The sequence below is a fragment of the Streptomyces sp. NPDC054757 genome (assembly GCF_053612185.1).
This window is the reverse complement of record NZ_JBSHBW010000046.1, coordinates 1-47,879: the sequence shown is the minus strand read 5'-3', so window position 1 is coordinate 47,879 and position 47,879 is coordinate 1. Positions and strand designations below refer to the sequence as shown.

Below are 47,879 nucleotides of genomic sequence, written 5' to 3'. Positions count from 1 at the left end.
GGCCCGGACCAAGCTGGTCCGGGCCGCCCCGTCGTCGCGTATGGCGTGGGTCAGCGCATCTTTCCGCCGCGCGGGGCGCGGGCGCTCTTCGGCATGGGGCCCTTCGGGAGCGGCATGTTCGACATCAGGTCGCCCATCGCGCGCAGCCGGTCGTTGGCCGTGGTCACCTGGGCGCCGGTCAGGACGCGCGGCAGCTTCAGCAGCGTGGTGCGCACCTTCTTCAGCGGCACCTGGCCCTCGCCCTCGCCGACGATGATGTCGTGCACCGGCACATCCACCACGACGCGCGCCATCTTTCGCTTCTCGGCGGCCAGCAGGGACTTCACCCGGTTCGGGTTGCCCTCGGCCACCAGGACCACACCGGCCTTGCCGACCGCGCGGTGTACGACGTCCTGGCTGCGGTTCATCGCGACGGCCGGGGTCGTGGTCCAGCCGCGGCCCACGTTTTCGAGCACCGCCGCCGCGGCACCGGGCTTTCCTTCCATCTGTCCGAAGGCCGCTCGCTCGGCGCGGCGTCCGAAGACGATCGCCATCGCGAGGAAGGCCAGCAGGAAACCCAGGATGCCCAGGTAGATGGGGTGACCGATCAAGAAGCCGACACCGAGGAGGACGCCGAAGACGACGATTCCCAGGCCACCGACGACAAGACCGACCTTGGGATCGGCCTTGCGGGTCATCTTGTAGGTCAGGGCGATCTGCTTGAGTCGCCCGGGATTCTCAGAGTCTGCGTTTGCCTTCCTCGCCATGGCCAGAAGTTTACGCGGACTAGGAAGTGCGGGCCGCCACGGCCTCCAGTACGTGTTCGGCGTCGACCCGGTCCCTGGCCCGGCGTCGGTCCTCCAGGACCGACGTCCAGGCGTTGCGGCGGGCGGTGCGCTGCCCGTTGCTCAGCAGCAGGGACTCGACCGCGCGGAGAGCTCCGGCGACGGTCGGGATGGCGGTGGCGCGTACGGACTGGGTCGACTGGGTCGCGGCCTGCATGGTGGGGCCCCTCGGGACGGCAGCGGATACACGGCGGATACAGCGGGTGAAGCGGTACGGCGCGTAGTGCGGCGTGCTGCGCGCAGGGGTGCTGCGGGCGCACGCGGGACCGGCGGGTGAAACGTTGCTTCCCGGCCGGCGCAGACATCGCAACCGCTGTTCCGGGCCGGCACCGTGCCGCTCCCCGCATCGCTCCCCGGTCCGGTGTGCGGTCCGACGGCGCGGTGCGTCATTAAAGAGTCACTGATTGTTGTTACCAAGGCATGTCCGGGCGGTCAAACGCGCATGAAGGCCAGGCGCTCCCGGCGGAACGGCCGACGCGGCCCGTACCCGTCCCCGACCTGCGAGGACCGTACGAGCCGCGTCACACGGCGACTACCACACCGTAGGTGCTTGTGCGGAGATTCACACGGCGGCGGCGCCGCGCCGGTCCATCGCCTGGCGGAAGAGCCGGCCCGCCCGGTACGAGGACCTGACCAGCGGACCCGACATCACACCGGAGTAGCCGATCTCCTCGGCCTCCTTCTGGAGCTCCACGAACTCGGCCGGCTTCACCCACCGCTCGACCGGGTGGTGGCGCGGCGAGGGGCGCAGATACTGCGTGATGGTGATGAGCTCGCAGCCCGCGTCGTACAGGTCCTGAAGCGCCTGGCTGATCTCCTCGCGCTCCTCGCCCATGCCCAGGATGAGGTTCGACTTGGTGACCAGACCGGCCTCACGGGCCTTGGTGATGACTTCGAGCGAGCGCTCGTAGCGGAAGCCGGGGCGGATCCGCTTGAAGATGCGCGGCACCGTCTCCACGTTGTGCGCGAGGACCTCCGGGCGGGACGAGAAGACCTCGGCCAGCTGCTCGGGGACCGCGTTGAAGTCGGGGATCAGCAGCTCGACCTTGGTACGGCCTTCGGCCCGCTCGGCCGTCATCGCGTGGATCTGCCGCACGGTCTCCGCGTACAGCCAGGCGCCGCCGTCCTCCAGGTCGTCGCGGGCGACGCCGGTGATGGTCGCGTAGTTCAGGTCCATCGTGACGACGGACTCGCCCACCCGGCGCGGCTCGTCCAGGTCCAGCGCGGCCGGCTTGCCGGTGTCGATCTGGCAGAAGTCGCAGCGCCGCGTGCACTGGTCGCCGCCGATGAGGAAGGTCGCCTCGCGGTCCTCCCAGCATTCGTAGATGTTGGGACAGCCCGCCTCCTGGCAGACCGTGTGCAGCCCCTCGGATTTCACCAGGGCCTGCATCTTGGTGTACTCGGGGCCCATCTTCGCGCGGGTCTTGATCCACTCGGGCTTGCGCTCGATGGGGGTCTGGCTGTTCCGGACCTCCAGACGCAACATCTTGCGCCCGTCGGGTGCGACAGCGGACACGTCCGGCTCCCTACAGCTTCGATTCTTCGGCGAACACCAGGGTACGCCCGTCATATGTATGGCTTGTCTCTGGCCAAACCCTTGGCCGCTGAGGCGCATTCCCCCCAACGGCTGGAGCCGCCCCTTTTCCGGACGGGGACGGACCGTCCGGACGGAGCCCGCCGGGGCGGCCGGGGCCGCCGCCGACCGCGTTACGCGGTGGCACCCTCGACCGTACGCGGCGCCAGGGCCGCGTTCTCCAGCACGTCCCGCAGATGCTTCTCCACGACGGGCAGGACCTCGGCGATCGTGACCTCGCGGCCCAGTTCGTACGAGAGCGATGTCACCCCGGCGTCCCGGATCCCGCACGGCACGATCCGGTCGAACCAGGTGGTGTCCGGGTTGCAGTTCAGTGCGAAGCCGTGCATGGTCACGCCCTTCGCGACCCTGATGCCCATGGCGGCGATCTTGCGGTCCTCGCGGCGCTGACCGGCGTTGGACGGAGCGTACTCGGGACCGTTCATCCGCGGGTCGAACTCCTCGTCGTGCAGCCGCGGGTCCAGATCGAGCGAGAGCCCGCCGAGCGACGGACGCTGCTCCACCGGGTCACCGAGCACCCACACACCCGCACGCCCCTCGACCCGGCTGGTCTCGACGCCGAACTCGGCACAGACCCGGATCAGCGCCTCCTCCAGGCGGCGCAGATGCGCGATCACGTCCACCGGGCGCGGCAGCTTCTGGATCGGGTAGCCGATCAGCTGGCCGTAGCCGTGCCAGGTGATCTTGCCGCCGCGGTCCACATCCACCACCGGCGTCCCGTCGAGCGGGCGCTCGCTGTCGTCCGTGCGCCGCCCCGCGGTGTAGACGGGCGGATGCTCCAGGAGCAGCACGGTGTCCGGGGTCTCGTCGGCGAACCGCGCCGCATGCACCTCGCGCTGCTTCTGCCAGGCCTCCCGGTACTCGACGGCCTCTTCGCCGAACCCCAGACGGACAAACCGCAGCTCGCTCACGGCAGCTCCTCATCGCATACGGACAGCAACGCCCCGAAGGGCGCTCCCGGCAACTGTACGACCCGCATCGAACGGCACCTCTGGGCGGGCAGAAACGACACCTCCTCACACGATCGGATGAATCCGGGGCGAAGGTGGCGGAACGAGCTCCTGGGCCCGCTAAATTCGCGCCGTTCCATGAGGGCTGCTCCCGGCCCGGAAGGCAGGAGACCGCACAGCTGATGACGGAACGAACCCCGCAGCGCACGTCCAACCGCCAGCTCGCCGCGCTCATCGGAGAGGCAGGATTCTCCAACGCGGGACTGGCCAGAAGAGTCGACCAGCTCGGCCTTGAGCACGGTCTCGACCTGCGGTACGACAAGACGTCGGTGACCCGCTGGCTGCGCGGCCAGCAGCCGCGGGGCACCACACCCGCGCTGATCGCCGAGGTCTTCACCAGACGGCTGGGGCGCAGACTCTCCGCCCAGGACCTGGGGCTCGACGCATGTGCGCCGGTCTACGCGGGGCTGGAATTCGCCGGTACGCCCGAGGAGGCCGTCGACATCGTCAGCGGTCTCTGGCGCAAGGACTCCGGCAGCCATGCCGAACTGCGCAAGATCGCCTTCACCCCGGCGGGGCTGGTCGTACCCAGCAGGGACTGGCTGATCGGGCGCCCCGACGACTGGAGTGCGGCCGGTTCGGCGGGTCCGGCCGGTTCGGCCGGTGGAGTGAGGCCCGGGCAGGGCGGCCGCGCCGAGCCGCAGCGCCCCGGCGCGCGGGTCCCCTCGCAGTCCCGTCCGACCGTTCCCCGCCAGCGGCAGACCGACCGGCCGGGGCAGCGGGTCGGCGCCGGGGACATCGCCGCCCTGCGTTCGGTGGGCGAGCTGTTCCGCACCCTCGACCACGCGTACGGCGGTGGCCACGCCCGGCAGGCCCTGGTGCGCTATCTGGAGCACGAGGCGGAGCCGATGCTCCGCGGGTCGTACGGCGAGGCCACCGGCCGGCGGCTCTTCGCAGCCGCCGCCGATCTGACCCGTCTCGCGGGCTGGACCTCGTACGACATCGCGGCCCACGGGCTCGCCCAGCGCTACTTCGTCCAGGCCCTGCGGCTCTCGCAGGCGGCCGGTGACCGGGCGTACGGCTCGTACGTGCTCGTCACCATGAGCCGCCAGGCCGTCTATCTCGGGCACGGCCGGGAGGCGGTCCAGCTGGCGCGGGTGGCCCAGCAGGGCATCGGGACCTCGGCGCCGCCGGTCGTCCAGGCGCTGCTGCACGCCGTCGAGGCGCGCGGTCACGCGGTGCTCGGTGAGGTACGGGCCTGTACGGCGTCCCTGGCACGGGCCGAGCGGGTCATGGAGGCGGTGCGCCCCGGCGACGAAGTACCGTACTGGGCACGGTTCTTCGACGAGGCACAGCTGACGGACGACTTCAGCCACTGCCACCGGGATCTCCAGCAGTACCGGCCGGCGGCGCAGTACGCGGAGCGCTCGCTCCAGCTGCGGGCCCCCGCCTTCGCGCGTTCCCGGCTCTTCTGCCGGGTCGTGCTGGCCACTGCCCGGCTGGGCCTCGGCGAGCTGGACCAGGCGTGCCTGCTGGGGGCCGAGTCGGCGCAGCAGGCGGCGGAGATGCGGTCGGCGCGGGCGGTGGAGTACGTGCGCGAGTTCGAGCGGCGGCTTGAGCCCTACCGTGACGCGGCGGCGGTACGCGGATACCGGGACCGTGTCGCGGCGATGGGCTGAGGCGGGGCGCCGGGGTGGAGCAGGGCGCCGGGGTGCGGTACTGGGCTCAGGCGGGGTGCCGGGCCGAGGCGGCACTGCCGGGCTGAGGCGGTGCTGCCGGGCCGGGGCGGGGCGCGTCCGTCGCACGGGTGTCACGCGGCGAGCGGGAACCCGTCCACGGCGGCGTCCGGCTTGATGCCGAAGTCCCGCATGACCGCCTGCGCGGCCCGGCGGCCGGAGACGAGCGCGCCCTGGGCGGTGCTGGTGTCGCGGTGGTCGCCGCACACGTACAGCCCCGCGAGCAGCCGTACCGGACGGCGTACGTCGTGCGGCGGTGGCATCGCGGGGACCGCGTCGGGGGAGTGGTGGACGGCGAGGAGCTCCCAGTCGTCGGTCGGGGTGCCGTGGAGCGCGGCCAGCTGGCTGCGGGCCGCACGCTCCAGGCCGGACCAGGGGGCGCCGAGCACCGTCGACGAGATCAGCGCGCGGCCGTCCGGGGCCCGTGCGGGGTCGACCTCGCTCATCACCACGCTGTGCGAGACGGGGCCCGAGCGGTCGGCGTCCAGGACCAGCGACCGGCCGGTGCGCGGAGTCACCGGAGCGGAGTGGTGAAGGACCGTCACCGGGTGGAAGGCCGGGACCCGGAGTCCGGGCAGCAGCCGGGCCGCCGAGCGGGCATCGGTGGCCACGATGAGCGCACGGCAGCCCAGCGTGGACAGTTCAGCGGTGCTGACCGTGCTGATGGAGGCGGCGGTGACGGTCACCCCGGTGGTCACCGTGCCCGGCGGCAGCGTCGCGGCCAGCCGCTCGGGCAGCACGGACGCGCCGCCCGCCGGTACGCAGAGCCGGCCGCGGGCGAATCCCCGCAGGGCGAGATCGGCGCAGCGGCTCGACGTGGTCAGCCCGGGGTCGCTCAGCAGCGCGGCCAGCAGGGGCCTGAGGAAGGCGGCGGCGGCCCGCGGCGGGAGGCCGTACGAGCGGAGCGCGGCCAGCGCGGTCTGCTCGGGGCGGGCCAGCAGCCGCTCCACCGGGGTGGCCGCGAGACGGGCCAGCGCGGCGCCCAGCCTGGCCCGGTCGAGTGCGCTGCTCATGAACGCCCCGCTCACGAGTGCGCCGCCGGTCAGTCCGCCGGCGCGCAGTCCTGCGCCCGTGAGCCCGGTGCCCGGAAGCCCGGCGCTGGTAAGCCCGGCACCCCCGAGGCCGGCACCCCCGAAGCCGCTCAGGGGGCCGCCGTTCGACGCGCCACCGCTCAAGGGGGCGCGTGCGGCGCTTCGCAGGGCGCGTGCGGCGGTGAATGCGCCCCGTGTGCCCCGGGCCTCGCCCGTCCGGTGCAGACGGCCTCCGCTGTGCACGAGGACGCCCGGGGCGAACAGCCTGAGTTCCGCCTCGCCCAGACACGGGGCGCGGAGCAGTTCCGGGTACGAGGTGCTGAGGAGCCCCCCGGCGCGGTCCAGGCGGAAACCGTCGCTCACCTCGGTGGACATACGGCCGCCCGGCGACGGGGCCGCCTCCAGGACGCTGACGGACACACCGGCGCTGGTCAGCCGGTGAGCTGCTGACAGGCCGGCGAGTCCGGCTCCGACGATGATCACGTCGGCGTGGTGCGCGGTACTGAGCACGTGCCCCTCCCCGAGGTCGGCCCGGCCGCGGCGTTCCGTACAGGGGCTGATTCCCCCAACGGGCCGCGGAAATGCCCTGGTTCGGGTCGAGCGTAGGGAGTGGCGCGGCGCGGGGCAGGCGCGCGGGGCGGGGGCACGGGGGCGTGGGGTCGCACAGGTGGCACGGCGGCGCGATGGGGGGCGTGCGGGTGGGTGGTGCTGCGCGGCTGCGCTCCACGGGGCTCCGCCCCGGACCCCGCCCCTCACGGTCCGGCGAGGCCGACCGGGACCGGCTTCCGACCGGAAGGGGCTTCCGGCCGGAACCGGCTTCCGGTCAAGCGGGGTCCCAGCGGCCCCAACCGGCCCCGGGGCCGGTTGTCAGAGCGCCGCCCGGATCGCCTCGTCGACGTCCGGGAACGCGAAATCGAACCCTGAGTCCAGGAGTTTCCGAGGCAGGACCCGCTGGCTGCCCAGGACGTCTCCCGCGAACTCGCCCAGCGCCAGCCGCAGTGCGGGCGCCGGCGCCGTGAACAGGGTGGGGCGGTGCAGGACCCGGCCCATGGCCGCTGTCACCTCGCGGTTGGTGACCGGCTGAGGGCCTGTCAGGTTCACCGGCCCGGACAGTGATTCCGTGTCCAGGATGTGGCGCAGCGCCGCGACATGGTCGTGCAGCGCGATGAAGCTCCAGTACTGGCCACCGTCGCCCATCCGGCCGCCGAGACCCGCCTTGAACAGCGGGAAGAGCCTGCCCCAGGCCCCGCCCTCCTTGGCCACCACCAGCCCCGTACGTGCGAAGGCCGTCCGGATGCCCGCCTCTTCGGCCGTGTGCGCAGCGTCCTCCCACTCGACGCAGAGCGAGGCGAGGAATCCCTCACCTGGGGGTGCGCTCTCGTCGACCGGCTGGTCGCCCGTGTCCCCGTAGTACCCGACCGCACTGCCGCACAGGAACACCGCCGGCGGTACGTCGAGCGAGGCGACGGCATCGGCGAGCGTCGCGGTGCCCAGCACCCGGCTGTCCCGCAGCTCCTTCTTGTACGCGTCCGTCCAGCGATGGTCGCCGACCCCGGCCCCGGCCAGATTGACCACCGCGTCACAGCCGGCCAGACCCGCCGTGTCCACATGTTCCCGGCCGGGGTCCCACTCCACCTCGTCAGGCGCCTCGGCCGTACGGCGGACCAGCCGCACCACCTCGTGCCCGTCGGTGCGCAGGGAACGGCCCAGCGCCGTACCGATCAGTCCTGATGCTCCGGCAATCGCGATACGCATGGGCCCATCCTCACGCACCCCGGCGAAATCGCGCAGCGCCCTCGCGCGCGCCCGTGGCAGAGTGGCCCGCATGCCTGCCCCGAACACCCGTATGCCCGACCCGAACATACGCCTGGCCGTACCCGAGGACGGTGACGCCCTCGGCGAACTCGACCGGGCGACCTGGTCCACGCTGCACGCGGTCGTGCCGCCGCCCCGGCCCCCGTACCCGCCCTTCTTCGACGAACGGCACAGCCCGGCGGACCATCTGGTCGCCGAACTGGCGGGCGCGCTCGTGGGCTATATCCGGCTGGTGCGGCCCATCCCGATCGCCAGCAACGCCCATGTCCGCCAGATCCAGGGCCTGGCCGTCGCCCGCACGGCGCGCGGGCACGGTGTGGGCCGGGCGCTGCTGCGGGCCGCGTGCGCCGAGGCGAGGCGGCAGGGCGCCACCCGGATCACCTTGCGCGTGCTCGGGCACAACACCCCCGCCCGCGGGCTCTACGCCGCTGAAGGGTTCACCGTGGAGGGCGTGCTGCCGGGCGAGTTCCATCTGGCCGGCCGGTATGTCGACGACGTACTGATGGGCCGCGCTCTCACGCCGTACTGACCGGGCCTCCAGCGCACGCCGTACTGACCGGGCCCCCGGCGCACCCCGAACTGGCCGGCCCCGGCGCACCCCGAACTGGCCGGCCCCCGCCACGACGGGTCTCAGGAGCCGAACCGCTCCCACAGCCGGGGATACCGCTCGGCGAGCGCCTCGTCGTCGAAGTCGACCGGTGGGCCCTCCGGGTCGGCGGCCTGCGGCGGGATGCCGAGATCGGGCGTGGGCGCCCCGGTGAGCTGCTCGTACGCCTCGTCGGCCGCGTACCCCAGGTCCTCGCCGTCGCCGTCGATCTCCTCGTCGAAGTCGTCCAGGAGATCCGCCAGGGCGTCCGGGTCCTGGAGCGCGCCCTCGAAGATCTCCCGGCCCTGGCCGATGAGCCAGCAGCGGAAGTAGTCGAAGGAGTCGCTGTCGCTCTCGCGGAGCAGCACCACCGCCGCGCCCCACAGATCCCAGCGGTACGCGCGGTTGTAGCGGGCCTCGAAGTACCGGGCGAACTCCAGCACGGACTCCGGGTCGAGCTGCGCCAATCGCTCGGTGAGCAGGTCGGCATGGTCCTCGGGGTCGCCGTCGGCGGCCGCCCGAGTGCTGTCGATGGTCTCCCAGAACTCCGTCTCGTCCCTCACGCGTCCAGCATCGTGGTTGGCGGGGCGCGGCGCACGCGGAGCGCCGATCAGCGGCCCTCTTGTTACCAGGCGATGTGACCGTCCGATCATTCACTCGTTTGACGGTGCAGCGATTCCGATCACTCGCCCCGATCACTCACCCCAAAGGGGTCACCCCCGTCATGCGAACGCAAGAGCAACCGGAGAGTGCGAGGTCCGGCGCCGCCCGAGTGGGCGTGGAGCAGGCCGAGGCCGCACTCGTCGAGCACTATCCGCGGCTCGTCCGCCTCGCCTACATCACGCTGCCGCCGTCCCTGGGCCGCCACCGCCGGGTCCTCGCCGCCCATGCGACCGTCCAGCGCGCACTGCCCGCATCACGCGGCGGCGGACCGGACGGGCCGCGCGTGCCCGTCCAGCGCGGCGCCCCCGAAGACCCCGGGTACGCCCTGGTCAGACGGCGGGTGCTCACGGCCGTCCTGGCCTACGGGCAGCGCCCCGGCTGGTGGCCCCGGCGGCTGCCGGCGCCGCGCGCGCTGCGGCCCGCGCTGCCCGCCGTGTTCGGGCTCCGGGTCTTCCCCCGGTCCGGTGGCGCCGATCAACTCGCCCTGGAACAGGCCCTGTCGGGGGCCACGCCGGCCGCCAGAGCCGCGCTCGTACTGCACCGCGTCGAGGGCCTGAGCGAACAGGCAACCCGTACGCTGCTGACCGAGGCGGGCGCCACCGACGCCGGGTCCGCGCTGCGCACTGCGGCCCGGCTGGCCCGTACCCCGGCGGAGACCGGCGCCGACGCGCTGCTGGCCTCCGAGGAGTTCGACCCCTGTCTGGTGCACACCCGGCCCACCGATCTGATCCGGCGCAGACAGCGGATCAGGTTCGCGCGGTGCGTGGGCGCCCTCGTGACCGTGCTCGCGGTGGCCCTGGTGGTGGTGGACCGCGACGGCGGTTCACAGCCGTCCGCCGCGACCGGGCCGTACAACCCCGCCGTCGCCGCCCGCGCGCTCGATCCGGCGCTGCTGCTGCGCGCCCCGGCCCAGGAGTGGGCCGACACTTCACGCGTCGACTTCACGGTCTGGCCCGCCCGCGGGGCCCGCAAGGACGACAGCGCGCTGCTCGGCCGGGCGCTGAAGGTCTGGGCGAGCCCCGCCCGTACGGTACGGATCTCCGCCACCCCGGGCGCCGCGACCGTGCCGCCCGCACAGCCGCCCCGGCTGCTCTACGCGGGCGATGTGGACGGTACGGCCGTGGTGCTGTTCGCCGACGGGGACCGGGTCGTCCGGTACGCCGAGCCCACGCGTGGCGCGGGCGCGCCCGCGCTGGACTTCGCCCGCGCCGACGACGCCGACATCACCACCGGGGCCGCGGTCGTCGTCGGCCGCACCGACGGCAACGCCCGGTTCCTGCTGGCGCCGTGGGTCGCCGAGTCCGCCACCCGCGACCTCCTCGCCCCCGACACCCCGGCACGCCCGCTCGACGAGGGCAAGGACGGAGTGACCTCCCCGGTGTCGAGCCCGGCCATGGTCGTGGGCGGCAAGGGATGCGGCTCCTGGCCCGCGCTCCAGCTCCGCTCCTCCAGCAGGGTCGCTGAGAAGCACGCGTTCCTCCTCACCGACCTCGGTGACCTCACGCCCGTCCACCTCACCTACACCCCGCCACCGGGCGGCGGGGCCCCGGCACGCTCGCCCAGGGAGGCGACCGGCAGCCAGGCGCTGGTCAGCTGGGCGCACACCGCGTGTTCGCTGACCGGGGTACGCGGCAGTGGCGTACGTGCCGTGAACAACTGGGAGTACGCCCGCCAGCAACTCCCCGAAGACGGCGGCCACGCCTCCTGGGTGTGTACCAGGGCGGACACCTGGCAGGGGCCCGGCAGGGTCTCCGTACAGCTCCAGCTCCCGGGTGGCCCCGCGTCCAGGCCGGGCGCCCTCGTGGCGCAGCGGAAGAACACCGCGCTGTGCAGCCGCTTCGGCCAGAACGTCCTGGCGGGCGCCAAGTGGAAGGCGGAATCGGGCCGGTGGTATCTGCTCGCCGCGGGCAGCAGGGAGGTCCGCGAGATCGACGCGACCGGAGGCGTACGGGCTACGGCGCACGGTACGACGATGGCGGTACGGGCGGGCAAGGACGACCGGGCGGTCATGACGGCCCGGCTGGCGGACGGGGACACGCTGAAGGCACTGGGCTGAGGGACTGGGCTGAGCACCTGGGCTGAGCACCGGATCCGGAATTCCCCGGAAATCCGGACCGGGGTTGTCGGGTATGGGTGGCACGGTGGCCGTATGGAGACAGACAAGCCTTTGACGGGACGAATCGCCCTGGTCGCCGGAGCCACCCGGGGCGCCGGCCGGGCCATCGCCGTACAGCTGGGAGCGGCGGGCGCCACCGTGTACGCGACCGGGCGCACCACCCGCGAGCACCGCAGCGAAGTGGGCCGCTCCGAGACCATCGAGGAGACCGCCGAACTGATCTCCGCCGCGGGCGGGACCGGGTTCGCCGTGCCCACCGACCATCTGGAGGAGGAGCAGGTCCGCGCCCTGACCGAGCGGATCGACCGCGAGCAGGGACGGCTGGACATCCTGGTCAACAACATCTGGGGCGGTGACCATCTCGCCGGGATCGGCGAGGCGAGGAAGATGTGGGAGATCCCGCTGGCGGACGGGCTCCGGATGCTGGAGCTGGGCGTCAGGAGCCACATCGTCACCAGCAGCGTCGCGCTGCCGCTGCTGGTCCGCACCCGGGGCGGTCTTGTGGTCGAAGTGACGGACGGGACAGCTGAGTTCAACCGGGACTACCGGGAGAACTTCTACTTCGGCCTGGCCAAGAACGCACCGATCCGGATGGCCTCCGACCTGGCCCACGAGCTGACGTCCCTCGGGGGCACGGCGGTCTGTGTCACCCCCGGCTTCCTGCGCTCGGAGGCGATGCTCGACCACTTCGGGGTGACGGAGGCGACCTGGCGCGACGCCATCGCCGAGGAACCGCACTTCGCCATCGCGGAGTCCCCGGTGTTCGTGGGCCGCGCGGTGGCCGCGCTCGCGGCCGACCCGGACCGGGCCCGGTGGAACGGCCAGTCGCTCTCCAGCGGACAACTGGCCGCCGAGTACGGTTTCACGGACGCGGACGGCAGCCGGCCCGACGCCTGGCGGTACATCACCGAGGTCGCACTCGGCGGCGCGGACCGGGCCGCGGAGGAGTACCGGTAGCCACCGGCAGCGCGGGGGCGGCGCCGCTCACTCGTACAGCCGCGCCGCCGCCCGCAGCGCATCGGCGAACCGCGCCCGCAGCTCCGGCGGCTCCAGGACCTCCACATCCGGCCCCAGCGACAGCAGCTGCGCATACGCCACATCCAGCGACTCGACCGGCAGCGCGACCGTCACCCGGCCCAGCTCGTCAGGGGCGGAGGCCGCGGTCAGCGCCTCGTTGGCCGCCGCGCGGTCCACCGCGTACGGAAGGGACTCGGCGCCCGGCGCGGAGAGGCGGACCACCACATCGGCCGCGAGGAGCGACCGGGCGAAACCGGCGGCCCGCTCCTCCCAGAAGGCGGGCAGGTCGAACTCCTCGTCCCGGACGAAGGAGCCGTCCTCATGGAGCGTGAGGGCGGTGAAGCGGTCGATGCGGTACACCCGGAAGTCCCCGGGGCCGTCGTCGACGGAGCACCCGTCGCCGGAGCGGGGCTCCGCGCGGGCGCAGAGATACCAGACCCCGGCCTTCAGCACCAGGCCGTACGGCTCCAGGGTGCGCTCCACGGCCGAGCCGTCCCGGCGGCGGTAGCGCGCCGATATCCGGCTGTCCGCCCAGACCGCGCGGGCCAGCGGGGCCAGCAGCTCAGGGGTGCTCGGCTCCTGGTACCAGCCGGGCGCGTCCAGGTGGAAGCGCTGGGTGGCCGATGCCGGTGCGTCGCGCAGCGAAGGCAGCAGCGCGGCCGAGACCTTCAGCCGGGCGGCCGACGCGGCGTCGTCGAGCCCCATCTCCCGCAGCGCGCCCGGCAGTCCGGAGAGGAAGAGCGCCTCGGCCTCCGAGCGGGCCAGACCGGTCAGCCGGGTGCGGTAACCGCCTATCAGCCGGTAACCGCCCGACCTGCCACGCTCCGCGTAGACCGGGACGCCCGCCTCCGAGAGGGCGAGCGCGTCCCGGGTGACGGTGCGCTCGGACACGTCGAGCTCCTGCGCCAGCTCGGCCGCAGTCATCATCGGCCGGGACTGGAGCAGGAGCACCATCTTGATCAGGCGGGCAGCGCGCATGGCATCAGCATGCACGCCACCACTGACAACGGGCGTGTGACCTCGGGTACCCCCGGATCACACGCCCGTTGTCAGGACATCACCCCTGACGCGCGACGCTCACAGGCCGTAGCGCTCACAGGCCGTAGGGCTCACAGCCGTAGCGCTCAGAGGCCGTAGCGCTCGCGGGCCTCCTTGACCGCCGACACGGGAACCTCGCCCCGCTTGGCGAGCGAGGCCAGCGCCGCGACGACGACCGACTGCGCGTCGACACCGAAGTGACGGCGGGCCGCCTCCCGGGTGTCCGAGATACCGAAGCCGTCGGTGCCGAGCGAGGTCCAGTCCTGCTCGACCCACTGGCTGATCTGGTCCGGGACCTGCCGCATCCAGTCGCTCACCGCGAGCACCGGACCCGGGGCGCCGGCCAGCGCCTGGGTGACGTACGGGGTGCGCTGCTCACCGCGGAGCAGCGCCTCGTCGCACTCCAGCGCGTCACGGCGCAGCTCGCCCCACGAGGTCGCCGACCAGACATCGGCCGTCACACCCCAGTCGGCCGCCAGCAGCTCCTGGGCCTCAAGGGTCCAGTGGATCGCCGTACCCGACGCGAGCAGCTGGATGTGCGGGGAGCCGGCTGCCGCCGCGCCCTCCTTGAAGCGGTACAGACCGCGGCGGATGCCCTCCTCGACGCCCTCGGGCATCGCGGGCTGCTGCTTCGGCTCGTTGTAGACCGTCAGGTAGTAGAAGACGTTCTCCGCGTCCGGACCGTACATCCGGCGCAGACCGTCCTTGACGATCACGGCGATCTCGAAGGCGAACGCCGGGTCGTAGTTGAGCGACGCCGGGTTGGTGGAGGCGATCAGATGCGAGTGGCCGTCCGCGTGCTGGAGCCCCTCACCGGTCAGCGTGGTGCGGCCCGCGGTGGCGCCGACGATGAAGCCGCGGCCCAGCTGGTCGCCGAGCTGCCACATCTGGTCGGCGGTGCGCTGCCAGCCGAACATCGAGTAGAAGATGTAGAAGGGCACCATCGGCTCGCCGTGCGTCGCGTACGACGTGGCGGCGGCGATGAAGTCGGCCATGGCCCCGGCCTCGGTGATCCCCTCGTTGAGGATCTGGCCGTCGCTGGCCTCCTTGTAGTACATCAGCTGGTCGCGGTCGACCGGGTCGTACGTCTGGCCCTTCGGCGAGTAGATACCGGCCGACGGGAACAGCGACTCCATACCGAACGTACGGGCCTCGTCGGGGACGATCGGCACCCAGCGCTTGCCGGTCTGCTTGTCCCGCATCAGGTCCTTCATCAGCCGGACGAAGGCCATCGTGGTGGCCATCTCCTGCTGGCCCGAACCCTTGATGAGCGCCTTGAACGCACGCTCCTCGGGCTCCGGCAGGACGACCTGGTGCACCCGGCGGGCCGGGGCGGGGCCGCCCAGCTCGGCGCGGCGCTCCTGGAGGTAGCGGACCTCGGGCGAGTCCGCGCCGGGGTGGCCGTAGGGCACCAGGCCCTCGTCCAGCTTCGCGTCCGGGATCGGCAGGTCCAGCAGATCGCGCATGGCGCGGAACTGCTTGCCGTCCAGCTTCTTCATCTGGTGGTTGGCGTTGCGGGACTCGAAGCCCTCACCGAGGGTGTAGCCCTTCACGGTCTGCGCGAGGATCACGGTCGGGGCGCCCTTGAACTCCAGGGCCGCCTTGTACGCCGCGTACACCTTGCGGGCCTCGTGGCCGCCGCGCGAGGAGTGGAAACACTCGGCGATCTTCGCGTCGGTGAGCAGCTTCGCCAGCTCGGCGAGGGCGGGCTCGGCGCCGAAGAAGTGCTGGCGGATGTAGGCCACGTCGCGCGTCGCGTACGTCTGGAACTGCGCGTCCGGCACCTCGCGGAGGCGGCGGACCAGTGCACCCGTGGTGTCGAGCTGGAACAGCTCGTCCCAGGCGGACCCCCAGAGCGTCTTGATGACGTTCCAGCCGGCGCCGCGGAACTGCGCCTCCAGCTCCTGCACGACCCGGAAGTTGGCCCGCACCGGGCCGTCGAGGCGCTGCAGGTTGCAGTTGATGACGAAGGTGAGGTTGTCGAGGCCCTCACGGGCGGCCAGGGTGAGCGCGGTCGTCGACTCGGGCTCGTCCATCTCGCCGTCGCCGAGGAAGGCCCAGACGTGCGAGTTCGAGGTGTCCTTGATGCCGCGGCCGGTCAGATAGCGGTTGAACCGCGCCTGGTAGATCGAGGAGATCGGGCCCAGGCCCATCGAGACCGTGGGGAACTCCCAGAGCCAGGGCAGCCGGCGCGGGTGCGGGTAGGACGGCAGCCCGTCGCCGCCCGCCTCCTGACGGAAGTTGTCGAGCTGCTGCTCGCTGAGGCGTCCGTCGAGGAAGGCACGGGCGTAGATGCCGGGCGACGCGTGGCCCTGGACGTAGAGCTGGTCGCCCGAGCCTCCCCCGTTCTCGGCTCCGCTCGAACGGGAGGTGCCCCCTCCCTCCTTGCCGCGGAAGAAGTGGTTGAAGCCGGTCTCGTACAGCCAGGCGGCCGAGGCGAAGGTGGCGATGTGGCCGCCGACGCCGAACCGGGAGCCGCGGGTGACCATCGCGGCCGCGTTCCAGCGGTTCCACGCGGTGATCCGGCTCTCCATCGCCAGGTCGCCGTCGAAGGCGGGCTCGGCGGAAGTCGGAATGGTGTTGACGTAGTCGGTCTCCAGCAGCTTGGGCAGCGCGAGACCGGCGCCGTCGGCCCGCTCCAGCGTGCGGCGCATCAGATATGCGGCACGGTGGGGGCCTGCGGCCTTGGTGACGGCGTCCAGGGATGCCGCCCACTCGGCGGTCTCCTCGGGGTCGCGGTCCGGGAGCTGGTCGAGCTCACTGTGAAGCTTGCCTACGGGGTCGGTCATGGTCGCCGCCTTCCGGACAGAACAGGGGGTGAAGAAAGGCCCGGTCTGGCAGGACAGGGCGACGGGCTGGGTGAAGCCCTCCGGAGACTGTAAATCGCTGATCGATGATCGATCAAAGGGTAGAAGGAAAAATCTTTCCGTAACGTAAAAAGTCGGCATGCGGTGTCAGCAATGGGGGCACCCGGTGCCGCGAAAAGGGGCTCTGATCAGGCCCGCGGTGCACATCCGAGCACATGGTCCTTCACCAGAGGGCCGATCTGCGGGTCCCTCCGCCGGAACGCCTCGACCAGCTCCTCGTGCTCCTCCGCGTAGGACTTCTGCACCGTCCCCAGCCAGCGGATGGAGAGCGTGGTGAACACCTCGATGCCCAGCGACTCCCAGGTGTGCATCAGCACGCTGTTCCCGGCCGCCCGTACCAGCTCCCTGTGGAAGGCCACGGTGTGCCTGACCTGGGCGGCGCTGTCCTTCACCTGGTCGGCCCGGTAGAGCGCGGCCACCGAGGGCTCCAGGACGGAGACATCGGCGGCCAGCCGGTCGACGGCCAGTTCGGCGGCGATCTGCTCCAGACCGGCCCGGACGGGGTAGCTCTCCTCCAGGTCGGCCGCGGTCAGATTCCGTACGCGTACGCCCTTGTTGGGGGCCGACTCGATGAGCCGCAGCGACTCCAGCTCCCGCAGGGCCTCACGGACCGGCGTCTGGCTCACCTCCAACTCGACGGCGATCCGCCGCTCCACGATCCGTTCGCCCGGCTGCCACCGGCCGCGGACGATGCCCTCCACGATGTGCTCGCGAATCTGCTCGCGCAGGGAGTGGATGACGGGCGGCGTCATGGTGAGCTCCTTCGGACCGTATGGGTCTGGGCGGGGACGGTCGCACGGGCCCAGGGGCCTTTCGTCCGGCCCAGGCCCCCCAAGACAATACGGCGGCGCCCCCGTCCGGAAGGAGTCCGGACAGGGGCGCCGCAGGTGAGGCTGGTTACAGGCCGAGCTCGACCTCGAACTCGCCGGCCTCCAGGATCGCCTTGACCGTCGTCAGGTAACGGGCCGCGTCGGCGCCGTCCACCAGGCGGTGGTCGTAGGAGAGAGCCAGGTACGTCATGTCGCGGACGCCGATGACGGTGCCCTCGGCGGTCTCGATGACGGCCGGACGCTTCACGGTCGCGCCGATGCCCAGGATGGCGACCTGGTTCGGCGGGACGATGACCGTGTCGAACAGCGCACCGCGCGAACCGGTGTTGCTGATCGTGAAGGTCGCACCGGACAGCTCGTCCGGGCTGATCTTGCTGGACCGGACCTTGCCCGCCAGCTCCGCGGTCTTCTTCGAGATACCGGCCAGGTTGAGGTTGCCCGCGTCCTTGATGACCGGGGTCATCAGGCCCTTCTCGGAGTCCACCGCGATACCGATGTGCTCGGTGTCGAAGTAGCTGACCGTGCCCTCGTCCTCATTGATCCGGGCGTTGACGACCGGGTGGGCCTTCAGCGCCTGGGCGGCGGCCTTGACGAAGAACGGCATCGGGGACAGCTTGACGCCCTCACGGGCGGCGAAGGCGTCCTTGGCCTGGTTGCGCAGCTTCATCAGCTTGGTGATGTCCACCTCGACCACGGTGGTCAGCTGGGCCTGGCTGTGCAGCGCCTTCATCATGTTGTCGCCGATGACCTTGCGCATCCGGGTCATCTTGACGGTCTGGCCGCGCAGCGGGGACGCCTCGAGCTTGGGCGCCTTGGCGGCGGCCGGAGCCGGGGACGGCGCCGGGGAGGCGGCCTTGGCGGCCTCCGCGGCGGTGATGACGTCCTGCTTGCGGATACGGCCACCGACGCCGGTGCCCTTGACCGAACCCAGCTCGACACCGTTCTCGGCGGCGAGCTTGCGGACCAGCGGGGTCACATAGGCGCCGTCGTCACCGGAGGTCGCGGCGGGCGCCGGGGCCGGGGTGACGGGGGCCGGAGCCGGCGACGCGGCCGGAGCGGGCGCCGGTGCCGCCGGGGCGGCGGGAGCGGCCGGGGCCTGCTGGGCGGGCGCCGGAGCCGGGGCGGCCGGAGCCGGAGCCGCGGCGGGAGCCGGTGCCGGAGCGGCAGGGGCAGCCGGAGCGGCCGGAGCCGGGGCCTGCTCGGCGGGGGCCGGTGCCGGGGCGGCAGGCGCCGCGGCCGGGGCCGCACCCTTCGCACCGACGACGGCGAGCCTGGCGCCGACCTCGGCGGTCTCGTCCTCGCCGACCAGGATCTCCAGCAGGGTGCCCGCGACGGGCGACGGGATCTCGGTGTCGACCTTGTCGGTCGAGACCTCCAGCAGCGGCTCGTCCTCGGCGACGTCGTCGCCGACTTCCTTCAGCCAGCGGGTGACGGTGCCCTCGGTGACGCTCTCGCCGAGCGCGGGCAGGGTGACGTCCGTGCCCTCGGCGGAACCGCCGGCGGCGGGCGCCTCGGCGGCCGGAGCCTCGGCCGCGGGTGCCGGGGCGGGGGCCTCGGCGGCGGGCGCGGGCGCCTCGGCGGCAGGGGCCTCCTCGGCGGCCGGGGCGGCGGCGGGCGCGCCCGTACCGTCGTCGATGACGGCCAGCTCGGCGCCGACCTCGACGGTCTCGTCCTCGGCGACCTTGATGGAGGCCAGCACACCGGCGGCCGGAGCCGGGATCTCGGTGTCGACCTTGTCGGTCGAGACTTCGAGCAGCGGCTCGTCGGCCTCGACGCGCTCACCCTCGGCCTTGAGCCAGCGGGTGACGGTGCCCTCGGTGACGCTCTCGCCGAGCGCCGGCAGGGTTACGGAAACCGACATGGTTTCAGTTGCTCCTAACGGAAAGTGAAGTGGTCGTCGCGGCCCAGGGACTCAGTGCCCGGGAGGGGCTGCTAGTCGTGGGCGTGCAGGGGCTTGCCCGCGAGGGCCAGATGGGCCTCGCCGAGCGCCTCGTTCTGCGTCGGGTGCGCGTGGATGAGCTGCGCGACCTCGGCCGGCAGAGCTTCCCAGTTGTAGATCAGCTGGGCTTCGCCGACCTGCTCGCCCATCCGGTCACCGACCATGTGGACGCCGACGACGGCACCGTCCTTGACCTGGACGAGCTTGATCTCGCCCGCGGTCTTCAGGATCTTGCTCCTGCCGTTGCCCGCGAGGCTGTACTTGAGTGCGACGACCTTGTCCGCGCCGTACACCTCCTTGGCCTTGGCCTCGGAGAGCCCCACCGACGCGACCTCGGGGTGGCAGTACGTCACCTTCGGCACACCGTCGTAGTCGATCGGCACGGTCTTCAGACCGGCCAGCCGCTCCGCGACGAGGATGCCCTCGGCGAAGCCGACGTGCGCGAGCTGGAGGGTCGGGACCAGGTCACCGACGGCCGAGATCGTCTCGACGTTCGTCCGCATGTACTCGTCGACCAGGACATAGCCCCGGTCCATCGAGACGCCCTGCTCCTCGTAACCGAGGCCCTGCGAGACCGGTCCGCGGCCGATGGCCACGAGCAGCACCTCGGCCTCGAACTCCTTGCCGTCGGCCAGCGTGACCTTGACACCCTTCTCGGTGTACTCGGCCTTGTCGAAGAAGGTGCCCAGGTTGAACTTGATACCGCGCTTGCGGAACGCGCGCTCAAGCAGCTTCGAGCTGTTCTCGTCCTCGACCGGCACCAGGTGCTTCAGCCCCTCGACGACGGTCACCTCGGTGCCGAAGGACTTCCACGCCGAGGCGAACTCGACGCCGATGACGCCGCCGCCCAGGATGATCGCGGACTCCGGGACCCGGTCCAGCGTCAGGGCGTGGTCGGAGGAGATGATGCGGTTGCCGTCGATCTCCAGGCCGGGCAGCGACTTCGGTACGGAGCCGGTGGCCAGGAGGATGTGGCGGCCCTGGACGCGCTTGCCGTCCACATCGACGGAGGTGGGGGACGAGAGACGCCCCTCACCCTCGATGTAGGTCACCTTGCGGGAGGCGACCAGTCCCTGAAGGCCCTTGTAGAGGCCCGCGACCACGTCGTCCTTGTACTTGTGCACCCCGGCGATGTCGATACCGTTGAAGGTGGCCTTGACCCCGAACTGCTCGCTCTCGCGCGCCTGGTCGGCGATCTCGCCGGCGTGCAGCAGGGCCTTGGTGGGGATGCAGCCGTTGTGCAGGCAGGTGCCGCCCAGCTTGTTCTTCTCGATCAGGGCGACGTCGAGACCAAGCTGCGCCCCGCGCAGCGCCGCGGCGTAACCGCCGCTACCGCCGCCGAGAATCACTAGGTCGAAAACGGTGCTGGCGTCGTTCGCCACGTCACGTCCTCCATGCATGGTGCGCCGGTGCCGGTCTTCCCTGACCGGGCGGCGGCGGGTGTACGGCCGCTTCTGTTCGGCCCTGTGGTGGGGGCCCTGTCCTGCCGAAGACCCATCTTCGCACTTGTCGGCCGCCGACGGGACGCCGGGCCGTAGTGCGGTACGTCCCATCCGCCGTCCGGGCCCCTCACCCGGGCGTACACACGTACGGATTTCGTTCAGGGCGAACACCGGCAAAGGCAGGGCAAAGCCGTACGGCCCCGGGCCGGGGAGCCGGGGGCCGTACGGGAGGAGCGGTGGTGCCGGTCAGCCGAGGTCGCCGTCGGCGGTGCGCTCCGCGAGGCGCACCAGGGTACGGATCGCCGATCCCGTGCCGCCCTTGGGGGTGTACCCGAAGGGGCCCGCCTCGTTGAAGGCCGGACCCGCGATGTCGAGGTGGGCCCAGGTGATGCCCTCGCCGACGAACTCCTTCAGGAAGAGACCCGCGACCAGGCCGCCGCCCATCCGCTCGCCCATGTTGGCGATGTCGGCGGTGGGGGAGTCCATGCCCTTGCGCAGGTCGGCCGGGAGCGGCATCGGCCAGGACGGCTCGCCGACCTCCTCCGCGATCTCGTGCAGCTCGGTACGGAAGGCGTCGTCGTTGGACATGATGCCGAAGGTGCGGCTGCCCAGCGCCATCATCATCGCGCCGGTCAGCGTCGCCACGTCGACGATCGCGTCGGGGGCGTCCTCGGACGCCTTCGCGATCGCGTCGGCCAGCACCAGCCGGCCCTCGGCGTCGGTGTTGAGGACCTCGACGGTCTTGCCGCTGTACATCTTCAGCACGTCACCCGGGCGGGTGGCCGAGCCGGACGGCATGTTCTCGGCGAGCGCCAGCCAGCCGGTGACGTTGACCCGCAGGCCGAGCCGGGCCGCGGAGACGACGGCGGCGAACACGGCGGCGGCGCCCGCCATGTCGCACTTCATCGTCTCGTTGTGGCCGGCCGGCTTGAGCGAGATGCCGCCCGAGTCGTAGGTGATGCCCTTGCCGACGAAGGCGAGCGACTTCTCCGCCTTGGAGTGGGTGTACGAGAGCTTCACCAGCCGCGGCGGGGCCTCCGAACCGACACCGACGCCGAGGATGCCGCCGAAGCCGCCCTTGGTGAGCGCCTTCTCGTCGAGCACCTGCACCTTGATGCCGTGCTCCTTGCCGGCCGCGGTGGCGACAGCGGCGAAGGCCGCCGGGTTCAGCTCGTTCGGTGGGGTGTTGACCAGGTCGCGGGCGCGGTTGATCTCCTCGGCGACGGCCAGGGCGCGCTCGGCTGCGGCCTTGTGCGCCTTGTCCCGCGGCTTGGCGCCCAGCAGGGCGGCCTCACCGAGCGGACCCTTGGCGTCCTTGGGGACGGCCTGGAACGCGGTGAAGGCGTACGCCCCGAGCAGCGCGCCCTCGCCGATCGCCTGGACGTCCTCGGCGGAGGCGACGGGCAGCGCGAAGGCGGCCTTCTTGGCACCGGCCAGCACCCGGGCGGCGACACCGGCCGCGCGGCGCAGCGTCTCCTCGGCGTACTCGCCGTCCCCGGCGTCCGTCTTGTCCGGTACGGCGCCGAGCCCGACGGCCAGGACGACCGGGGCCTTGAGACCGGCGGGGGCGGGGACCTTGATGGCCTCGCCCTCGGCGCCGGTGGCACCGAGGGTGTCCAGAACGCCGGCGAGCTTCCCGCCGAACGCCTTGTCCACGGCTTCGGCGCCGGGTGCGACCACGGGGCCCTTGGCGCCCTTCGCCACGCCTACGACGACGGCGTCGGCGCGCAGCGTCGCGGCGCCGGCCGTGCTGAGAGTGAGAGCAGTCACGGTGGTGAAATCTCGCTTCCGTTGAGTGTGTCGGTGGCCGGTGGATGGGGCCGCCCCGCCGCAGAGCCTACGCTCGGTGACGGAAATCGCCCACGCGGGCCGCTTATTAGACAGAGCGGTAAACACGGCGGGGACCGCGGGGCCGCTCGCGCTACCCGAACGTCAGCACCACCAGGGCCGCCGTCCCCGCCGTCTCGGCCAGCGCCCCGAAGACATCACCGGTCACCCCGCCGAACCGGTGTACGCAGTGCCGCAGCAGGAGTTGGGCCGCGCCGAGCGCCAGCAGCACCGCCAGCGCCTGGCGCAGTGCGCCGTACGTCCCGAGGCACGCGCCCGCCGCCGCGCACCCCGCGATGACGGCAACGGCCGTACCCAGCGCGGCCCCTGCGGGCACGGCCCCGGCCACCGCGGCGCCCAGGCCGTCCGGGCGTGCGGCCGGGACGCCCCTGCGGCAGGCGAGGGTGAGCGCCAGCCGGGCGGTGAGCGCGCAGACGACCGCGCCGACCGCTCCGTACGCCCAGCCCTCCCCGTACAGCCGGGCCAGCGCCGCGATCTGGGCGAGCAGGACGAGGACCAGGGCCACCACACCGAACGGCCCGATGTCCGACTGCTTCATGATGCGCAGCGCGTCATCGGCGGGCTTCGCGCTGCCCAGCCCGTCGGCGACGTCCGCGAGGCCGTCCAGATGCAGACCGCGGGTGAGGGCCGCGGGGACGGCCGTGCTCACCACGGCGGCCAGCAGCGGCCCGGGGCCGAGCAGCAGCACCGGTACGCCCAGCGCCGCCGCGCACACCCCCACGACCAGCCCGGCAAGCGGGGCGCAGAGCATGCCCGAGCGGGCCGCTGTGCGGTCCCAGCGCGTGACACGGACCGGGAGGACCGTGAGCGTGCCGAAGGCGAAACGTATGCCGTCCATGGCGCGCAGGTTATCCGCTGCCGGGGGCGGATAAGTGGGGATAAGTTACGTACAACAGCCGGAAAGGGAAGCGGGTGACATGGGTCACTGGTGGGCGCGGAACATCGTGGAACCGGGCAAGCTCCCGCTGACGCTGGCGCTCTTCTCCTTCATCCTGTCCTTCGTGGTGGTGCGGTCCATCGCCCGGCTGATCCGCGCGGGCCGCGGCCCGTTCCGCAATGTGACACCCGGCGGTCTGCACATCCACCATGTGGTGCCCGGCGTCGTCCTGGTGGTCATCGGCGGCTTCGGTGCGGTGTCCAGCGGCCGGTACGGGGTGGGCGCCGCGGTCTGCGCGGTCCTGTTCGGCACCGGCGCGGGCCTGGTGCTCGACGAGTTCGCCCTGCTGCTCCATCTCGCCGATGTGTACTGGAGCGAGGAGGGCCGCAAGAGCATCGAGGTCGTGGTGCTCACCGCCGCCCTGGTGGGGCTCGTCCTGGGCGGCTTCCTGCCGTTCGGGGTCAATGAGCTCTCGCCCCAGGAGGCCCGGGGCCGGGGCCTGTTCGCGGGGGACGCAGCGCTCAACTTCCTGTTCGCGATCGTCGCGCTGAGCAAGGGGAAGCCCAGGACCGCCCTGATCGGCGCCGTGGTCCCGTTCGTCGCTCTGGTCGGCGCCGTCCGCCTGGCCCGGCCGGTCTCCCTGTGGGCCAGGCGGTTCTACCGCCGCAGATACCGGACCCGCGCGCGGGCGATCCGGCGCGCCTACCGTCACGACAGACGCTGGGCGGGCCCCCGGCGCCGGCTCGGGGAGTTCATCGGCGGCGCCCCCGACCCGGGGCGGAGCGCGCTGCCCGGGGGCGACGGCGGACCGCCCCGCTGAGACCGGCGGTCCCGCCAGGCCGTCAGGGCGCAGAGCGCCAGCGCCGCCAGGATCGCCGCCAGATGCTCCTTGCCCGCCAGGTTGTCCTTGAGTACCAGTTCCAGGACCATCCCCACGATCACCGCACCGGCCGTCCACCGGGCGCCGAGACGCCAGCAGACATAGACGGCGAGACCGACCACGGCGGCCGACGGGCCGGTGTCGACGATCAGCGCGTCCGACGCCTTCACACCGAAGGGGCTGCCCGGCCCCAGCGAGATCGCGACGCGGGCGTACAGCGTCCCGGCGAGCGTGGTGACGTACGAGATCAGCAGCGTCCGCCGCCAGCCGATGCAGATCTCCGCGATACCGAACACCAGGAGCACCTGGATCAGGGCGCCCCAGACCGGCAGGTCCAGCGCCGGAACGAACAACGAGAGGGGGGTGCGCAGCAGCGCCACCCAGAGCGGATCCGTCGCCCGTACGAACCCGACGTCGGTCACCGGACCCAGCCCCCACGACTGGTTCTGCACGATCTGGAAGCACGCGGTCAGGGCGACGGCACTGAGCGTCAGCGGGACGGCACGCCACTTCCTGGCGACGAGCGCCGTCCGTACGGCGGTGAACAGCGGCCCCCACTCGCGGCGGGCCGCGGTGCGCAGGGCGCGGCGGTTCACCGTCTGGTCCCGAGCGGCTTGCGGTGCAGCCACCCGGGCAGCCCCGGGGCCTCCAGGAAGCCCTCGGCGCGCGCCGAGGCGACGGCGATGCGCAGCAGGTCCGCGCTCTTCTCGAACAGCATGAATCGGGGCTCCCAGATCGGCCGGTACTTGGCGTTGGCGCGGTACAGCGACTCGATCTGCCACCACCGTGAGAAGAAGGTGAGGAAGGAGCGCCAGAGCCTCAGTACGGGGCCGGCCCCCAGCTTCGAGCCACGTTCGAAGACCGATCTGAACATCGCGAAGTTGAGCGAGAGCTGAGTGATCCCGATCTCCTTCGCCCGCCGCAGGAGTTCGATGATCATGAACTCCATCAGTCCGTTCTCCGCCTCCCGGTCACGGCGCATCAGATCCAGCGAGAGCCCTTCGGGGCCCCACGGGGCGAAACTCAGCACGGCGCGCAACTCGCCTTCGCCGTCCCGGCATTCGAGCATCATGCAGCGCCCGTCCGCCGGATCGCCGAGCCGTCCGAGCGCCATCGAGAACCCCCGCTCGGTGGCGCCGTCGCGCCAGTCGTCCGCCCGGCGCACCAGATACTCCATCTCGGCCCCGGGGATCTCCTCGTGGCGGCGGATCCGGACCGTGTACCCGGCGCGCTGCACCCGCTTGTACGCCTGGCGGACGGTCCGCATGGCCCGGCCCTCCAGGGTGAACTCCGCGGTGTCGACGATCGCTTCGTCACCGAACTCCAGCGCGTCGAGACCGTGCCGGGCGTAGACGGTGCCCGCCTCCTCGCTCGCCCCCATCACCGCGGGCAGCCAGCCGTGCTCGCGCGCCTCGGCCAGCCACGGTTCGATCGCTCCCGGCCACGCCTCCGGGTCGCCGATCGGGTCACCGGATGCCAGCGATACGCCGCCCAGCACCCGGTAGGCGACGGCGGCCTTGCCCGTGGGGGACCAGACGACGCTCTTGTCGCGGCGCAGCGCGAAGTAGCCGAGCGAGTCGCGTTCGCCGTGCTTGTCGAGGAGGGTGCGCAGCCGCTCCTCGTCGTCCGGGGTGATCCGGTCGACGGCGCGCCGGGAGCGGAAGGCGGCGAAGAGCACCGCGAGGAGCAGCACCGTGGAGAGCACGTTGATGAAGACGTCCACCCAGGAGGGGGTCCGGATGCCCGGGATGACGGCGTCGCCGGGGACCAGCGAGACCAGCCGCGTCACGCCGTACCGCCAGCGGTCCAGGAACGTCGAACGTGAGGTGTCGTGGGCCGTGTTGGTGAGCGTGACCAGCAGCGTGGCCAGCAGTGAGCAGACCAGCAGCCCGCCCACGGCCACGGCGGCGGCCAGCTTCGGGTTGGAGCGGTCGCCCTTGGCGTAGTACTCCCGCCGGCCGATCAGCAGCGACGCCACGAAGGCCGCGGTCAGGATCAGCGAGATCCAGTTCTGGGCGTACCTGCGGAACTCCGGGAAGCACATCGCCAGGACCAGCACCAGCAGGAAGAGTCCGCTCATCACGAGGTTGAGCAGCCAGGCGGCCCGCTTGCGGCGGCGCATGGTGATCGCCAGGAAGAGGCTGAAGGCGCCCGAAGCGAAGCCCGCGGTGAGCAGATAGGGCGTGAAGAAGTACTCGGTGTTGTGCCGCCGCAGATCCTGGCCGAGGGAGACCCATACGGCGCCCAGCAGGTTGATGAACGTCACGGCGCGCAGGTACCAGACCGTGAACGCGGCGCAGCGGCGCGACCTGAGCGAGGTCAGGGCGGTGCTCCCGGCAGATGTACGGACTTCTCCCATGAAACGCGATGATATGGGGCGCCGCGTGTCCTGCCGGGACCTGCTGGGACCGGCGGCAGGCCGCCGGTCCCGGTGCTACTCCCCACTGTCTCCCGCGGAGGGCCCCGGCACCATCGAAGTCACGTCATTCCGGCCCGCGTTCGGTGTGTTTCCGGCCGGATCCTCTGTACCGGATGCGTCTTCGGCGGCGGTCGCGGCACTCCCGGCGTCCACGGCGTGCGCGGCGTCCGCGGCGGAGCCGGTGCCGTCCGTCCCGGTGGCGTCGGCGCCCCCGTCCGTCCCGGCGGTCGGGTCCGCCTCTCCGGACCCGTCCGCGCGCTCCGGCAGCTCCGCCGCCAGCGCCGCAGCGGCCTGCACGAACGGCAGCGCCAGCAGTGCCCCCGTCCCCTCGCCGACCGTCACACCGTGGTCGAGCAGCGGGGTGAGCGCCATCCGGTCCAGCGCCTTCGCCTGGGCCGGTTCACCGCTGACCTGGCCCGCCAGCCAGGACTCCGGGGCGCGGAAGGCGGCCCGCTGGCCCACCAGCGCACAGGCGGCCGAGACCACACCGTCGAGGATCACCGGCAGCCGACGTACCGAGCACTGGAGCAGGAACCCGGTCATCGCGGCCAGATCCGCGCCGCCCACCGCGGCGAGCAGCTCCAGCTGGTCGCCGAGGACCGGGCGGGCCCGGCGCAGCGCGTCCCTGACCGCCGCGCACTTGCGCATCCAGACGAGATCGTCGATGAGCGCTCCGCCGCGCCCGGTGACGACCGAGGCGTCCGTGCCGCAGAGCGCGGCGATCAGGGTCGCGGCGGCCGTGGTGCCGCCGACGCTCAGATCGCCGAGCACGACCAGATCCGTTCCCGAGTCGGCCTCCTCGTCGGCGATGGCCATGCCGAGACGTACGGCCTGCTCGGCCTCGTCGAGGGTGAGGGCGTCCTCGATGTCGATCCGCCCGGTGCCACGCCGCACCCGGTGCCGTACGACCTCGTCGGGCAGCAGCGCGGGGTCGCAGTCGAGACCGGCGTCGACGATCCGCACGGGCAGCCCCTGCCTGCGGGCCAGCACGGCCACCGGGCTCTCCCCGTCCAGCACGGCCCGCACCAGCAGATGCGCGCTCCCGGCCGGCCGCGCCGAGACCCCGAGGCCGGCCACACCGTGATCGCCCGCGAACAGCACCACACGGACGTGGTCGACGGGCCTGACCGGCACCGCGGACTGCGCGGCCGAGAGCCACTCGCCCAGCTCGTCGAGCCGGCCCAGCGCGCCGGGCGGGACGGCCAGCCGCTCCCGTCGTTCCTCGGCTTCACGCCGTACGCCGCTGTCGGGGCGTTCGATCAGATCGGAGAAGTCGTCGAGATTCAGCGCGCTCATTCGCCGAACAGTACCGGCAGCCCCGCCGGACGGGTGCCGTGCGGGCCCCGCATTCCTCCGTCGGCACCCCTCCACCGGGCGGATCGCCGGGCCGTGGCGTTCAGGCCCGCACCACGATCGCCTGTCCCGCGACCACCAGGAGGACGTGTTCGCACTCGGCGGCGAAGGCCGCGTTCAGCCGGCCGAGTTCGTCGCGGAACCGCCGGCCCGACGCGGTCGCGGGCACCACCCCGGAGCCCACCTCGTTGCTGACGGCGACGACCATCCGCCCGGTGGCCCTGACCGCGCCGACCAGCTCGTTCACCCGGTCGCGCAGGGCCCGCTCGCCGCCGTCCGCCCACCGCTCGTCGTCCCAGGCGCCCACCCGGTCCATCGCGTCGGTCAGCCACAGCGACAGACAGTCGATCAGCAGCGGCGGCCCGTCGTCCGCCAGCAGCGGCACCAGTTCGCAGGTCTCCTCCGTACGCCAGGAGCCCGGCCTGCGCTCCCGGTGCAGCCCCACCCGGGACGCCCACTCGGCGTCGCCGTCACGGCTGCCGCCGGTCGCCACGTACACGACACCGGGAAAGCCCTCCAGACGCCGTTCGGCCTCCACCGACTTCCCCGAGCGGGCCCCGCCGAGCACCAGGGTGCGGCGCGGCAGATCGGGCACCGCGTGGTACTCGCCGACGAGCAGTGTCGTGCCGTCCGGCACCGCGCGGGCGCCCGCGGCGGCCAGCCGTCTGGACAGCTCGGGGCCGGGCGGCACCTCATGTCCGATGTGCACGGCGACCAGGTCGGTGGTGCCGTCGACGGCCCCGGTCGCGCGCAGCCTGGCCAGGGCGTCCGGCCGCCCGACGACATCGGCCAGCACCATGTCGTACGGCGCGGGCCCGTCGTCCGGGAGCCCGGCCGGTGAGCCGCCGGGCGGCAGATACAGCAGCCGGTCGCCCTCCGGCGACGTCACCTCGTACCCCGTCCCGGGCGAGTCCATCGGCACCGCCCGCACCCGGTGCCCGCTGAGCAGCGTCAGCACCCGCCCGTCCGCCACCCGCCCGGCCTGCGGCAGCCCGGCCGGCAGCTCCACCGGCGGTCCGCCGTGCGGATGGGTCAGCAGCACCTGGCGTACACCGGCCAACGAGTGTCCGGCGCGTGCGGCGGCCAGCGCGGCCCCCGGAGTGAGATCGAGCAGGAGGACGCCGTCGACGAGCAGCGCGGTCGCCGCCCGCGCCCGGTCGCCCCTGGCGGCCGCGCAGACGGCGCACGGACAGTCGGGGCGGGGGAGTCCTTCGGGGGCACCGGTGCCGAGGAGAGTGAGTTCCACGAGAAGATCCTCCCGCGCCGCCGCTCCCGGTGCTCGCCCGGCTACGCTGCCAGCAGGCCGTGGGCCCGCGGGGGAGACCCGTACGGGACCGGGACCGGCCGAAGACAGCGTGGCATCAGCGTGGCATCCAGGAGGCGGACATGGCATGGACGTGGCGGTTCGAGAAGTCCGACGGTACGGAGACCGAGCCGGCGGTGGCGCCCGACGAGTTCACCACGCAGGGTGATGCGGAGTCCTGGGTCGGCGAGGTGTGGAAGGAGCTCGCCGACGGTGGCGCCGACCAGGTGACGCTCTTCGAGGACGGGGCCAGGATCTACGGTCCGATGAGTCTGCACGCGCAGGACGTGGCGGGCGACGCGGACGCGGCCGGTCCGGCCGACCCTGCCTGAAGCGCGCTCCGGCGGCGGTGGTGGGGGCGGCGCCCTTACGGGTCCCGCTCCCGCCCACTCCTGCGGGGCCTGGCCGCAGGGCGGCCGGGCCCCGCGCCCCGCTCCGAGCCCGGCCCGGCCCTACATCGTGCCGAGCGTGACCTCCGCCGACTTCGTCCTGCCGTCGCGCTCGTAACCGACCTTGACCTTCTGCCCCGGCTTGTACGAAGCGAGCGCCTCGGAGAGCGCGGTCAGCGACTTGACCGGCGTGGAGGCCACCCGGACGACGACGTCCCCGGTCCGCAGTCCGGCGGCGCTCGCAGCGCCGCCCTTGGTGAGGGAGACCACCGCGACCCCGGCGGGCTGGAAGTTGGCGCCCACGACGGTGCGCCCGGTGATCCCCAGTGCGGCCCGGCCCGAGTTGGTGACCTTGCCGTTCTTGATGATCTGGTCCGCGATGTTGGTCACCATCGACGCGGGGATCGCGAAGCCGATACCGGGTGCGGCGCCGTTGCCCAGCTGCGGGTCGGTCGCCGCCAGGGTGGGGATGCCGATGACCTTCCCGTCCAGGCCGACCAGTGCGCCGCCGCTGTTGCCGGGGTTGATCGCCGCCGATGTCTGCACCATGTTCCCGATGGTCGCCCCGGTGCCGCCGCCCGAACTGCCCTCGCTGACGGTGCGTCCGGTGGCCGACACGATCCCCTGGGTGACGCTGCTGGAGAGTCCGAGCGGCGAGCCGAGCGCCAGCACGATCTTCCCCATGTCGACCTTGGACGACCGGCTGAAGGAGGCGGCCTTCAGCCCGGACGGCACCTTGTCGAGCTTGATGACCGCCAGATCCTGGGCCGGGTAGCTGGAGACGAGCCGGGCGTGCAGCTGGCCGCCGCCGGTGGCCGATGTGACCTTGAACTGCTTGCCCTTGCCCACCACATGGGCGTTGGTGACGATGTCGCCCTTGCTGTCGTAGACGATGCCCGAACCGAGGTCCTTGCCCGACTCGATCTGGACGACCGACGGCAGGACGTTCTTGATCACCTGCTCGTAGTTGCTCTGCAGGGCGTCCCCACCGGTGGCCGGATCGGCGGCGGCCCGGGAGTCGGCGGCGGGCGATGAGGAGGGACCGGAGACGGCGTCGGGGGCGGACGGAGAACCGGAACCTGAGCAGCCGCCCACCAGGGCGACGCCACAGATTCCTGCGGTCAGTGGCAGCAACAGCCGGTGCGCACGGCTATGGACACGGCCACGGGTACGGGAGGAATCCATGTCCGTAGTGTCGCTTTCGGCAACCGGGGTCTGCCTGCGGTGCGCCGCCGATCAGGGGAAACCGATCAGGGGAAACCGGCCAGAGGAAACCGGTCAGGGGCAACGATCAGGAGAAGGCGCCGCAGGGCAGCCCCGTACACCGAAGGGCATCAGCCCCGTACCCCGAAGGCGTCAGCCCCGTACACCGCACAGATGGAGCAGCGCCGCCACGCTCTTGTACGGCTCGGTGCGCCCGGCGCGGTCCTCGGCCGCCAGCAGCTGGTCCAGCTCATGGGCGGACGGCAGCTCCTCGTCGTTGCCCACGTTGTCCGTGAAGACCCGGACCCCGTACCAGGCGTGCAGGGGGGCGGCGATCCCCGCCAGCGTGGCGGTGACCGCTTCGAGCCGGTCGGCGCGCACGGTGAGGCCGAGCCTGTTCTCGTACGTGGCGCTGTCGAAGGCGGCCAGCGCGGTGGGCCAGTCACCGGCCATCCCGGGCCGCATGGCCAGCGCGTCGGCGTTCCGTACGAGCAGCGAGAGCAGCCCGCCGGGTGCCAGCATCCGGGCGAGGCCGGCCAGCATCGCGTCCGGCTCCTGGACGTACATCAGGACGCCGTGGCAGAGCACCACGTCGAAGCTGCCGGGCAGGAAGTGCGCACCGGTCTCCCGGCCGTCGCCGTCCAGCAGCCGCATCCGCTCACGGATGCCCTCGGGCTCGGTGGCCAGTGCGTCACGTGCCACCTTGAGCATCGCGGGGTCGGACTCCATACCGGTCACCGTGTGGCCGGCGCGCGCCAGGCGCAGGGCCTGGGTGCCCTGCCCCGTCCCGACATCGAGGATCCGCAGCCGCTGCCCCACCGGGAATCGCGCCGCGAGCTGTTCGTCGAGCTGACGCGCGACGAGCTCCTGGCGGACGGTGTTGCGCAGCCCTCCCAGGCCCTTCAGCCATGCGGCCGAAGCGCCGTCGAACCCCGAGATGCCCGTGCTCAGGGCCGCTCTCCGCGCTTGACCTGCGGCTTCGGCAGGCGCATCCGGCGCATCTGGAGCGTACGCATCAGACCGTAGGCCAGGGCGCCGCCCTTGGGCTCGTTCGGGAAGCGCTCGTTCATCTGCTTCCGCATCCGGAACCAGATGCCGGCCGAGTCGATGATGATCAGCACGATCACGATCAGCCAGAGGAAGAGCGCGATGCTCTGGACACCCGGCAGCTGGATGACGCTCAGTACCAGGATGACCACCGCGAGCGGCAGGAAGAACTCGGCGAGGCACCAGCGCGAGTCCACGTAGTCCCGCGCGAAGCGGCGGACCGGGCCCTTGTCCCGGGCCGGCAGATAACGCTCGTCACCGCTGGCGAGGGCCTCACGCTGCCTCGCCATGTCCGCGCGGCGGGCATCGCGCTGACGCCTGGATGCCTCCTTGCGGTCGGTCGTGGGAGTGACCGCGCGGCGTCGCTGGGACTGCGCCTCATTCCGCTTCGGGGTGGGGCGACCTTTGGGGGCCTGCGGGTCGCGGGGCTGCTTGGAGAGGTCCGGCGTCACCTTGGCGGTGCGGGCCTTCTCTTCATTGGCGCGGCTTCGGAACACAAAACCCAAGGGTACGGGGTGCTGTGCGGGGCAACAGGACCGAGGGGGAACGATCGCGCAACGGTCTGCCGGGCCCGCGCGGGCCTCCGCGCCGTTTACGCCGGTTCTCGGGGCCCTCCCGGGGGTGCTCCTACTCCCTGCGCGGGAGCGGAACCGCCTCAGCTCGTCCTGGAGGAGGAGCGCATCCGTCCCCGAACAGTGCGGTAATGGACGCAGGCCCCGTAGTGTGGGTTCAAGTGCTGGAGCTGAAGTCCGTCAGAAGGGGGCGCGCGAAGCCCATGAGCGGTGTCATGAAGCGTATGGGAATGATCTTCCGCGCGAAGGCCAACAAGGCCCTGGACCGGGCCGAGGATCCGCGCGAGACCCTCGATTACTCGTACCAGAAGCAGCTCGAACTGCTCCAGAAGGTACGCCGTGGGGTCGCCGACGTGGCGACCTCGCGCAAGCGTCTCGAACTGCAGCTCAACCAGTTGCAGGGGCAGTCCACCAAGCTGGAGGACCAGGGGCGCAAGGCCCTCGCGCTGGGCCGTGAGGACCTGGCGAGGGAGGCGCTGTCGCGTCGTGCCGCGCTGCAGCAGCAGGTCACCGACCTGGAGACGCAGCACCAGACGCTGCAGGGCGAGGAGGAGAAGCTCACGCTCGCCGCCCAGCGTCTGCAGGCCAAGGTCGACGCCTTCCGTACGAAGAAGGAGACCATCAAGGCCACCTACACGGCGGCCCAGGCGCAGACCCGGATCGCCGAGTCCTTCTCGGGGATCTCCGAGGAGATGGGCGACGTCGGCCAGGCCATCGCACGGGCCGAGGACAAGACGGCCCAGCTGCAGGCCAGGGCGGGCGCGATCGACGAGCTGCTCGCGTCGGGCGCCCTGGACGACCAGTCCGGTATGGGCAAGGACGACATCTCCGCCGAGCTGGACCGGATCTCCGGTGGTACGGATGTGGAGCTGGAACTGCAGCGCATGAAGGCCGAGCTGGCCGGCGGGTCCTCCGGGTCCCAGCAGGCCATCGAGGGCAGTGAGCCGCAGGACAGGCCCCATCCGAATCTGGACAAGCAGTAGGGACGCGTCATGATCGTACGGATCATGGGTGAAGGCCAGATGGAGCTGGCCGACAGCCACCTCACCGAGCTCAACAAGCTGGACGACGAACTGCTCGTCGAGGTGCAGGGCGGCGACGAAGCGGGCTTCCGTCGCACACTCCACGCCCTGCTCGACAAGGTCAGGGAGCTGGGAACCCCGCTTCCCGACGACTCCCTGGCCCCTTCGGAGCTGATCCTGCCGCCCGCCGACGCGACCCTCGCGGACGTCAGGGACATGCTCAACGACGACGGTCTGATCCCTGGCTGAGCGGCTTCCTGGCTGATCGGCCTCTCGACTGAACGGCCTCCAGGCTGAACTGCTCCCCGGCTGACCGGCCCGGCCGCACGGCCCAGCACTTCCTCCCCGGCGCCCCGTCCCGTACCGCCCCCTCCGGCCGAGGGGAAGGTACGGGACGGGGCGCCGGGCTGTGTCCCGCCGTACGGCCTGGGGCGTACGGCACGCGTACTGGTGGGACCCACTCCGCACCGGGACGGGCCGGTCTCCCGCGCCGCGTCCCCGCGCCCCCGCGCGCTCGCGCAGGCGGGGCTCCCGTGCACCGGCGAGGTCCGGTCCGTGCACGCCGTACCGTTGCTGGACGTGACCCCACCGTCGACCCCGTCGAGAGCCGCCGCCCGCTACACCCGGACCGGCGACTGGCTGCGCGCCCATCCGACGGCGCTCGACGCCGTGCTGGCGCTGGCCGTGCTCGTCTGCATGATCACCGGTTCGTTCGCCGACACCGGCGGTCCCGAAGGGCCGACGTTCGGTGACAGAAGCCCCGAGCTGCGCAGCGTCGTCCTGATGGTGGTGGGCGCCGCCGCCCTGGTGCTGCGGCGGCGGCGCCCGATGGCGGTGCTCGCGGTGACCGGCGCGGTCACCATGGTCGAACTGATCGCGGGGGAGCCGCCCGCGCCGGTGGCGATGAGCGCGGTCATCGCGCTCTACACCGTCGCATCGCGCACCGACCGGCCCACCACCTGGCGGGTCGGGCTTGTGACGATGGCCGTGCTGACGGCGTCGGCGATGTGCTTCAGCCGGACTCCCTGGTACTCGCAGGAGAACCTGGGGATCTTCGCGTGGACCGGGATGGCGTCGGCGGCGGGCGACGCGGTACGCAGCCGCCGCGCGTTCGTCGACGCCATCCGGGAGCGCGCCGAGCGGGCGGAGCGCACCCGCGACGAGGAGGCAAGACGCCGGGTCGCCGAGGAGCGGCTGCGGATCGCCCGTGACCTCCACGACGTCGTCGCCCACCACATCGCCCTGGTCAACGTCCAGGCCGGGGTGGCGGCCCATGTCATGGACAAGCGCCCCGACCAGGCCAAGGAGGCGCTCGGGCACGTACGGGAGGCCAGCCGCTCCGCGCTCAACGAACTGCGTGCCACGGTCGGCCTGCTGCGCCAGTCCGGAGACCCGGAGGCGCCCACCGAACCGGCGCCCGGCCTCGCCGTCCTGGACCATCTCGTCGACACCTTCCGCAACGCCGGACTCCCGGTCGAGGTGGCCTGCGACCCCGGGCAGACCGCCATGCCCGCCGCCGTCGACCTGGCCGCGTACCGGATCATCCAGGAGGCACTGACCAATGTGCGCAAGCACGCGGGGCCCGGCGCGCGGGCCGAGGTCAGCGTGGTGCGGGTGGGCCCGGCCGTGGAGGTCACCGTCCTGGACGACGGTGCGGGCAGGAACGACGGTGCGGGCAGGAACGACGGGGCGGGCCGGGGCGACGATGAGGGCCGGGACGGCGCCGCCGGGCCGGAGGCCACCGGAGACGGCGCGGTGGCGGACGGCGGGGGCCACGGCCTGACCGGGATGCGGGAGCGGGCGGCCGCGCTGCGCGGCTCCTGCTCGGCGGGGCCCCGCCACGGCGGCGGCTTCCGCGTACAGGCGATACTGCCGGTCACGGCCGGAGCGGGGGAGGACGCATGACGATCAGGGTGTTGCTCGCCGACGACCAGGCGCTGCTGCGCAGCGCGTTCCGGGTGCTGGTGGACTCGGAGCCCGACATGGAGGTCGTCGGGGAGGCGGCGGACGGCGCGCAGGCGGTGGCACTCGCCCGCACCCGGGCCCCCGACGTCGTCCTGATGGACATCCGGATGCCCGGCACCGACGGACTCGCCGCCACCCGCCTGATCAGCAGCGACCCCGAACTCGCCGCCGTACACGTGGTGATGCTCACGACGTTCGAGGTGGACGAGTACGTGGTCCAGTCCCTGCGGGCCGGTGCGTCCGGATTCCTCGGCAAGGGCGCGGAGCCGGACGAACTGCTCAACGCGATCCGTATCGCGGCGGCCGGCGAGGCGCTGCTCTCCCCGGTGGCCACCAAGGGGCTCATCGCGCGATTCCTCGCGCAGGGCGGCAGTTCGGACGGATCGGCCCCCGAGGCGTACGCGGGACGGCTCGCCGCGCTCACCGTCCGCGAGCGGGAGGTCCTCGTCCAGGTCGGCGGCGGCCACTCCAACGACGAGATCGCCGAGCGGCTGGCCGTCAGCCCGCTCACCGTCAAGACGCATGTGAACCGTGCGATGGCGAAGCTCGGGGCCCGCGACCGGGCCCAATTGGTGGTAATCGCCTACGAATCGGGCCTGGTCCACCCGAGGGCGTAGCGGCGGCATACTCCAGCTGCGGTATGCGCCGGATAAGTAAGGCACTTGGGAGCGACGAATCCGGCCCGCCGGATGGCCGAAGGTAGGGGTGGGGTGGGCCACGTGCCTCCCCCGGCCTTCCGCATCCCTCTGGCTCCACCTGCCTCGCACGCCACAGAAGAGAGACCCCATGTCCTGGCTGTCCAGATTCAGCCTCGCGCAACGGGCCCTGATCGGGCTGATATCGATCGTCGCCGTCGTCTTCGGTGCGATCGCGATACCGCAGCTCAAGCAGCAGCTGCTGCCCACCATCGAACTGCCGATGGTGTCGGTGCTCGCCCCGTATCAGGGAGCCTCCCCCGATGTGGTCGAGAAGCAGGTCGTCGAGCCGCTCGAAGACACCATCAAGGCTGTCGACGGCATCAAGGGCGTCACCTCCACGGCGAGCGAGGGCAACGCCGTGATCATGGCCCAGTTCGAGTACGGCAACGGCGGCAAGCAGCTCGTCGCCGATGTCCAGCAGGCCGTGAACCGGGCCCGGGTGAAGATCCCCGACTCGGTCGACCCGCAGGTCGTCGCCGGTTCGACCGACGACATCCCGACGGTCGTGCTCGCCGTCACCTCCGACAAGGACCAGCAGGCGCTCTCCGACCAGCTCGACCGCTCGGTCGTCCCGGTCCTGCAGAACATCGACGGCGTCGCCCAGGTCAGCGTCGACGGCGTACGGGACCTCCAGGTCACCGTCACCCCCGACGCCAGGAAGCTGGCCGCCGCAGGGCTGAACGCGGCGACGCTCAGCCAGGCGCTCCAGGCCGGCGGCGCCACGCTCCCGGCCGGTGCGTTCTCCGAGGACGGCAAGAGCCGCACGGTCCAGGTCGGCGGCGGCTACACCTCGCTGAAGCAGATCGAGGACCTGCGCGTCACGGGCCAGGCGGCGCCCGGTGGCGCACCGCAGGGCGGCAAGGCCCCCAAGCCGGTCCGCCTCGGTGACATCGCCAAGGTCGCCGAGCAGCCCGCAGCGGCGGACTCCATCACCCGTACCAACGGGAGGCCCAGCCTCTCCCTCTCGCTGACGATGGATCAGGACGGCAGCGCCGTCGCCATCTCCGACGCGGTCAAGGACAAGCTCCCCGAGCTGCGCAAGACCCTCGGCTCGCACAGCGATCTGACGGTCATCTTCGACCAGGGCCCGTCCGTCTCGAAGTCGATCTCCGGCCTCACCACCGAGGGCGCTCTCGGCCTCCTCTTCGCCGTGATCGTCATCCTCGTCTTCCTGGCGTCGCTCCGCTCGACCCTGGTCACCGCGCTCTCCATCCCGCTCTCGGTGCTCCTGGCGCTGATCGTGCTGTGGACCCGCGACCTCTCGCTCAACATGCTCACCCTCGGCGCGCTGACCATCGCGATCGGCCGGGTGGTGGACGACTCGATCGTCGTCCTGGAGAACATCAAGCGTCATCTGAGCTACGGCGAGGAGCGGCAGACGGCGATCATCGGCGCCGTCCGTGAGGTCGCGGGCGCGGTGACGTCGTCCACGCTGACGACCGTGGCGGTCTTCCTGCCGATCGGCCTCGTGGGCGGCATGGTGGGCCAGCTCTTCGGCTCGTTCTCCATCACGGTCACCGCGGCGCTGCTCGCCTCGCTGCTGGTCTCGCTGACGGTGGTCCCGGTCTTCTCGTACTGGTTCCTGCGCGCCCCCAAGGGCTCGGCCGGCGTCGACCCGCAGGAGCTGCGCCGCAGGGCCGAGGAGAAGGAGGGGCGCAGCCGTCTCCAGCGCCTCTACGTGCCGGTGCTCCGCTTCGCGACCCGGCGCCGTATCACCAGCCTGGTCATCGCGGCCGTGGTGCTCATCGCCACCTTCGGCATGGCCCCGCTGCTCAAGACCAACTTCTTCGACCAGGGCGACCAGGACACCCTCTCGCTCACCCAGAAGCTCGACCCGGGCACCAGCCTGCAGGCCGCCGACACCGCGGCCAAGAAGGTCGAGAAGGTGCTCGACGGCATCGACACGATCAAGGACTACCAGGTCACGGTCGGCTCATCGGGCTTCGCCGCTGCCTTCGGCGGCGGTACGGGCGCCAACCAGGCCTCGTACCAGGTGACGCTGAAGAACGCGTCGGACTACGACAAGACCCAGGACCGTATCGAGAAGGGCCTCGCCAAGCTGCACGGCATCGGCGACGCCAGCGTCGGCAGCGGCGGCGGCTTCGGCGACCAGGACCTCAGCCTCGTGGTCAAGGCGGGCGACGGCGACACCCTCAAGAAGGCGTCCGAGCAGGTACGGGCCGCCGTGGCCAAGCTCGACCACGTCAAGGACGTGCAGAGCGACCTCTCGCAGAGCGTGCCGCGGATCTCGGTGAAGACCAACGACAAGGCGGCCGCGGCGGGTTACAACGAGACGACGCTGGGCGCCGCCGTGGGCCAGGCGGTCCAGGGCACCACGTCGGGCAAGATGATCCTGGACGACACCGAGCGGGACGTCGTCGTGAAGTCGGAGCACCCGGCCACCACCCTCGCCCAGCTGAAGAACCTGAGCCTCGGCCCGGTCAAGCTGGGCGACATCGCCACGGTCAAGCTGGTCCCGGGACCGGTCTCGATGACCCGTATCGACGGCGCCCGAGCGGCGACGATCACGGCGAAGCCGACCGGTGACAACACCGGCGCGGTCACCAGCGCGCTCCAGTCGAAGATGAACGACATCAAGAAGGCGCTGCCCAGCGGTGCGACCGTCGACATCGGCGGTGTCTCGTCCGACCAGAGCGACGCGTTCAAGAACCTGGCGCTCGCCATGCTGGCCGCCGTCGCGATCGTCTTCATGCTCCTCGTGGCGACGTTCCGCTCGCTGGTCCAGCCGCTGATCCTGCTGGTCTCCATCCCCTTCGCGGCCACCGGCGCCATCGGCCTGCTGCTCGTCACCGGCACCCCGATGGGTGTCCCGGCGATGATCGGCATGCTGATGCTCATCGGCATCGTGGTCACCAACGCGATCGTGCTGATCGACCTGATCAACCAGTACCGCTCGCAGGGTCTGGGCGTGGTCGAGGCGGTCGTGGAGGGCGGCAGGCACCGACTGCGGCCGATCCTGATGACCGCACTGGCGACGATCTTCGCGCTGCTCCCGATGGCGCTCGGTGTCACCGGAGAGGGCGGCTTCATCTCGCAGCCGCTGGCTGTGGTGGTGATCGGCGGTCTGATCACCTCGACGCTGCTGACGCTGCTGCTCGTGCCGACGCTCTACGCGCTGGTGGAGCTCCGCAAGGAGCGCCGGGCGAAGAAGAAGGCGGCGAAGCGCGCGAAGAAGTCGGGCGACGCGGACACGGCGGGTGCCGACTCGTCGTCGGACGAGCCGGAACCGGCGAACGTCTGACCCGCCCGGCATGACGAGGGGCCTGTCCCACACGCTCGTGTGGGACAGGCCCCTTCGGGTTTCCGCTCGCTGCCTGAGCCCTTCTGCCAGGAGAGCGGCGGCAACGCCGTCCGACGAGGGCGCGGTGAACGTCAGGCGGCCCCGCTGAGGGCCTCGACGATCCGGAGCCAGGTCCCGCCGTGCGGGTCGGCGTGCCGGACGCTGAGGGCGACGATCTCCCGCAGCAGCCGGATACGGGTCTCCTCGCGGGCGCGGGGGATGAGCGTCGCCAGCTCGTCCGGTTCCACACCGTCGGCGGCTCCGGCGAGCACCATGCCCGCCTGGGCGTGGGTGAGGGAGGACAGCTTGTCGTCGAAGACCTGCCCCTCGACGGCCGCCGCGTGCAGCAGCGCATTGCCGTCTCCGGCGGCCAACGCCCGTTCCACGTAAGCCTGGAGGGCGGTCCGGTCCTCCACGAGGCGGTACGCGGCGTCCAGCCCTTCGGTGCGGGCGATATCGAGGACGGCGACGTGCGCGAGCGGGGTGGTCCTGGACGGCTGGGCCTGGAGGAGGCGGGGGTGGTCCTGGAGAAAGGCCCGTGACTCCGCCCAGTCGGCGCACCCCACCCACTCCGCCAGCTGCTCCGCGAGGATCAGCGGATCGTAGGCGGCGGTCACGCCGTGGACGAGGACGGCCTCGCGGAGCACGGTGTGCCGCTGTGCGGTGCCGGGGTCCAGCAGTGCCAGCTCTTCGAGGGCTGTCGCCGCCTCGTCGCTGCTGAGTGCGTCGGCGTTCCGGGACCAGACATCGCGGGACCGGGGCCAGTCGGGCGCGAACAGCCAGGAACCGACGAGAGCCAGAGTCTCCGGCGACAGGGCGAGCCAGGCCGGTGCGGGGGCACCGGTCTCCTCCTCCCAGGCCGTGCGGACCGCGTCCTGACCGCCGTCCGCACGCAGCGCCCGCCGGGCCCGTACGGCCACCGGGTCCGGCCCTTCCGGCTCCACGGGGGTCCTGTCCAGGCAGGCCACCAGCTCACGCAGACCGGCCTCAGGCCAGGGGGCGGGGCAGGACAGCAGGAAGACACCGCGCTCGACGCCGATACGGCGGGCGGTCGCCGGGTGGACCGTCACGAAACTGTCCACGGCCTCGTCGAATGCGTGGACCGCCGATGTGTGGTCGCCGGTGTGGGCAAGGGACTCGGCCAGGTTGTTGAGAGCGGTGACGAACACGGTCCCGAAGGCGCCCGGATCGGCCAGGGCCAGGCCCCGCCGGATGGCGACGGCTTCCCGGGCCGATGTCACCGCCCCGTCGTAGTCGTGGTTCTGCTCCAGGTACACGCCGAGGTTGTTGAGGGCGGTGGCGAGATCCGGGAGGGAGGTGTCGGCCTGGTCGGCGGCGAGTTCACGCCACAGCCGTACGGATTCGTGCGCGGGAGCCAGTGCCTTCTCCGGGCTGCCGGTGGCGGCGAGACTCTCCGCGAGAGGGAGGAGGGCGCGGGCGAGGTCGGAGCGGAAGGCGGCCGGGTGCTGTGCGAAGAGTTCGCGGTGGATGGCCACGGATTCCTCCGCCGCCCGCAACGCGGCGGCCGGGTCCCCGGCGTCGTTCAGGTGGTTGGCCAGGTTGTTGAGCGTCGAGGCGAGGTCCGGGCGGAAGGCGGGCTGCCGCGCGGCGAGTTCGCGCTGGAGGGGGAGCGCTTCCCGGGTCGATGCGAGCGCCCCTGAGACATCACCCAGGACAGCGCGGACGGTGCCCAGATGGCTGAGCGCCGTGGCGAGCCTGGCGGAGGAGGCGCTCGGGTCCAGCGAGACGAGGCGGCGGCGGACGCCGACCGCTTCCTCGGCCTGCGGCAGGGCCGCCGCGGGCTCCCCGGCGGCGACGAGCGCCTTCGCGAGGTTGTGGAGGAGGTCGGCGAGTTCCGGGAGATGTGCGGTCGGCTGTTCCGCGGCCACTTCGCGCTGGACGCGTACGGCTTCCCGCAGCAACGCCACGGCGGTTCCCCGGTCATCGGCGGAGAGCGTTCCGGCCAGGGTGCTCAGGGACAGCGCGAGGTCCGCCCGGAACGCGCCGGGGTGCTCCGCTGCCAGCTTGGCGTACAGCCGCGCGGCCTCCTGCGCGGGGGCGCGCGCCCCCTTGGGATCTCCGGTCGCGGAGACCCGCTGTGACAGATTGGTGAGTGCGGCGGCCAGACCGGGCAGGAACGCGGTCGGATGACGCGCGCCGAGGTCCCGGTAGATGTCCACCGCCTCCTGGATGGACGCGAGGGCCCCCGCGCGGTCCCCGGCGTCCGCGCGGTGCGCCGACAGGTTGTTCAGGGAGTCGGCCAGCGAGAGCAGGGCATCGGAACCGCCCCCGGCCATGGCCCGCTGGATACGCACCGCCTCCTCCGCGGGCGGCAGCGCGTCCGCGTGGGCGCCGGTGCTGCTGAGACTGCCCGCCAGATTGTTGAGGGCGGTGGAGAGGTGGCCCAGAAAGGCGCCAGGGTGAAGTGCGCCGAGTCCGCGGTAGATGCCGACCGCTTCTTTCGCGTGCGGGAGCGCGGCGCGGTGCTGTCCGCCGGAAACCAGGTGCGCCGCGAGGTTGGTGAGCGTACGGGCGAGACCCGGGCGGAAGGCCTCTGGACTTCGCGTGGCGAGTTCGCGGTAGATGCGTACGGCCTCCCGCATCGGACCGAGTGCGCTTTCGTGGTCGCCGACGCCTGCGAGTCTGTTGGCGAGGGTGCTGAGGGAGTCCGCCAGATCCGGGAGGGCGTCGTAGGCCCCGGAATCTGCCAGTGCCCGCTGAATGACGACTGCCTCGCGTGCGGGTGCCAGAGCCCCTGCGAGGTCACCGGTGGCGGCGCAGTGGCCGGCGACATTCATCAGGCCACGAGCCACCGCGGCACGGTGATTTCCGGGAGATTCCCGTTCCAGCTCCTCCCACAGGGACAGTCCCTCCCGCGCGGTGGAGAGCGCACCGTCCAGGTCGCCCTCCGTCCTGAGCCGCTCGGAGAAGTACTGCAACGCCTGGGCCAGAAACGGCGCCGCGCCCGGCCCGGCCCGCTCCACCAGCCCCCGCAGCATCCCGATCCCCGGAGCACCCGCCAGCGCCGCGTGCCGGGCCAGCCCCCACACCACGTACGGATCGACCGCGCCCCAGTCGCCGCCCACCGCTCGCCGCTCAACGTGCGCGACGAGCGCGGCCACCACCACCTCGCCGGCCTCGGATCCCTCCGGCCCCTCCCGTCCCGCGAGATACGACACGAACGCGTGGTGGTACAGCCGGAACACCGCCTGCCCGTCCTCCGCGTCCTCGACGACATAGCGGCCGTAGGCGGACAGCACCCAGTCCACGTCGCTCTCGTCGTACGACACAGCACCGCCACCCAGCGCTCCGGCGACCTCCTCCCACACACCCCCGGCGGGCATCCCGGGCCCGACCGTCCACGCCAGCGCGGTCAGTAGGTCCCGTGCGGCGTACGGCAGTTCGGTACCGTCCGCGCGCACTCGTACAGGGCCCACCCGCAGGTCCTCGTCGAACGCCGCCCCGATGGAGTCCGGCAGACCGGACAGCCACTGGTCATCCCCGGCGCGGGCCCCCGCCGGCAGCGACCCCGTCACCAGCCGCGCGAAGAGGAACCCGCCGCCCACCGCCGTGGCACGCGCGGCGACCGCATCGCCCGCCTCCCGTGCCCGGTCATCCGGTACACCGGCCGCAGCGCACCGGCGGAACACATACGCACCGATGTCCTCCTGCGTGTGCGGTTCCCGCTCCAGGTCCGCCGTGGTCACCCCCGTACCGGTCAGCCGGGCCAGGGCGTCCGGCAGGGTCTCGTGCACCTGCCCGTCCTCCTCGATCCGGCTGCGGAAGGCACGTTCGCGGGAGCCGAGCAGGACCGGGCCCGTCCGGCTGAGCGGGAAGACCAGCTCCTCGATCATGGCGCGGAGGTGCTCGGCGGGTACCTCGTCCAGGCCGTCGATGACCAGCAACGGCCGTGGCGACAGCCCGCGGAACTCGCCCCGGAAGTCGTCCGCGTTCCGGGGCTCCGGCAGTCCGAGCTGCCGGGCCAGCTCCGATGCCGCCCGCAGAGGGCTCAGGCCGCGCAGATGTACGGAGGCGAGGGAGCGGCCGGGGCGGAGGCCAGGGTCCGGGTCGTCCTCGCGCAGGCCGCCGTGCGCCTCGGTCTCCTTGCGCCGTACGGGATCGGTGAGCGTCGCGACCCGGCCCAGTACGGCCGACTTGCCGCAGCCCGCCGGGCCGGTCACCAGGAAGAGCCCGGCCTCGTCCGCCTCCAGCCATGCGGTGATCCGGCCCAGCACCTCCCTGCGGCCCGTGAAGAACCAGCCCTCCTCGCGGTACCCGGCCCCGCGCGCCGCGAGCACCAGGTGCTCCGCCGGCCGGGCGGGGGAACCGGGCACATGGCGCGGGTTGGGGAAGACCGGCCGCCCGGTGCCGAGGGCGGCCGAGACGGGTGTCTGGCCTTCGCCGTGCCATCGCTCACCCAGCGCGGCCAGCAGATCCGGGCCGCTGACCAGCGCGTTGTGGGCGCTCCAGGCCGAGCGGTACTCGGTGGTGGCAGGGCCGGCCTTCAGCACCTCCGCCAACGCGGTGAGCAGCGGGCCGCCGCCGTCCGATGTCTCGTTGCGCCGGCAACTGGCCATGATGCCGAACCACTTGGCCCGGCCGGGCGGCGTGGACACGGCCGCCCAGCGCCGCAGGGCCTGCTCCAGGCCCCGGCCCACCGCGTCTCCCGCGTAGCAGGTGTCGACGATCAGCAGGATCTGGTCGGCGCCCGAGGCCACCGCGTCACTGACCAGTGTCCCGGCCGTGACGCCCCGCTTGAGGGCGCGCGCGTCGCGCGTCACCTGGTCGGCGTCGAGATCCAAGTCGCAGAGCGCCAGCCGTAGTTCGTCGTCGACCAGCACCCCGTGCCCGGACCAGACGATGACCGCGGGCTTCGCCGCCCCCGTCCTCAGCCAGCTCTCGCTCCACGCGGGCAGCTCCTCGTCGAAGGCCGCCCAGGACGGGTTCCCGCCGCCCACCACCCGCGCCGCGATCCCCAACTCCTCCAGCAGCGCGGCGATCTCCGTCATCTGGGCCGCCGCCCCGGTCAGCCGGGGGAAGCTCCGGCTGTCGGCGTACTCCTCGCACACCACGCACAGCGCCGTCCCCACCGGCTCGCGTCCCCTGTCGCCCGCCGTACCCGTCTCACGCACCATCGCCCGCCCTGCCTTCCTGTACCAACACCAGCGCGGTCATCACGACATGGCCCGCGTTCCCCGTACTCACCCGCACCCGGTGCGGCCCGGCCGGCAGCCCGGCGAGGCGCGCCGCGTAACGGCCCCCGCCCAGGTTGTCCAGCGTCCGCACCGGACCGCCGTCGGCCGCCGCGAAGACGGCCACCCGGTCATGGCCCGGTATGTGCGGCGGGACCGTGGCCCGCAGCTCGTAGACCTCGCCCTCGGTGACCGCGTCCGGCGCGTCCACCGCCAGCGGGACGTCCGGGGCCTGCGGGCCGCGGTGGACCGGCGGGTCCGGGGTGAGCCAGTTGTAGAGCGCCTGGCGCAGCGCCGTGTTGTTCTGGAGCGAGCCGTGCCGCTCCCAGGGCGTGTACGCGGGCCGTCCCGCCACCCCCGCATGGGCGCTGGAGAACCGGGGCACCCGGCCGTCGCCGCCCTCGTCGGCCCCGTCGATGGTGAGCAGCCCGGCCAGCTTCCCGCCCCGGACCTCGGCGGTGGTCGGGGTCGGCTGGAGCACTCCGCTGACCGGTACGTACTCCACTCCGTGTGCGGCCCCCGCCCCCGGCTCCCGCAGCGCCCCGTGGAAGCGGGCGGCGTCCTGGAGCAGTGCCGGGTCGGCCCCGGGCAGGCCGGTCACCTCGCGGGCGTACCGCAGCGGGGCGCTCGGGGCGGTGATCAGCGCGGCGTAGTCGGGGACCAGCTGGTGCAGGGAGGGGAGGCTGCGGGCGAAGGCGGTGAGGCCCTTACCGGCCGGGCCCACCCCGTTGACCAGGGAGAGCAGGGCGTCGAGGGAACCCCGGTACGGCGTTCCGAGCGTGATCACCCGGCGCGTCACCTCCGCGCCGCCGCACCGTTCCACGTACTGCCGGGCGACCAGGCCGCCCATCGAGTGGCAGACGAAGACGACCCGGGCCCCGGCACGCTCCGGCGCCGAGGCCCGCCAGCGGCCGAGCCATTCGCCCACCCGCTCGGCGAGGCGGTCCGCGTTGTAACGGCAGGACAGCCGCCAGTCGTAGGCGAAACAGACCAGGTTGGCCGGGGTGTCCGCCGCGTCCCGCACGTCCCGGCGCCGGAGCGTGAAGTGGTGTTCCAGCCACTCCAGGAAGCCGTCGTAGCCGTCCACGAGCGTCCCGATGCCCAGCAGCCCGTGCAGATCGCGCACCGGACCGAGTGGGCGCACACCGTCCTCCGGGTGGGCGTCACCCAGGTCCCGGGGCAGTGCCAGGCCCCTGACGGAGCGGCCGAACGTACGGATTCCGCGGAGCAGGGCCGGACCCGAGAGACCCCACACCTCGTGCCCGTCCGCATCCATCAGCCGGCTGCCCAGAATGCCCGGGACGACGACCACCAGGTCGTCGACCCGGCTGCGAGACGTCATATGGCGCCGTACCCCCGTCATTGCGCTGCTGCCCTGGAAAGCAGCGTAATGACGGAAAGGGCCCCGCACGTGCCATATGCAGGAATCGCGAGCAGTGCCCCTACGGCAGCGCCAGCATCCGTTCCAGGGCGAGCTTCGCGTACTTCTCGGTCTCCGGGTCGACCTCGATCCGGTTCACCAGGTTGCCCTCGGCCAGCGACTCCAGCGTCCAGACCAGATGCGGGAGGTCGATCCGGTTCATCGTCGAGCAGAAGCACACCGTCCTGTCGAGGAAGACGATCTCCTTGTCCGGGTGCGCGTGCGCCACCCGGCGCACCAGGTTGAGTTCGGTCCCGATCGCCCACTTCGAACCGGCGGGCGCCGCGTCGAGCGCCTTGATGATGTACTCCGTCGAGCCCACCTCGTCCGCGGCGGCGACGACCTCGTGCCTGCACTCGGGGTGGACCAGCACCCGTACGCCGGGGATCCGCTCACGCACGTCGTTCACCGAGTCCAGCGAGAACCGCCCGTGCACCGAGCAGTGCCCGCGCCACAGGATCATCTTCGCGCCGCGCAACTGCTCCGGGGTGAGGCCGCCGTTCGGCTTGTGCGGGTTGTAGAGGACGCAGTCGTCCAGGGACATCCCCAGGTCCCGTACCGCGGTGTTGCGGCCGAGGTGCTGGTCGGGGAGGAAGAGGACCTGCTCGCCCTGGTCGAAGGCCCACTCCAGGGCGCGCTGGGCGTTCGACGACGTACAGATCGTGCCGCCGTGCCGGCCGGTGAAGGCCTTGATGTCGGCGGAGGAGTTCATGTACGAGACGGGCACCACGCGGTCCGCGACACCGGCCTCGGTCAGCACGTCCCAGCACTCGGCCACCTGCTCGGCGGTGGCCATGTCGGCCATCGAGCAGCCCGCCGCCAGGTCGGGGAGCACGACCTTCTGGTCGTCGGTGGTCAGGATGTCCGCCGACTCGGCCATGAAGTGCACACCGCAGAAGACGATGTACTCGGCGTCCGGCCTGGCGGCCGCGTCACGGGCGAGCTTGAAGGAGTCGCCGGTCACGTCGGCGAACTGGATGACCTCGTCGCGCTGGTAGTGGTGGCCGAGCACGAAGACCTTGTCCCCGAGCTTCTCCTTGGCGGCGCGGGCGCGCTCCACCAGGTCCGGATCGGACGGGGACGGCAGGTCGCCCGGACACTCGACACCCCGCTCGCTCCTCGGGTCGGCCTCACGGCCGAGCAGCAGCAGGGCGAGCGGTGAGGGCTGTACGTCGAGATCCTGACGGGGCTGGGCGGTGGTCACGACACGCACCCTTTCTTCTCAAGATTCTTCTCAAGAAATACGTGCGGCTTGTGCCGCTCCGGTGGAACCGGTGCTGCCACCGGGGCCTTCTCGTCTAAATGACGCTATCTATCATAGCCGCTTCACGTCACATTGACGATGTCAATTTCGTCAATGTGACGTATCCCTGGAGGCGTACTTCTGTGACGTGGCTCAAGGGGTGTGCGAGCATGAAGGGGCAAAGAGAAGTGCCCGGCCCGGAATGAATCCGTGGCCCTGCCGGTTGCAGTAGTCGGCAAGCAGTCCGTACTTCCCCTGCCTCGGCGGGGAGACCCCATCCCGGGAGTGAAGCAGATGTCCGTATCGGACGAGAAGACCACGGTGAGCGACGGCATCCTCCTGTCCGACGCCGCCGCGTCCAAGGTCAAGGCCCTGCTCGACCAGGAAGGCCGTGACGACCTCGCGCTCCGCGTGGCTGTCCAGCCCGGCGGCTGCTCGGGCCTCCGCTACCAGCTCTTCTTCGACGAGCGCTCGCTCGACGGCGATGTGGTCAAGGACTTCGGCGGAGTCAAGGTCGTCACCGACCGGATGAGCGCCCCGTACCTGGGCGGCGCCTCCGTCGACTTCGTGGACACCATCGAGAAGCAGGGCTTCACCATCGACAACCCGAACGCCACGGGCTCCTGCGCCTGCGGCGACTCGTTCAGCTGAGCCTTCCCGCACAGCGCACAGCGGCGGCGGCCCCGGACATCCGGGGCC

Annotated in this window: 36 protein-coding genes; 12 read left to right on the top strand and 24 right to left on the bottom strand. The window is 72.1% G+C overall.

The window, feature by feature from the left end; translation table 11 throughout:
* Window positions 1–50 precede the first annotated feature (50 nt).
* The 4 genes from ACWGKJ_RS33185 to lipB form a co-directional block, all read right to left on the bottom strand.
* On the bottom strand, window positions 51–746 hold the full coding sequence (locus ACWGKJ_RS33185; RefSeq protein ID WP_385026603.1) for a DUF4191 domain-containing protein: 696 nt from the start codon (window positions 744–746) through the stop codon (window positions 51–53).
* Between the two features lie 19 nt (window positions 747–765).
* Window positions 766–981, bottom strand: coding sequence for an SCO2195 family GlnR-regulated protein (locus tag ACWGKJ_RS33180; protein WP_385026606.1), 216 nt, complete (start codon window positions 979–981; stop codon window positions 766–768).
* A 405-nt stretch (window positions 982–1,386) separates the two neighbouring features.
* A complete protein-coding gene (lipA, locus tag ACWGKJ_RS33175; RefSeq protein WP_266857759.1) occupies window positions 1,387–2,340 on the bottom strand; it encodes a lipoyl synthase in 954 nt (317 codons plus the stop codon).
* Window positions 2,341–2,531: 191 nt separating this feature from the next.
* Complete coding sequence (gene lipB / locus ACWGKJ_RS33170) at window positions 2,532–3,329, bottom strand: lipoyl(octanoyl) transferase LipB (protein WP_385026610.1); 798 nt, start codon at window positions 3,327–3,329, stop codon at window positions 2,532–2,534.
* A gap of 221 nt (window positions 3,330–3,550) precedes the next feature.
* Here lipB and ACWGKJ_RS33165 point away from each other — a divergent pair, with 221 nt between their 5' ends.
* On the top strand, window positions 3,551–5,047 hold the full coding sequence (locus ACWGKJ_RS33165; RefSeq protein WP_385026614.1) for a regulator: 1,497 nt from the start codon (window positions 3,551–3,553) through the stop codon (window positions 5,045–5,047).
* A 131-nt stretch (window positions 5,048–5,178) separates the two neighbouring features.
* On the opposite strand, the gene ACWGKJ_RS33160 is transcribed toward ACWGKJ_RS33165, so the two are convergent.
* Window positions 5,179–6,645, bottom strand: coding sequence for an FAD-dependent oxidoreductase (locus ACWGKJ_RS33160; RefSeq protein WP_385026617.1), 1,467 nt, complete (start codon window positions 6,643–6,645; stop codon window positions 5,179–5,181).
* Window positions 6,646–7,002: 357 nt separating this feature from the next.
* On the bottom strand, window positions 7,003–7,890 hold the full coding sequence (locus tag ACWGKJ_RS33155) for a TIGR01777 family oxidoreductase (protein WP_385026620.1): 888 nt from the start codon (window positions 7,888–7,890) through the stop codon (window positions 7,003–7,005).
* A 70-nt stretch (window positions 7,891–7,960) separates the two neighbouring features.
* Here ACWGKJ_RS33155 and ACWGKJ_RS33150 point away from each other — a divergent pair, with 70 nt between their 5' ends.
* Complete coding sequence (locus tag ACWGKJ_RS33150; RefSeq protein WP_385026623.1) at window positions 7,961–8,479, top strand: GNAT family N-acetyltransferase; 519 nt, start codon at window positions 7,961–7,963, stop codon at window positions 8,477–8,479.
* A gap of 101 nt (window positions 8,480–8,580) precedes the next feature.
* Here the strand turns inward: ACWGKJ_RS33150 and ACWGKJ_RS33145 are convergent, their stop codons facing one another.
* Complete coding sequence (locus ACWGKJ_RS33145) at window positions 8,581–9,099, bottom strand: DUF4240 domain-containing protein (protein WP_385026626.1); 519 nt, start codon at window positions 9,097–9,099, stop codon at window positions 8,581–8,583.
* 161 nt (window positions 9,100–9,260) lie between these two features.
* On the opposite strand from ACWGKJ_RS33145, the gene ACWGKJ_RS33140 reads away from it, so the two are divergent.
* Entirely contained in the window at window positions 9,261–11,255 is a 1,995-nt protein-coding gene (locus tag ACWGKJ_RS33140; protein ID WP_385026629.1) for a hypothetical protein, read from the top strand.
* Between the two features lie 93 nt (window positions 11,256–11,348).
* Window positions 11,349–12,272: an SDR family oxidoreductase gene (locus ACWGKJ_RS33135; RefSeq protein ID WP_385026632.1), complete on the top strand. Its 924-nt coding sequence runs from the start codon at window positions 11,349–11,351 to the stop codon at window positions 12,270–12,272.
* 27 nt (window positions 12,273–12,299) lie between these two features.
* Here ACWGKJ_RS33135 and ACWGKJ_RS33130 read toward each other — a convergent pair whose 3' ends face one another.
* From ACWGKJ_RS33130 to ACWGKJ_RS33100, 7 genes are all read right to left on the bottom strand, one after another.
* Window positions 12,300–13,310 (bottom strand): helix-turn-helix transcriptional regulator, encoded by a 1,011-nt coding sequence (locus ACWGKJ_RS33130; protein ID WP_385026635.1) that lies wholly within the window; start codon window positions 13,308–13,310, stop codon window positions 12,300–12,302.
* A 146-nt stretch (window positions 13,311–13,456) separates the two neighbouring features.
* Complete coding sequence (gene aceE / locus ACWGKJ_RS33125; protein WP_385026638.1) at window positions 13,457–16,159, bottom strand: pyruvate dehydrogenase (acetyl-transferring), homodimeric type; 2,703 nt, start codon at window positions 16,157–16,159, stop codon at window positions 13,457–13,459.
* Window positions 16,160–16,365: 206 nt separating this feature from the next.
* Window positions 16,366–16,989, bottom strand: a complete 624-nt coding sequence (locus ACWGKJ_RS33120; protein ID WP_385026641.1) for a GntR family transcriptional regulator — start codon at window positions 16,987–16,989, stop codon at window positions 16,366–16,368.
* A gap of 145 nt (window positions 16,990–17,134) precedes the next feature.
* Window positions 17,135–18,928: a 2-oxoglutarate dehydrogenase, E2 component, dihydrolipoamide succinyltransferase gene (gene sucB / locus ACWGKJ_RS33115; protein ID WP_453315891.1), complete on the bottom strand. Its 1,794-nt coding sequence runs from the start codon at window positions 18,926–18,928 to the stop codon at window positions 17,135–17,137.
* Window positions 18,929–18,999: 71 nt separating this feature from the next.
* A complete protein-coding gene (gene lpdA / locus ACWGKJ_RS33110; protein ID WP_385026647.1) occupies window positions 19,000–20,388 on the bottom strand; it encodes a dihydrolipoyl dehydrogenase in 1,389 nt (462 codons plus the stop codon).
* Window positions 20,389–20,694: 306 nt separating this feature from the next.
* The gene (locus ACWGKJ_RS33105; RefSeq protein WP_385026650.1) at window positions 20,695–22,218 is read right to left on the bottom strand and encodes a leucyl aminopeptidase; all 1,524 of its coding nucleotides are present in this window, start codon (window positions 22,216–22,218) and stop codon (window positions 20,695–20,697) included.
* A 151-nt stretch (window positions 22,219–22,369) separates the two neighbouring features.
* Window positions 22,370–23,134, bottom strand: a complete 765-nt coding sequence (locus ACWGKJ_RS33100; RefSeq protein ID WP_385026653.1) for an adenosylcobinamide-GDP ribazoletransferase — start codon at window positions 23,132–23,134, stop codon at window positions 22,370–22,372.
* A gap of 79 nt (window positions 23,135–23,213) precedes the next feature.
* Between ACWGKJ_RS33100 and ACWGKJ_RS33095 the strand changes: the two genes are divergently transcribed.
* Window positions 23,214–23,993 (top strand): hypothetical protein, encoded by a 780-nt coding sequence (locus tag ACWGKJ_RS33095; protein WP_385026656.1) that lies wholly within the window; start codon window positions 23,214–23,216, stop codon window positions 23,991–23,993.
* On the opposite strand, the gene ACWGKJ_RS33090 is transcribed toward ACWGKJ_RS33095, so the two are convergent.
* The 4 genes from ACWGKJ_RS33090 to ACWGKJ_RS33075 all read right to left on the bottom strand — a co-directional run bounded on the left by ACWGKJ_RS33090 (window position 23,882) and on the right by ACWGKJ_RS33075 (window position 29,071).
* On the bottom strand, window positions 23,882–24,649 hold the full coding sequence (locus ACWGKJ_RS33090; protein WP_385026659.1) for a hypothetical protein: 768 nt from the start codon (window positions 24,647–24,649) through the stop codon (window positions 23,882–23,884). The genes ACWGKJ_RS33095 and ACWGKJ_RS33090 overlap by 112 nt on opposite strands.
* The gene (locus ACWGKJ_RS33085; protein WP_385026662.1) at window positions 24,646–26,412 is read right to left on the bottom strand and encodes a phosphatidylglycerol lysyltransferase domain-containing protein; all 1,767 of its coding nucleotides are present in this window, start codon (window positions 26,410–26,412) and stop codon (window positions 24,646–24,648) included. Before ACWGKJ_RS33085 ends, ACWGKJ_RS33090 begins: the two co-directional genes overlap by 4 nt.
* A gap of 75 nt (window positions 26,413–26,487) precedes the next feature.
* Window positions 26,488–27,768, bottom strand: coding sequence for a nicotinate-nucleotide--dimethylbenzimidazole phosphoribosyltransferase (gene cobT, locus ACWGKJ_RS33080; RefSeq protein WP_385026665.1), 1,281 nt, complete (start codon window positions 27,766–27,768; stop codon window positions 26,488–26,490).
* Between the two features lie 100 nt (window positions 27,769–27,868).
* Window positions 27,869–29,071, bottom strand: coding sequence for a bifunctional adenosylcobinamide kinase/adenosylcobinamide-phosphate guanylyltransferase (locus ACWGKJ_RS33075; RefSeq protein ID WP_385026668.1), 1,203 nt, complete (start codon window positions 29,069–29,071; stop codon window positions 27,869–27,871).
* A gap of 140 nt (window positions 29,072–29,211) precedes the next feature.
* Between ACWGKJ_RS33075 and ACWGKJ_RS33070 the strand changes: the two genes are divergently transcribed.
* Window positions 29,212–29,460 (top strand): hypothetical protein, encoded by a 249-nt coding sequence (locus ACWGKJ_RS33070; protein ID WP_385026671.1) that lies wholly within the window; start codon window positions 29,212–29,214, stop codon window positions 29,458–29,460.
* Between the two features lie 120 nt (window positions 29,461–29,580).
* Here ACWGKJ_RS33070 and ACWGKJ_RS33065 read toward each other — a convergent pair whose 3' ends face one another.
* The 3 genes from ACWGKJ_RS33065 to ACWGKJ_RS33055 form a co-directional block, all read right to left on the bottom strand.
* Window positions 29,581–30,702: a S1C family serine protease gene (locus ACWGKJ_RS33065; protein ID WP_385026674.1), complete on the bottom strand. Its 1,122-nt coding sequence runs from the start codon at window positions 30,700–30,702 to the stop codon at window positions 29,581–29,583.
* 171 nt (window positions 30,703–30,873) lie between these two features.
* Window positions 30,874–31,608, bottom strand: coding sequence for a methyltransferase domain-containing protein (locus ACWGKJ_RS33060; protein ID WP_385026700.1), 735 nt, complete (start codon window positions 31,606–31,608; stop codon window positions 30,874–30,876).
* A 59-nt stretch (window positions 31,609–31,667) separates the two neighbouring features.
* Complete coding sequence (locus ACWGKJ_RS33055) at window positions 31,668–32,264, bottom strand: DUF3043 domain-containing protein (protein WP_385026677.1); 597 nt, start codon at window positions 32,262–32,264, stop codon at window positions 31,668–31,670.
* Between the two features lie 278 nt (window positions 32,265–32,542).
* On the opposite strand from ACWGKJ_RS33055, the gene ACWGKJ_RS33050 reads away from it, so the two are divergent.
* From ACWGKJ_RS33050 to ACWGKJ_RS33030, 5 genes are all read left to right on the top strand, one after another.
* Window positions 32,543–33,322 carry a PspA/IM30 family protein gene (locus tag ACWGKJ_RS33050; protein WP_164264226.1) on the top strand — a complete coding sequence of 260 codons (780 nt, stop codon included), beginning with the start codon at window positions 32,543–32,545 and terminating at the stop codon, window positions 33,320–33,322.
* A 9-nt stretch (window positions 33,323–33,331) separates the two neighbouring features.
* Entirely contained in the window at window positions 33,332–33,610 is a 279-nt protein-coding gene (pspAA, locus tag ACWGKJ_RS33045) for a PspA-associated protein PspAA (RefSeq protein ID WP_385026681.1), read from the top strand.
* 321 nt (window positions 33,611–33,931) lie between these two features.
* On the top strand, window positions 33,932–35,266 hold the full coding sequence (locus ACWGKJ_RS33040; protein ID WP_385026703.1) for a sensor histidine kinase: 1,335 nt from the start codon (window positions 33,932–33,934) through the stop codon (window positions 35,264–35,266).
* Window positions 35,263–35,943 (top strand): response regulator transcription factor, encoded by a 681-nt coding sequence (locus tag ACWGKJ_RS33035; RefSeq protein ID WP_385026684.1) that lies wholly within the window; start codon window positions 35,263–35,265, stop codon window positions 35,941–35,943. Before ACWGKJ_RS33040 ends, ACWGKJ_RS33035 begins: the two co-directional genes overlap by 4 nt.
* Window positions 35,944–36,112: 169 nt before the next feature.
* Complete coding sequence (locus ACWGKJ_RS33030) at window positions 36,113–39,286, top strand: efflux RND transporter permease subunit (RefSeq protein WP_385026687.1); 3,174 nt, start codon at window positions 36,113–36,115, stop codon at window positions 39,284–39,286.
* Window positions 39,287–39,417: 131 nt separating this feature from the next.
* Here ACWGKJ_RS33030 and ACWGKJ_RS33025 read toward each other — a convergent pair whose 3' ends face one another.
* From ACWGKJ_RS33025 to nadA, 3 genes are all read right to left on the bottom strand, one after another.
* On the bottom strand, window positions 39,418–44,460 hold the full coding sequence (locus ACWGKJ_RS33025; RefSeq protein WP_385026690.1) for a tetratricopeptide repeat protein: 5,043 nt from the start codon (window positions 44,458–44,460) through the stop codon (window positions 39,418–39,420).
* Window positions 44,450–45,859: a lipase/acyltransferase domain-containing protein gene (locus ACWGKJ_RS33020; protein ID WP_385026693.1), complete on the bottom strand. Its 1,410-nt coding sequence runs from the start codon at window positions 45,857–45,859 to the stop codon at window positions 44,450–44,452. The genes ACWGKJ_RS33025 and ACWGKJ_RS33020 overlap by 11 nt, the downstream gene beginning before the upstream one ends.
* A gap of 100 nt (window positions 45,860–45,959) precedes the next feature.
* Window positions 45,960–47,150 (bottom strand): quinolinate synthase NadA, encoded by a 1,191-nt coding sequence (nadA, locus tag ACWGKJ_RS33015; RefSeq protein ID WP_385026696.1) that lies wholly within the window; start codon window positions 47,148–47,150, stop codon window positions 45,960–45,962.
* A gap of 324 nt (window positions 47,151–47,474) precedes the next feature.
* On the opposite strand from nadA, the gene ACWGKJ_RS33010 reads away from it, so the two are divergent.
* Entirely contained in the window at window positions 47,475–47,831 is a 357-nt protein-coding gene (locus ACWGKJ_RS33010) for a HesB/IscA family protein (RefSeq protein WP_164264231.1), read from the top strand.
* Window positions 47,832–47,879 lie beyond the last annotated feature (48 nt).

Coding starts and splice junctions, on each gene's coding strand:
- ACWGKJ_RS33130 (WP_385026635.1), bottom strand. CDS start 13,310: ATGCGCGCTGCCCGCCTGATCAAGATGGTGCTCCTGCTCCAGTCCCGG.
- pspAA (WP_385026681.1), top strand. CDS start 33,332: ATGATCGTACGGATCATGGGTGAAGGCCAGATGGAGCTGGCCGACAGC.
- ACWGKJ_RS33100 (WP_385026653.1), bottom strand. CDS start 23,134: ATGGACGGCATACGTTTCGCCTTCGGCACGCTCACGGTCCTCCCGGTC.
- ACWGKJ_RS33085 (WP_385026662.1), bottom strand. CDS start 26,412: ATGGGAGAAGTCCGTACATCTGCCGGGAGCACCGCCCTGACCTCGCTC.
- ACWGKJ_RS33140 (WP_385026629.1), top strand. CDS start 9,261: ATGCGAACGCAAGAGCAACCGGAGAGTGCGAGGTCCGGCGCCGCCCGA.
- ACWGKJ_RS33185 (WP_385026603.1), bottom strand. CDS start 746: ATGGCGAGGAAGGCAAACGCAGACTCTGAGAATCCCGGGCGACTCAAG.
- ACWGKJ_RS33150 (WP_385026623.1), top strand. CDS start 7,961: ATGCCTGCCCCGAACACCCGTATGCCCGACCCGAACATACGCCTGGCC.
- ACWGKJ_RS33065 (WP_385026674.1), bottom strand. CDS start 30,702: ATGGATTCCTCCCGTACCCGTGGCCGTGTCCATAGCCGTGCGCACCGG.
- aceE (WP_385026638.1), bottom strand. CDS start 16,159: ATGACCGACCCCGTAGGCAAGCTTCACAGTGAGCTCGACCAGCTCCCG.
- ACWGKJ_RS33025 (WP_385026690.1), bottom strand. CDS start 44,460: ATGGTGCGTGAGACGGGTACGGCGGGCGACAGGGGACGCGAGCCGGTG.
- ACWGKJ_RS33165 (WP_385026614.1), top strand. CDS start 3,551: ATGACGGAACGAACCCCGCAGCGCACGTCCAACCGCCAGCTCGCCGCG.
- ACWGKJ_RS33030 (WP_385026687.1), top strand. CDS start 36,113: ATGTCCTGGCTGTCCAGATTCAGCCTCGCGCAACGGGCCCTGATCGGG.
- ACWGKJ_RS33010 (WP_164264231.1), top strand. CDS start 47,475: ATGTCCGTATCGGACGAGAAGACCACGGTGAGCGACGGCATCCTCCTG.
- ACWGKJ_RS33070 (WP_385026671.1), top strand. CDS start 29,212: ATGGCATGGACGTGGCGGTTCGAGAAGTCCGACGGTACGGAGACCGAG.
- ACWGKJ_RS33155 (WP_385026620.1), bottom strand. CDS start 7,890: ATGCGTATCGCGATTGCCGGAGCATCAGGACTGATCGGTACGGCGCTG.
- ACWGKJ_RS33095 (WP_385026656.1), top strand. CDS start 23,214: ATGGGTCACTGGTGGGCGCGGAACATCGTGGAACCGGGCAAGCTCCCG.
- ACWGKJ_RS33180 (WP_385026606.1), bottom strand. CDS start 981: ATGCAGGCCGCGACCCAGTCGACCCAGTCCGTACGCGCCACCGCCATC.
- ACWGKJ_RS33050 (WP_164264226.1), top strand. CDS start 32,543: ATGAGCGGTGTCATGAAGCGTATGGGAATGATCTTCCGCGCGAAGGCC.
- cobT (WP_385026665.1), bottom strand. CDS start 27,768: ATGAGCGCGCTGAATCTCGACGACTTCTCCGATCTGATCGAACGCCCC.
- ACWGKJ_RS33120 (WP_385026641.1), bottom strand. CDS start 16,989: ATGACGCCGCCCGTCATCCACTCCCTGCGCGAGCAGATTCGCGAGCAC.
- ACWGKJ_RS33035 (WP_385026684.1), top strand. CDS start 35,263: ATGACGATCAGGGTGTTGCTCGCCGACGACCAGGCGCTGCTGCGCAGC.
- sucB (WP_453315891.1), bottom strand. CDS start 18,928: ATGTCGGTTTCCGTAACCCTGCCGGCGCTCGGCGAGAGCGTCACCGAG.
- ACWGKJ_RS33135 (WP_385026632.1), top strand. CDS start 11,349: ATGGAGACAGACAAGCCTTTGACGGGACGAATCGCCCTGGTCGCCGGA.
- ACWGKJ_RS33020 (WP_385026693.1), bottom strand. CDS start 45,859: ATGACGTCTCGCAGCCGGGTCGACGACCTGGTGGTCGTCGTCCCGGGC.